Annotated in this window: 54 protein-coding genes, 1 tRNA gene, 1 other RNA gene, 3 pseudogenes and 1 riboswitch (1 of these 60 running past the window's edge); of the genes and pseudogenes, 30 read left to right on the top strand and 29 right to left on the bottom strand. The window is 45.7% G+C overall.

What is annotated here, in order from left to right; genetic code table 11:
* On the top strand, window positions 1-459 hold the end of the coding sequence (msbA, locus tag NHB35_RS03690) for a lipid A export permease/ATP-binding protein MsbA (protein ID WP_353433056.1). 1,305 nt of this gene lie to the left of the window's left edge; the window shows 459 of its 1,764 coding nt (coding positions 1,306-1,764); the start codon falls outside the window, past its left edge; the stop codon is at window positions 457-459.
* A 12-nt stretch (window positions 460-471) separates the two neighbouring features.
* Here msbA and rng read toward each other — a convergent pair whose 3' ends face one another.
* From rng to NHB35_RS03730, 8 genes and pseudogenes are all read right to left on the bottom strand, one after another.
* The gene (gene rng / locus NHB35_RS03695) at window positions 472-1,935 is read right to left on the bottom strand and encodes a ribonuclease G (RefSeq protein ID WP_353433057.1); all 1,464 of its coding nucleotides are present in this window, start codon (window positions 1,933-1,935) and stop codon (window positions 472-474) included.
* Entirely contained in the window at window positions 1,932-2,555 is a 624-nt protein-coding gene (locus NHB35_RS03700; protein WP_353433058.1) for a Maf family protein, read from the bottom strand. The genes rng and NHB35_RS03700 overlap by 4 nt, the downstream gene beginning before the upstream one ends.
* Window positions 2,556-2,559: 4 nt before the next feature.
* Window positions 2,560-3,003 (bottom strand): 23S rRNA (pseudouridine(1915)-N(3))-methyltransferase RlmH, encoded by a 444-nt coding sequence (rlmH, locus tag NHB35_RS03705; protein ID WP_353433059.1) that lies wholly within the window; start codon window positions 3,001-3,003, stop codon window positions 2,560-2,562.
* Window positions 3,004-3,020: 17 nt separating this feature from the next.
* Window positions 3,021-3,404: pseudogene (rsfS, locus tag NHB35_RS03710) on the bottom strand (ribosome silencing factor); the annotation flags it as partial.
* Window positions 3,405-3,444: 40 nt separating this feature from the next.
* Window positions 3,445-4,146: a nicotinate (nicotinamide) nucleotide adenylyltransferase gene (gene nadD, locus NHB35_RS03715; protein WP_353433060.1), complete on the bottom strand. Its 702-nt coding sequence runs from the start codon at window positions 4,144-4,146 to the stop codon at window positions 3,445-3,447.
* Complete coding sequence (gene hemF, locus NHB35_RS03720) at window positions 4,143-5,054, bottom strand: oxygen-dependent coproporphyrinogen oxidase (RefSeq protein WP_353433383.1); 912 nt, start codon at window positions 5,052-5,054, stop codon at window positions 4,143-4,145. Before hemF ends, nadD begins: the two co-directional genes overlap by 4 nt.
* Before the next feature lie 46 nt (window positions 5,055-5,100).
* Window positions 5,101-6,378 (bottom strand): phosphoribosylamine--glycine ligase, encoded by a 1,278-nt coding sequence (gene purD / locus NHB35_RS03725; protein WP_353433061.1) that lies wholly within the window; start codon window positions 6,376-6,378, stop codon window positions 5,101-5,103.
* Window positions 6,379-6,422: 44 nt separating this feature from the next.
* On the bottom strand, window positions 6,423-7,142 hold the full coding sequence (locus tag NHB35_RS03730; RefSeq protein WP_353433062.1) for a YebC/PmpR family DNA-binding transcriptional regulator: 720 nt from the start codon (window positions 7,140-7,142) through the stop codon (window positions 6,423-6,425).
* 152 nt (window positions 7,143-7,294) lie between these two features.
* Here NHB35_RS03730 and NHB35_RS03735 point away from each other — a divergent pair.
* Window positions 7,295-7,379: transfer RNA gene (locus tag NHB35_RS03735), tRNA-Leu, on the top strand.
* A gap of 63 nt (window positions 7,380-7,442) precedes the next feature.
* Here NHB35_RS03735 and NHB35_RS03740 read toward each other — a convergent pair.
* The 3 genes from NHB35_RS03740 to lptF all read right to left on the bottom strand — a co-directional run bounded on the left by NHB35_RS03740 (window position 7,443) and on the right by lptF (window position 10,716).
* Complete coding sequence (locus tag NHB35_RS03740) at window positions 7,443-8,384, bottom strand: CysB family HTH-type transcriptional regulator (RefSeq protein WP_353433063.1); 942 nt, start codon at window positions 8,382-8,384, stop codon at window positions 7,443-7,445.
* Between the two features lie 65 nt (window positions 8,385-8,449).
* Window positions 8,450-9,604, bottom strand: a complete 1,155-nt coding sequence (gene lptG / locus NHB35_RS03745; protein WP_353433064.1) for an LPS export ABC transporter permease LptG — start codon at window positions 9,602-9,604, stop codon at window positions 8,450-8,452.
* A complete protein-coding gene (gene lptF, locus NHB35_RS03750; protein ID WP_353433065.1) occupies window positions 9,604-10,716 on the bottom strand; it encodes an LPS export ABC transporter permease LptF in 1,113 nt (370 codons plus the stop codon). The genes lptG and lptF overlap by 1 nt, the downstream gene beginning before the upstream one ends.
* 172 nt (window positions 10,717-10,888) lie before the next feature.
* Here lptF and NHB35_RS03755 point away from each other — a divergent pair, with 172 nt between their 5' ends.
* From NHB35_RS03755 to NHB35_RS03785, 7 genes are all read left to right on the top strand, one after another.
* Window positions 10,889-12,499, top strand: a complete 1,611-nt coding sequence (locus tag NHB35_RS03755) for a leucyl aminopeptidase (RefSeq protein WP_353433066.1) — start codon at window positions 10,889-10,891, stop codon at window positions 12,497-12,499.
* An 11-nt stretch (window positions 12,500-12,510) separates the two neighbouring features.
* Window positions 12,511-12,978, top strand: coding sequence for a DNA polymerase III subunit chi (locus NHB35_RS03760; RefSeq protein WP_353433067.1), 468 nt, complete (start codon window positions 12,511-12,513; stop codon window positions 12,976-12,978).
* A 19-nt stretch (window positions 12,979-12,997) separates the two neighbouring features.
* Window positions 12,998-13,789: a prolipoprotein diacylglyceryl transferase gene (lgt, locus tag NHB35_RS03765; RefSeq protein WP_353433068.1), complete on the top strand. Its 792-nt coding sequence runs from the start codon at window positions 12,998-13,000 to the stop codon at window positions 13,787-13,789.
* Between the two features lie 20 nt (window positions 13,790-13,809).
* The gene (locus NHB35_RS03770) at window positions 13,810-14,718 is read left to right on the top strand and encodes a LysR substrate-binding domain-containing protein (protein WP_353433069.1); all 909 of its coding nucleotides are present in this window, start codon (window positions 13,810-13,812) and stop codon (window positions 14,716-14,718) included.
* Window positions 14,719-14,846: 128 nt separating this feature from the next.
* On the top strand, window positions 14,847-16,151 hold the full coding sequence (locus NHB35_RS03775) for a malonyl-CoA decarboxylase (protein ID WP_353433070.1): 1,305 nt from the start codon (window positions 14,847-14,849) through the stop codon (window positions 16,149-16,151).
* 159 nt (window positions 16,152-16,310) lie between these two features.
* Window positions 16,311-17,264, top strand: a complete 954-nt coding sequence (locus NHB35_RS03780) for a tripartite tricarboxylate transporter substrate binding protein (RefSeq protein WP_353433384.1) — start codon at window positions 16,311-16,313, stop codon at window positions 17,262-17,264.
* Window positions 17,265-17,301: 37 nt separating this feature from the next.
* Complete coding sequence (locus tag NHB35_RS03785) at window positions 17,302-18,825, top strand: malonyl-CoA synthase (protein WP_353433071.1); 1,524 nt, start codon at window positions 17,302-17,304, stop codon at window positions 18,823-18,825.
* A gap of 13 nt (window positions 18,826-18,838) precedes the next feature.
* Here NHB35_RS03785 and NHB35_RS03790 read toward each other — a convergent pair whose 3' ends face one another.
* From NHB35_RS03790 to NHB35_RS03810, 5 genes and pseudogenes are all read right to left on the bottom strand, one after another.
* Window positions 18,839-19,657, bottom strand: coding sequence for a sulfite exporter TauE/SafE family protein (locus tag NHB35_RS03790; protein ID WP_353433072.1), 819 nt, complete (start codon window positions 19,655-19,657; stop codon window positions 18,839-18,841).
* Window positions 19,658-19,876: non-coding RNA, 6S RNA (gene ssrS / locus NHB35_RS03795), on the bottom strand.
* Window positions 19,877-19,975: 99 nt separating this feature from the next.
* A pseudogene (locus NHB35_RS03800) lies at window positions 19,976-20,191 on the bottom strand (cell division protein ZapA); the annotation flags it as partial.
* Window positions 20,172-20,444 (bottom strand): hypothetical protein, encoded by a 273-nt coding sequence (locus tag NHB35_RS03805; protein ID WP_353433073.1) that lies wholly within the window; start codon window positions 20,442-20,444, stop codon window positions 20,172-20,174. The gene NHB35_RS03805 and the pseudogene NHB35_RS03800, both read right to left, overlap by 20 nt.
* Before the next feature lie 91 nt (window positions 20,445-20,535).
* Window positions 20,536-22,719, bottom strand: coding sequence for a TonB-dependent receptor (locus tag NHB35_RS03810; RefSeq protein ID WP_353433074.1), 2,184 nt, complete (start codon window positions 22,717-22,719; stop codon window positions 20,536-20,538).
* Window positions 22,720-22,828: 109 nt separating this feature from the next.
* Window positions 22,829-23,045, bottom strand: a riboswitch (cobalamin riboswitch).
* Between the two features lie 82 nt (window positions 23,046-23,127).
* Between NHB35_RS03810 and NHB35_RS03815 the strand changes: the two genes are divergently transcribed.
* From NHB35_RS03815 to NHB35_RS03840, 6 genes are all read left to right on the top strand, one after another.
* The gene (locus tag NHB35_RS03815) at window positions 23,128-23,745 is read left to right on the top strand and encodes a Crp/Fnr family transcriptional regulator (RefSeq protein WP_353433075.1); all 618 of its coding nucleotides are present in this window, start codon (window positions 23,128-23,130) and stop codon (window positions 23,743-23,745) included.
* A 216-nt stretch (window positions 23,746-23,961) separates the two neighbouring features.
* A complete protein-coding gene (oxc, locus tag NHB35_RS03820; RefSeq protein WP_353433076.1) occupies window positions 23,962-25,671 on the top strand; it encodes an oxalyl-CoA decarboxylase in 1,710 nt (569 codons plus the stop codon).
* Window positions 25,672-25,743: 72 nt separating this feature from the next.
* Entirely contained in the window at window positions 25,744-26,994 is a 1,251-nt protein-coding gene (gene frc, locus NHB35_RS03825; RefSeq protein WP_353433077.1) for a formyl-CoA transferase, read from the top strand.
* Between the two features lie 120 nt (window positions 26,995-27,114).
* Window positions 27,115-27,543 carry a PAS domain S-box protein gene (locus tag NHB35_RS03830; protein WP_353433078.1) on the top strand — a complete coding sequence of 143 codons (429 nt, stop codon included), beginning with the start codon at window positions 27,115-27,117 and terminating at the stop codon, window positions 27,541-27,543.
* Window positions 27,544-27,671: 128 nt separating this feature from the next.
* Window positions 27,672-28,919 (top strand): formyl-CoA transferase, encoded by a 1,248-nt coding sequence (frc, locus tag NHB35_RS03835; protein ID WP_353433079.1) that lies wholly within the window; start codon window positions 27,672-27,674, stop codon window positions 28,917-28,919.
* A 1-nt stretch (window position 28,920) separates the two neighbouring features.
* Window positions 28,921-29,853: a methionyl-tRNA formyltransferase gene (locus NHB35_RS03840; RefSeq protein WP_353433080.1), complete on the top strand. Its 933-nt coding sequence runs from the start codon at window positions 28,921-28,923 to the stop codon at window positions 29,851-29,853.
* Between the two features lie 16 nt (window positions 29,854-29,869).
* Here NHB35_RS03840 and panC read toward each other — a convergent pair whose 3' ends face one another.
* From panC to metG, 4 genes and pseudogenes are all read right to left on the bottom strand, one after another.
* Window positions 29,870-30,721 carry a pantoate--beta-alanine ligase gene (gene panC, locus NHB35_RS03845; protein ID WP_353433081.1) on the bottom strand — a complete coding sequence of 284 codons (852 nt, stop codon included), beginning with the start codon at window positions 30,719-30,721 and terminating at the stop codon, window positions 29,870-29,872.
* Window positions 30,718-31,581, bottom strand: coding sequence for a ScpA family protein (locus NHB35_RS03850; protein ID WP_353433082.1), 864 nt, complete (start codon window positions 31,579-31,581; stop codon window positions 30,718-30,720). Before NHB35_RS03850 ends, panC begins: the two co-directional genes overlap by 4 nt.
* Window positions 31,574-31,762, bottom strand: a complete 189-nt coding sequence (locus NHB35_RS03855; protein ID WP_353433083.1) for a DUF3460 family protein — start codon at window positions 31,760-31,762, stop codon at window positions 31,574-31,576. Before NHB35_RS03855 ends, NHB35_RS03850 begins: the two co-directional genes overlap by 8 nt.
* A gap of 109 nt (window positions 31,763-31,871) precedes the next feature.
* A pseudogene (metG, locus tag NHB35_RS03860) lies at window positions 31,872-33,536 on the bottom strand (methionine--tRNA ligase); the annotation flags it as partial.
* A gap of 144 nt (window positions 33,537-33,680) precedes the next feature.
* Here metG and NHB35_RS03865 point away from each other — a divergent pair.
* From NHB35_RS03865 to NHB35_RS03890, 6 genes are all read left to right on the top strand, one after another.
* On the top strand, window positions 33,681-34,532 hold the full coding sequence (locus NHB35_RS03865) for a formate dehydrogenase accessory sulfurtransferase FdhD (RefSeq protein WP_353433084.1): 852 nt from the start codon (window positions 33,681-33,683) through the stop codon (window positions 34,530-34,532).
* Window positions 34,533-34,572: 40 nt separating this feature from the next.
* On the top strand, window positions 34,573-35,139 hold the full coding sequence (gene dcd / locus NHB35_RS03870) for a dCTP deaminase (RefSeq protein WP_173955487.1): 567 nt from the start codon (window positions 34,573-34,575) through the stop codon (window positions 35,137-35,139).
* Between the two features lie 13 nt (window positions 35,140-35,152).
* Complete coding sequence (locus NHB35_RS03875; RefSeq protein WP_353433085.1) at window positions 35,153-36,067, top strand: ion channel; 915 nt, start codon at window positions 35,153-35,155, stop codon at window positions 36,065-36,067.
* Window positions 36,064-38,331: an arginine/lysine/ornithine decarboxylase gene (locus NHB35_RS03880; RefSeq protein ID WP_353433086.1), complete on the top strand. Its 2,268-nt coding sequence runs from the start codon at window positions 36,064-36,066 to the stop codon at window positions 38,329-38,331. The genes NHB35_RS03875 and NHB35_RS03880 overlap by 4 nt, the downstream gene beginning before the upstream one ends.
* Window positions 38,332-38,432: 101 nt before the next feature.
* Window positions 38,433-38,690, top strand: coding sequence for a type II toxin-antitoxin system prevent-host-death family antitoxin (locus NHB35_RS03885; RefSeq protein WP_353433087.1), 258 nt, complete (start codon window positions 38,433-38,435; stop codon window positions 38,688-38,690).
* The gene (locus tag NHB35_RS03890) at window positions 38,680-38,943 is read left to right on the top strand and encodes a Txe/YoeB family addiction module toxin (protein ID WP_353433088.1); all 264 of its coding nucleotides are present in this window, start codon (window positions 38,680-38,682) and stop codon (window positions 38,941-38,943) included. Before NHB35_RS03885 ends, NHB35_RS03890 begins: the two co-directional genes overlap by 11 nt.
* A gap of 10 nt (window positions 38,944-38,953) precedes the next feature.
* Here the strand turns inward: NHB35_RS03890 and NHB35_RS03895 are convergent, their stop codons facing one another.
* Genes NHB35_RS03895 through argH form a run of 3 tightly spaced genes read right to left on the bottom strand, consistent with a single transcriptional unit; the run spans window position 38,954 to window position 42,455 of the window.
* On the bottom strand, window positions 38,954-40,483 hold the full coding sequence (locus NHB35_RS03895; RefSeq protein ID WP_353433089.1) for a TRAP transporter large permease subunit: 1,530 nt from the start codon (window positions 40,481-40,483) through the stop codon (window positions 38,954-38,956).
* The gene (locus tag NHB35_RS03900; protein ID WP_353433090.1) at window positions 40,480-41,031 is read right to left on the bottom strand and encodes a TRAP transporter small permease subunit; all 552 of its coding nucleotides are present in this window, start codon (window positions 41,029-41,031) and stop codon (window positions 40,480-40,482) included. The genes NHB35_RS03895 and NHB35_RS03900 overlap by 4 nt, the downstream gene beginning before the upstream one ends.
* Window positions 41,032-41,036: 5 nt before the next feature.
* The gene (gene argH, locus NHB35_RS03905) at window positions 41,037-42,455 is read right to left on the bottom strand and encodes an argininosuccinate lyase (protein ID WP_353433091.1); all 1,419 of its coding nucleotides are present in this window, start codon (window positions 42,453-42,455) and stop codon (window positions 41,037-41,039) included.
* Between the two features lie 43 nt (window positions 42,456-42,498).
* On the opposite strand from argH, the gene hemC reads away from it, so the two are divergent.
* Window positions 42,499-43,476, top strand: coding sequence for a hydroxymethylbilane synthase (gene hemC / locus NHB35_RS03910; RefSeq protein WP_353433092.1), 978 nt, complete (start codon window positions 42,499-42,501; stop codon window positions 43,474-43,476).
* A gap of 40 nt (window positions 43,477-43,516) precedes the next feature.
* Window positions 43,517-44,338 carry a uroporphyrinogen-III synthase gene (locus NHB35_RS03915; RefSeq protein WP_353433093.1) on the top strand — a complete coding sequence of 274 codons (822 nt, stop codon included), beginning with the start codon at window positions 43,517-43,519 and terminating at the stop codon, window positions 44,336-44,338.
* 49 nt (window positions 44,339-44,387) lie between these two features.
* Here the strand turns inward: NHB35_RS03915 and NHB35_RS03920 are convergent, their stop codons facing one another.
* Window positions 44,388-44,960 (bottom strand): chorismate lyase, encoded by a 573-nt coding sequence (locus NHB35_RS03920; RefSeq protein ID WP_353433094.1) that lies wholly within the window; start codon window positions 44,958-44,960, stop codon window positions 44,388-44,390.
* Window positions 44,961-44,962: 2 nt separating this feature from the next.
* Window positions 44,963-46,420 (bottom strand): DEAD/DEAH box helicase, encoded by a 1,458-nt coding sequence (locus tag NHB35_RS03925; protein WP_353433095.1) that lies wholly within the window; start codon window positions 46,418-46,420, stop codon window positions 44,963-44,965.
* Window positions 46,421-46,686: 266 nt separating this feature from the next.
* On the opposite strand from NHB35_RS03925, the gene leuE reads away from it, so the two are divergent.
* Window positions 46,687-47,364 carry a leucine efflux protein LeuE gene (gene leuE, locus NHB35_RS03930; RefSeq protein ID WP_353433096.1) on the top strand — a complete coding sequence of 226 codons (678 nt, stop codon included), beginning with the start codon at window positions 46,687-46,689 and terminating at the stop codon, window positions 47,362-47,364.
* A 5-nt stretch (window positions 47,365-47,369) separates the two neighbouring features.
* Here the strand turns inward: leuE and NHB35_RS03935 are convergent, their stop codons facing one another.
* Window positions 47,370-48,767, bottom strand: coding sequence for a coniferyl aldehyde dehydrogenase (locus tag NHB35_RS03935; RefSeq protein WP_353433097.1), 1,398 nt, complete (start codon window positions 48,765-48,767; stop codon window positions 47,370-47,372).
* A gap of 76 nt (window positions 48,768-48,843) precedes the next feature.
* Here NHB35_RS03935 and msrA point away from each other — a divergent pair, with 76 nt between their 5' ends.
* Window positions 48,844-49,416: a peptide-methionine (S)-S-oxide reductase MsrA gene (gene msrA, locus NHB35_RS03940; RefSeq protein WP_353433098.1), complete on the top strand. Its 573-nt coding sequence runs from the start codon at window positions 48,844-48,846 to the stop codon at window positions 49,414-49,416.
* Window positions 49,417-49,432: 16 nt separating this feature from the next.
* Here msrA and pdxH read toward each other — a convergent pair whose 3' ends face one another.
* Complete coding sequence (gene pdxH / locus NHB35_RS03945) at window positions 49,433-50,068, bottom strand: pyridoxamine 5'-phosphate oxidase (protein WP_353433099.1); 636 nt, start codon at window positions 50,066-50,068, stop codon at window positions 49,433-49,435.
* 20 nt (window positions 50,069-50,088) lie between these two features.
* Here pdxH and NHB35_RS03950 point away from each other — a divergent pair, with 20 nt between their 5' ends.
* From NHB35_RS03950 to pepN, 5 genes are all read left to right on the top strand, one after another.
* Window positions 50,089-50,871, top strand: coding sequence for a tRNA threonylcarbamoyladenosine dehydratase (locus NHB35_RS03950; RefSeq protein WP_353433100.1), 783 nt, complete (start codon window positions 50,089-50,091; stop codon window positions 50,869-50,871).
* A gap of 271 nt (window positions 50,872-51,142) precedes the next feature.
* Window positions 51,143-52,471: an amino acid permease gene (locus NHB35_RS03955; protein WP_353433385.1), complete on the top strand. Its 1,329-nt coding sequence runs from the start codon at window positions 51,143-51,145 to the stop codon at window positions 52,469-52,471.
* 9 nt (window positions 52,472-52,480) lie between these two features.
* Window positions 52,481-53,599: an alanine dehydrogenase gene (gene ald, locus NHB35_RS03960; RefSeq protein ID WP_353433101.1), complete on the top strand. Its 1,119-nt coding sequence runs from the start codon at window positions 52,481-52,483 to the stop codon at window positions 53,597-53,599.
* Window positions 53,600-53,672: 73 nt separating this feature from the next.
* Window positions 53,673-54,248, top strand: a complete 576-nt coding sequence (locus NHB35_RS03965; RefSeq protein ID WP_353433102.1) for a TMEM165/GDT1 family protein — start codon at window positions 53,673-53,675, stop codon at window positions 54,246-54,248.
* A gap of 47 nt (window positions 54,249-54,295) precedes the next feature.
* Window positions 54,296-56,905 carry an aminopeptidase N gene (gene pepN, locus NHB35_RS03970; RefSeq protein ID WP_353433103.1) on the top strand — a complete coding sequence of 870 codons (2,610 nt, stop codon included), beginning with the start codon at window positions 54,296-54,298 and terminating at the stop codon, window positions 56,903-56,905.
* 19 nt (window positions 56,906-56,924) lie between these two features.
* Here the strand turns inward: pepN and NHB35_RS03975 are convergent, their stop codons facing one another.
* Both NHB35_RS03975 and NHB35_RS03980 read right to left on the bottom strand, forming a co-directional pair.
* The gene (locus tag NHB35_RS03975) at window positions 56,925-57,308 is read right to left on the bottom strand and encodes a PIN domain-containing protein (protein ID WP_353433104.1); all 384 of its coding nucleotides are present in this window, start codon (window positions 57,306-57,308) and stop codon (window positions 56,925-56,927) included.
* Window positions 57,309-57,310: 2 nt separating this feature from the next.
* Complete coding sequence (locus NHB35_RS03980; protein ID WP_353433105.1) at window positions 57,311-57,514, bottom strand: type II toxin-antitoxin system VapB family antitoxin; 204 nt, start codon at window positions 57,512-57,514, stop codon at window positions 57,311-57,313.
* Window positions 57,515-57,533 lie beyond the last annotated feature (19 nt).

The raw sequence follows: 57,533 nt of genomic DNA on the forward strand, positions 1-57,533 counted from the left end.
GCGGCTAACGTAGCTTACGGCGCTACTAATGAAAAGGGCATTGATCGTGGACGTGTCATGGAGGCTTTGGAGGCTGCCAATCTGAGTGCCATGATTCGTGAGCTTCCAGACGGTATTGATTCCTTGGTGGGGGATAACGGCAACCGCCTATCTGGCGGACAACGCCAGCGCCTAGCCATTGCTAGGGCAATCTATAAGAATGCGCCTATCTTGATTTTGGATGAGGCTACCTCTGCTTTAGACTCAGAGTCAGAGCGTCAGGTGCAAGATGCCTTAGAGCGCTTGATGGCAGGCAGAACTACTTTAGTGATTGCCCATCGACTTTCAACGATTGAGCATGCAGATCGTATCGTGGTACTTGAGCATGGACGTATTGTGGAGAATGGCTCACACGAAGAGTTGATCAAGCAAGACGGTTTATACGCTAATCTCCATCGCATTCAGTTTGCGAACGCGTAATACGTCATAGAACTAACTCAGAACGATATCGTACTGTTCTTGGCGAAAGCTACCTTCTGCTTGGAGGGTGATTGGTTTGCCAATAAAGTCACCTAGCTGCGCTAAAAATTGATTTTCTTCTTCCAAGAAAAGATCAATCACATCGGGTGCGGCCACGATCCTAAATTCACGTGGATTAAATTGCCGGTGCTCACGCACAATTTCTCGCAAAATCTCATAGCAGATCGTCTGCGCAGTTTTAATCTCGCCTTTGCCCGTGCAAGTGGGGCAGGGCTCGCAGGTAATATGAGCCAGTGACTCACGGGTGCGTTTGCGTGTCATCTCTACCAAACCTAAGGCAGAGAAATCGCTTACTGAGGTGCGGGCGTGGTCTCGCTCAAGATTGCGTTTTAATTCATTTAGAACTGCTTCTTGATGATCTTTGCTGATCATGTCTATGAAGTCGATGATGATGATGCCGCCAAGGTTACGTAAGCGTAATTGACGCGCAATTGCTTGGGCAGCCTCCAGATTGGTTTTAAAGACAGTGTCGTCTAAATTACGGGCGCCAACATAACTACCAGTATTCACATCAATCGTTGTCATGGACTCTGTCTGATCAATCATGAGGTAGCCGCCAGACTTGAGGTCCACTCTGCGACCAAGTGCTTTATTGATTTCAGCATCGACATCGAATAAATCAAAGAGGGCGCGTTCACCACGATGCAGAGTTAATTTACTCAAAAGGTTGGGCATATACAGATTGGCAAAGCCTTTGAGTTTTTCAAAATTCTCTGCTGAGTCCACCCGAATTTGAGTCGTTTCCTCGCCAGCAACATCGCGCAATACGCGTTCTGCAAGACTGAGATCTTGATATAAAAGACTTGGTGCAGCCTTGTGCTTCATGGCCTCACGAATGCTTTCCCAGGTAGTTCTGAGGTAATGCATATCGTGCTGTAATTCAGTATCGGTGGCATCTTGGGCGCTGGTGCGCACGATAATTCCACCTTTTTCATCTTCTGCCATTAAACCTGCTAAACGCGCTTTGATTGCCTCGCGTTCCTCTGGTTGGTCGATACGTTGAGATACGCCAATATATTTCTCGGTGGCGACATCAGTGCCTGCTGGGGGCAGGTAAACGAGATTGCGACCAGCAATGCTCAGTTGGGTGGTTAGACGAGCACCCTTGGTGCCAAGTGGATCTTTTAAGACTTGCACTAACAAGGTTTGACCTTCAAACAATAACTTCTCAATTTGAGCCTGCGGATTGTTTTGGGTGATGTCTGCCACATGCATAAACGCAGTGCGCTCAAGACCGATTTCGATAAAGGCAGATTGCATGCCTGGTAGAACTCGAACAACCTTCGCTAGATAGATATTGCCAACAATACCCCTTTGACGGGTGCGCTCAATCTGCAGTTCTTGAACCGCACCTTGTTGAATGAGTGCAACGCGCGTTTCTTGCGGGGTGATATTAATTAGAATTTCTTCATTCATATACGGGTAATTCGCGCGTGATCTAGTAGTTGGGCGGTTTCATAGAGCGGAAGCCCCATGATACCGCTATAACTCCCATTGATCTTGGCGATAAATGCGCTAGAGCTGCCTTGGATGCCGTAGGCGCCAGCCTTGCCAAAAGGCTCTTGGCTGGCAATATAGGCATTAATTTGTGCCGAGGAGATATTCGCGAATTCCACTTCTGAAATCTGGACCACGCAATTTGGTGTTTCTTTTGGATTGCTGATGAGGGCAATAGCCGTTAATACTTCATGGGTTTTACCGCTCAGCATTTTTAGAATTCGGTAGGCATCATCCGCATTAATAGGTTTTCCTAAGATTTCACCATCAGGATGATTTGGCAGGCTCACCGTGGTATCGGCACAGAGAATAGGTGCCCAAGGTAAACCACTCTTTTTCCATCGTACGAGCGCTAATGAGGCTTTTGCTAATGTGACGCGTTTGACATAGTCACGTGCTTTTTCATGGGGCAGTGGAGTTTCAATACTCTCGGAATCTTCATCAGGTGTGGGAAGCAACATTTCATAGCGCACCCCAATTTGCTTTAAGAGTTCTTGGCGTCTAGGGCTTTGTGAGGCGAGGTAGATAAAGTCACTCAAAAATTTACTCTCGATGGTAGGGGTGGCCTTGCAGAATGGTCCAGGCGCGATAGAGTTGTTCAACAAGGAGGACTCTTGCCATTGCATGAGGCATTGTTAAGCTAGATAGTCTCCACATGGCTTGTGCGTTCTTTTTGAGGTCGGCATCTAAGCCATCGGCACCGCCAATCAGGAATGTGATGTCAAAACCTTCTTGGCGCCAATTGGCCAATTGAGTAGCTAAGTTCTGTGTAGTTTGATCTTTGCCCCGCTCATCTAAAGCTATGATGCGTGACCCCTTTGGAATCGCCGCCATAATCTTTACGGCTTCTTTAGCAGGAGTGAGATCTGGTTTAATTTCTTTAATGTCAATACTGCAATCGGCGGGCATGCGTTTGATGTAATCCTGTGTTGCGGTAGCAACCCAGTCTGGCATTTTGTGACCAACAGAAACAATGTTTAAACGCATTGGCAGGATGCAAATTACTCTTCGTCAGGCTCGCTTGCTTTAACAAGACCTTTGTCACCAGCCAATTTCACACGCACGGGTTTGGCACCCCACATACCTTCCAGCTGATAGTAGGAGCGCAACATCGGTTGCAAAATATGTACTACGATATCGCCGCAATCCACCAATACCCATTCACCAGTCTCTAGGCCTTCAATCGAGATCACTTCGCCGCCTTTGGCATTCACCTCTTCTTTGACAGACATGGCCAAAGATCGAGTTTGGCGATTGCTTGAACCGGTCGCAATAATGACGCGATCAAATAGTTCGCTCAGTTTGGTGGTGTCATATACGCGGATATCTTGCGCCTTTACATCTTCTAAGGCATCAATGATCACGCGCTGTAATTTTTTTAAGTCCATATCGTTAATTATTCTACTGTTGTGTGCGATCTTAGCTTGATTACTGATACAAGCCTAAATTGTGAATGAGCTTGAGGGTTTGAGATGGAATGGCTTCAGCCTCAATCGAATTACGAGCAGTTTTAAGCTGTTCTCTCAGCTTGGTTGAAGAAAGATCTACTGCTAGTGTTTCATCAATATAGATGAGGCCAAATGCTTGGTTTTCAAGGGCACTCGGATCCATGGTTTGGTGATTGAGGAGCAATTCTTTTACTTTGGCGTTTCCATTTGTCTCGAGTTCATGATGGGGTCTGCTTGCCACAGCGAAATTCACATAATTTGGCAGCTCATTCCAAGAATTCCAGCTTGGGAGCGAATTTAGTGAATCGGCACCCATCAACCAAATGAGGCTGGCATCACTGCCAAATCGATCTCTTAATGCCTTGACAGTATCAATCGCATAACTTGGCCCTACGCGATCGATTTCAATTCGATCAATCCCAATTTGAGTCGGAATCTTCAGATACAGAAATGCTCTCGCTAGATCGATGCCAGCGGCCTCAGTTAATTGATAGCGAGTCTGCGCAGAAGTAATGCCGGTACCTTTTTGCCACGGCTCTCCGCTAGGCACAAATAACAGAGCGTCAAGATGAAAAAGTTTTGCAAAATGCGTTGCAAGCTTTAAATGACCTACATGAGGCGGGTCAAAGGTACCACCCAAAATACCGATGCGTTTACGAGAACTGATTTCTGTAGTGCTCAAGCTAACCAATCACGTGGTTTGAGGTAATAGTCATAGAGCTTGGCCTCGGGCGTGCCTGGCTCTGGATGCCAGTTGTAACGCCACTGCACCACTGGCGGCATCGACATCAAGATAGATTCAGTACGCCCACCAGAATGCAGACCAAAGATAGTGCCACGATCAAAGATGAGGTTGTATTCCACATAGCGACCACGGCGATATTCTTGGAATGACTTTTCTTCGGCAGTAAAAGAGTCTTTATAACGCCTCTCCACAATGGGTAGGTAGGCGTTGATAAACGCATCACCGACTGCGCGAGTCATTGCAAAGCTTTTCTCAAAACCTAACTCATTAAAGTCATCAAAAAATACACCGCCAATGCCACGGGGTTCTTCACGATGCTTTAAGTAAAAGTATTCATCGCACCATTTCTTAAAGCGAGGATAGAGCGAGTCTCCAAAAGGATCTAGTGCATCTTTAGCCGTTTGATGAAAGTGTCTGCAATCTTCATCAACGCCATAGTAAGGCGTTAAGTCAAAACCACCGCCAAACCACCACACAGGCTCCTTATCAGGTGCCCCAGCAATAAAGCAACGCACGTTCATGTGCGTAGTCGGCACTTTAGGGTTATTGGGGTGAAAGACTAAAGAGACCCCCATGGCCTCAAAGCTGCGACCAGCTACTTCTGGGCGGTGATGGGATGCAGAAGGGGGCATCTGATCACCACGAACGTGGGAGAAGCCCACGCCACCTTTTTCTAGAATATTGCCGCCATCTAGGATGCAGGTACGACCATATCCTTTGAGCTTGCCATCTTCAGGCTTATGCCATTCATCGGCAATAAAGGGTTTGCCATCGAGCGCACTCATCGCGCTAGTGATGCGCTCTTGTAGCCCAAGAAAATAATTCTTGAGGGCTGCTATATCAATTTGGGTTTGTTCTGCTGACAAAAGATCAAATCTCTATCTGAAGTTATTACTTAATAGCGCGGTAGCCAATATCTTTGCGGTATTGCATGCCATCAAACTGGATTTTGCTAATTGCGTCATAAGCTTTTTGCTGAGCACCTTTAACGGTATCTGCTAAACCAACAACACAAAGCACACGCCCGCCAGAGGTCACTACTTTGCCGTCTTGTAATTTAGTGCCGGCATGGAAGGTGATTTGATCATCGGTATCTGCTGGAATGCCGGTAATGACATCACCATTACGTGGGGTATCTGGATAGTTATGGGCTGCGAGCACTACTCCAAGTGCCGTGCGGCGATCCCATTCCAGTTCGACCTCATTTAACTTGCCATCAACGGCATGATCAAGAGCGTTTACAAGATCGCTACGCAAGCGAGCCATGATTGGTTGGGTTTCAGGGTCACCCATGCGGCAATTGAACTCAAGGGTTTTGATTTTTCCATCAGGCGTAATCATGAGTCCTGCATAGAGGAATCCCGTGTATGGCAGACCATCCGCCTCCATACCTTTAACCGTTGGCATGATTACTTCACGCAGGGCGCGCGCATGAATTTCAGGGCTAACTACGGGGGCAGGAGAGTAAGCCCCCATGCCGCCAGTATTTGGACCTTGGTCGGCGTCTAATAGACGCTTATGATCTTGACTGCTTGCTAGCGCAAGAACATTTTTTCCATCAACTAAAACAATGAAGCTAGCTTCTTCACCAGTGAGGAACTCTTCAATCACCACACGTGCGCCAGCATTGCCTAATTTGTTATCAGCTAAAATCATATCTACTGCTGCATGCGCCTCTTCAAGACTCATGGCAACAACCACGCCTTTGCCTGCCGCCAAACCATCGGCTTTAATTACGATCGGCGCGCCTTTAGCGTCAATATAAGCATGCGCTTCTAATGCGTTAGAGAATGTTTGGTAGTCAGCAGTTGGAATGCCATGACGTTTCATAAAAGCTTTAGAAAAGTCTTTTGAGGATTCCAGTTGGGCAGCTAATTGTGTAGGGCCAAAAATGCGTAAGCCATTGTTGCGAAATACATCCACAATGCCAGCTGCTAGTGGTGCCTCTGGGCCAACTACAGTGAGATGAATTTTTTCCCGTTTAGCAAAGTCAGCTAATTCTTGAAGGCCTGTAATCGGAAGATTTTTAATGCCAGCCGCAGTTTGCGTTGCGGTGGCTGTGCCACCATTACCTGGAGCCACATAAACAGTTTGCACCTGTGGTGATTGGGCCAACTTCCAAGCTAATGCGTGTTCACGTCCACCGGATCCAACAAGAAGAATTTTCATAATGGCGAAGATAAAAAAGAATAAATAAAGTTATAGAGCGAAGGTTATAAAGCGGCGTTCGTAAAAACTTCTTGCACATCATCTAGGTTCTCAAGCGCATCCAGCAACTTTTGCATGCTTTCGGCTTGTTCACCTTCGAGTGCGATCTCTGTTTCAGGACGCATTGCAATCGTAGCCAGCTCAGCTTTTAATCCTGCCTTGCTAATGGCATCTTGCACTTTCGGAAAATCAGGCACGGGTGTGAGTACCTCAAAAGACCCATCGTCATGGCTTATCACATCATCAGCACCAGCATCTAATGCAACTTCCATGAGTTGATCTTCATTTGTACCCGGTGCGAATAGCATTTGACCGCAATGCTTAAACAAGAAGGCAACAGAGCCTTCGGTGCCCATATTGCCGCCATTTTTATTAAAAGCGTGACGAACCTCAGCTACAGTGCGAGTGCGGTTATCTGTTAAACAGTCTACGATCACCGCTGCGCCATTAATGCCATAACCCTCATAACGGATTTCTTCATAGTTAACACCTTCTAATGAGCCAGTGCCGCGAGCTACTGCTCTTTGCACGTTGTCATTAGGCATATTGGCATCTTTTGCCTTATCGATGGCAAGTCGTAATCGGGGGTTAGTGGAGATATCACCACCGCCTAACTTAGCGGCGACAGTAATTTCCTTGATGAGCTTGGTCCAAATCTTGCCGCGTTTTTCGTCTTGACGTCCTTTGCGGTGCTGAATATTGGCCCATTTCGAATGGCCGGCCATACGGGTAAGTCCTTTACATTATTTGGCTATAAGACCCTATTTTAAGGGGATCTGAATGCAAGGTAGGGGGCTGGTAGGCAATTTTTGTTACACTCTCATGTCTTAACTGTAGCAATTTAGCTAATTAAGCAGAATTTCCACTGCAAACACCTGCCTCGGTGATGGAATTGGTAGACGTGCCGGACTCAAAATCCGGTGCCGCAAGGCGTGGCGGTTCGAGTCCGCCCCGAGGCACCAACTATTGAACTTAGTTCAAATCCAAGTTCTTCCAATAAGTGTTGTGAGCGACTGGATCTGCAATTAGATCTCGTAGGTATCCGCCTTTTCATTCAAAGCCTGCTCAACAATTTTCTTGGTGAGTGTTGGTGAGAATAATTCAATGAAGGTATACACAAAAGATCGCAGATAAGCACCTTGTTTAACGCCAATATGGGAGACGTTGTTTCCAAATAAGTGACCCACGTTAATCACTTTAAGATTGCGATCTCTGTCTGTGTCGTACGCGTGCCCAGCAACAATGCCTATTCCCATGCCCGCTTCAACGTAAGTCTTAATTACGTCAGCATCAATCGCTTCCAGAATAATGTCCGGTGTGATGCCACGCTGAGCAAATGCCGCATCAATTTTCGTTCGACCAGCAAAGGCTTTGTCATAGGTAATGATGGGATACTTTGCGATTTCTTCTAAAGTAACAGTAGATTGATTTAACAAAGGGTGACTGAGCGGAACCATGACAACGTGTTGCCATTGGTATCCAGGCAGGGCAAGTACTCCAGGCGTGTTTGCAATACCTTCGGTTGCAATTGCGATATCTGCACGATCATGGATGAGAAGTTCGGCAATTTGTCCAGGGCTACCTTGTTGAATGCTGACACGCACTTTTGGAAAGCGTTTAGTAAATTCTGTTAGTACCTTGGGTAATGCGTAGCGTGCTTGCGTATGCGTAGTCGCAATGACGAAGTTGCCTTGATCTTGACTGGCGAAATCTTTGCCAACGCGCTTCAAGGTTTCCACTTCATCCAGAATTCGCTCGATGGAAACCAGAATGCGCTTGCCAGGTTCGGTAAGCGAGCGAATACGTTTGCCGTGCCTGCGGAAAATTTCAACGCCGAGTTCATCCTCAAGTTCAATGATGGCTTTCGATACGCCAGGTTGTGAGGTGAAGAGGGCTTTAGCCGCTGCAGTCAAATTAAAGTTCTGACGAACGGCTTCCCGGACAAAGCGAAATTGATGCAAATTCATGGGGACAACTCCTATCTATATATCTACAAAGATATAGGAATCAAATTCTATATGAATTTTAGGTATTAGGCTTTAGAAACCCATCTCAGCGCTGCAAGGGCCAAGAAGAAATAGAGCATTGGAGGTATGAGGGCCGTCAAAAGCGCCGGCCATGCGCTTAGTAGCCCTACGTTGGAGAACAAGGAATTAAAGAGTTGGAAACTCATGCCCAGCATGATGCCGCCAAACACTTTGATGCCGACGCTGCCAGCGCGTACCTTGAGGTAAGCAAAGGGAAGAGCGAGAGCAAGCATCACGAAAATCGTGAGAGGGTAGATGACTTTTTTCCAGAAGGCGATAGCGTGGCGTTTTGCATCTTGTTTATTTTCTTGAAGGTGAGTAATAAAACGACCAAGGCTCACAATCGACATTTTTTCTGGACTGATTAACAGTACATTCAAAATTTGTGGTGTCACCTCAGACTCTAAGGTCAGAATTGGGTGAGTCAATGTTTGCGCACTAAACACGGGATTTAGCGGATCAGATTGTTTCGTTTCTTTAAAACGGGTCTCGGTTACATCATTGAGAACCCAAATGCCACTCTCATCAAAGTGTCCAGAGGGTGCGCTACGAATCGACAACAGATTGTAAGTATCGTTGAACTCATACATGCGAATGTTGCGAATCTCATTGTCTTTATCGACATTGCCCACGTTGACATAACGAACTCCAGGGCGTACGGGGCCACTACCATCTTCATCACGTAGGCGATCTTTAACCCAAACACCTGTCTTAAATTGCGATGAATAAGTAGCGCCCAATGCCTTCATCCGAATCTGCTCGGATTTATTCTCGGCATATGGGCCAGCCCATTCACTCATCATGAGTGTCAGTACGATCAGCGGAATAGAGATCTTGGTGAGCGCAATCAAGCCTCGTTTCACATCCAATCCCGCGATACGCAGGATGGTGAATTCAGATTGACTGGCCATCATCGCGAATACATAAATGCTGCCAATCAGACCTGCAATGGGAATGATTTCAGAAATACGGCCAGGCGCTTTTAATAAAACATGCAAAAGTGCTAGCGGTAGGGTGTAGCCGCCTTGTACCGATCCAAGTTCGCTCAGGATGTCAAAAAATAGAAATAGAGCTACTAATGCAAACAAGATAAAGCCAAACGCAATATAAATTTGCTTGGCTAAATAGCGTTCGTAAATGTAGGGAAAGAGCAATTTCATTATTTAACAAAAGCAGCAGGCAATTGACGGCGCCACCACTTCACGGAAGGATTAATACGGTTGCGAATCAATATTGTCGCGATCAACAACGCTAGCAAGTGAATAGGCCAGACGCCAACAAACACGCTGAACTTTCCTTGAGCTACAAAATTTTGGGTGAGATTTAGGAGGTTGCTGTAAATCAAATAGATGAGAACCGCATAAAACATGGCGGTGTAATTACCAAGACGGGGGTTGACATAGGCGAGTGGAATAGCAATTAACACCAAACCTAATGCCATGAGTGGCAAACCGATTCGCCATAGCAATTCTGCGCGGTTCGCATTGATTGCATTGGGGTTGCCATCGTTTAGTAGCTCAGAAATGGTTTTTTCTCTATCCCGAGGAGCCGGCGCTAGAGCCTCTTTGCTGCGAATCTTTGTGGTGTAGTCATTGAATTCCAGAATCCGAAAATCAGGCTCTGTAGGGTAGCCTTCATAACGACGTCCGTTGCGAAGTACGATAGATTTTTCTCCGCCCTCTGAGTTTTGAATGAATCCAGTAGAAGCAACAGCAATACTTAAGCGGCCATTCTTATTGTCTGCAACGAAAATATTCTTAACTTCACTCTTGTCGACATCAAGTTCTTCGATAAAGAAAACACGCTCCGCGCGAGCAGACTCCTTAAATTGACCTGCGCTTACCATCGATACATCATCTCGTTGTTGAAAACGTTGACTAATGAGGGTTGTTTCGCGATTAGCCCATGGCCAAACAAACAGCGCGAGTAGAGCGATCACAATGATGAGTGGTGTAGCAAATTGCAAAATCGGCCGAATTAAATTACTGATGCTCAGACCGCTCGCAAACCAAACAATCATTTCAGAGTCTTTGTACCAACGCACTAAGACAATGAGGGTGGCAACAAAAAGCGAAACGGTCAATAAAACAGCAAGGTAGCCCAAGGTGGCCAATGCGATTAGAACAATGGCATCCTCAGGGTTGACGGTGCCGTTAGCTGCATAACCTAAGATTCGAATTACTAGGGTGGTCACCATAATGGTTACCAGTACCAAAAAGACCCCACCAGTAGTAAAGCTAAGTTCACGGCGGAGGGCACTTTTAAAGATCATGGCTAGGGGGTTTGTCTGGGGGCTAAATAGGGCTTAGTGGGTTTGATTGCTTATCAGTAGGGGCAGACAAATTGGGTTAATCTCATGTCGGAGGATAATGGATAAACATCATAAATCTGAATCTTTAGACCCTAATCGACCTAAAACACGGTAATAAATAACGCAATTCATCATGACTATTCAATTAAGTACCGAGATTTTCCCTCAGGCAGACCTTCAGAACCCCAAAACTCTTAAATCCAGCCTAAAAACTCTGTTGGCTCAGGCAACGGATTGTTTGGTTTTGGCTTATTCGAAAATGGATTTAGATGGCTTTGCTGGAACAAAGGCTGCAAAAACAAAATCCGGCCTTTTGGCTGAGCTAGATATCTGTTTAGGCGGGGCTGTAAGCCACGCTCATGTATTGGGTGACCTGGATGATAAGCAAGCTTCTGTTTGTGTATTGAGAGCAGACAAGACATGGTCTGCAAATGCTATTAAGGCAAAACGTGTGCTGCTGATTTGTTTGGGTGATTTGCATGTGCCATCTGAGCGTAGTCTTCATGCCTACTCTAAAGTTGCTCGTGCAGGATTAAAAGCTTTAAGTGGCGGCTCAATTGAGAGTGCTATTTGGTTTGCTCCCAGCTTTACGCATTCAAAAGTAAACGAGGCAATTGCTCAAGAAGTACGGCTGACAATTCAGTATGCGGGTGATCAAGCTTATCGTTTTGGTGTGCGCCAACCCGCCATGAAATTTAAGGCTAAAGATAAAGCTGACACTTTCAAGCATTTGGTATTTGCGGGAAATGATGCTTGCGCAAAGGAGTTGAAGCTTGCTGTAGAGCAGGGTGGTGCGATGGTTGAAGGTATGAACCTTGCCAAGGATTTGGGTAACCTGCCGCCAAATGTGTGTACACCAACTTATCTTGGTAAAACCGCGCAAGGTCTAGCTAAAAAAGTAGGACTCAAAGTTGAAGTCTTTGGCCTTAAACAAATTCAGGCTTTAGGTATGGGGTCTTTCTTAGCTGTGGCGCAAGGATCAGAAACGCCGCCTCAATTTATTGTGTTGCGTCATCAAGGCGGTAAAACTGGTGAAGCACCAATTGTTTTGGTGGGTAAAGGTATTACTTTTGATACTGGTGGAATTTCATTAAAACCAGGCGAAGCCATGGATGAAATGAAATACGATATGTGTGGCGCCGCATCAGTCATTGGCACAATGTATTCCGTAGGCTTGATGAAATTGAAGAAGAATGTCATCGGCGTTATTCCGACCTGTGAAAATATGCCATCGGGCAAAGCAACACGTCCCGGTGATATTGTGAAAAGTATGTCTGGTCAGACAATTGAAATTCTCAATACTGATGCCGAAGGCCGTTTAATCCTGTGTGATGCGCTGACCTATGTTGAGCGCTTCAAACCTAAGGCAGTAATTGATATTGCTACCCTTACGGGGGCATGCGTGATCGCCTTAGGTCATGTGCATAGTGGTTTGTTCTCTGATGATGAAGATTTAGTCCATGCCATTACTAAGGCTGGTAAAGACTCTTTGGATACCGTGTGGAGATTGCCATTGGACGCTGCTTATCACGAGCAGTTGAAATCCAACTTTGCTGATGTAGCTAATATTGGCGGCCGTCCAGCTGGTAGCGTTACTGCAGCATGCTTTCTCTCACGCTTTGCTGAAAAATACAAATGGGCGCACTTGGATATCGCCGGCACCGCATGGAAGAGTGGGGCGGCTAAAGGATCTACCGGACGCCCTGTGCCATTGCTAGTGAATTTCTTGCTTGAGCAAAAATAAATCTAGTGACTATGGCAAGAATTGATTTTCACAGTAATGTGGCTGACAAACTGCAATATGCATGTCGTCTGACGCGCAAAATTTGGAGTGTGACACCAGAGGGTCAGCCAGTGCGCAACGTTGTGATTGTTGGTGAAAAATCCGATCTTAAAAAATTAGATGAATTACTTTGGTCATTTAGTAGTGCGGATTTTTTGCCACACTGTTTCATTGATGATGAAGCTGCTGCTGAAACCCCCATTGTTCTGAGCGACAGCTTTGCATCACCAGCGCTTGCCGCCATTCCTCATGCTGATGTCATGATTCATTTGGGTATGCGTATGCCTTCGGATGTTCCGGCTTTAGTAACGAGATTTCCACGTATTGTTGAGGTAGTAACAGTCAATGAGGCTGAGCGTCTAGCGGGGCGCGAGCGTTACAAGGCTTATCGTGAGCTTGGGCATGAGCTGCATAACTTTGACCAATCTCAATCTAAATAAAAACTAATCTTCATCCTTCATGTTGATTCATCCACAGTTTGATCCTGCCGCGATACGCATTGGCTCTTTTGCGATTCATTGGTATGGATTGATGTACCTCATGGCGTTTGCGCAATTCTTATTGCTCGGTCGTATGCGTATTCGGGCGCCGCGCTATCAAGCCTTGGGTTGGACTTATAAAGATTTAGAGGATTTGCTTTTTGCAGGCGTCTTGGGTGTAGTGATTGGCGGGCGCATTGGCTATACCTTGTTCTATATGCCTGGTTTTTATCTTTCACACCCATTGAATATTTTGAAAATCTGGGAAGGTGGCATGTCTTTTCATGGCGGACTCTTGGGCGTCTTACTGGCTTTACTTTGGTTCGCCAAAAAGAAGGGCACGCAATTTTTCGTTGTTAGCGATTTGGTTGCTCCTTTAGTGCCGTTTGGCCTAGCCTTTGGACGTTTGGGTAACTTTATTAATGGGGAACTTTGGGGTAGACCAACGGATTTGCCTTGGGCGATGATATTTCCTTTAGTGGATTCTGTACCACGTCACCCTTCACAAATTTATCAGTTATTAGGCGAGGGCATTTTGCTCGGAGTGGTCTTGTGGATTTATGCAAGCAAGCCAAGAAAAGTTGGGCAAATCTCTGGTTTATTTCTCTTGGGTTATGGCATATGTCGATTCTTAGCGGAATACGCTAGAGAGCCTGATGCATTTCTTGGTCTTTTAGGTCTAGGATTATCTATGGGTCAATGGCTTTGCGTGCCGATGATCATCTTTGGCATTTATCTGATGCAGCGCCAATCTACGTCTTCGGCCTCATAGAAAGATATTGAGATATCGGCATGGTGTATGAAGAGGTAACCCTTCGAAAGTTAGAAATTCTGTGTTCTTTCATACGTACTGGAAGCTTAGTAAAAACAGCCGAGGAACTGCAGTTAAGTTCAGTTAGTGTTCATAAGGCTTTGCATTCACTTGAAACCGCAATCGGTTGCCCCTTATTTATAAAAGAGGGTAGACAGTTAAAACCCTTGCCAGCCGCTCTTTACTTGGCAGAGGGCGGGTTTGATGTGCTTGAAGAACTCGATCGGGTACTTAAAAAGACTAGAGCCAAAGCTGGTATCGAGAGTAAGCAGATTCGATTGGGATCAATGTATTCTCTGACGGCCAATATCATTCCTCGAGTGATCATGGGAACCAAAATCAGGCGACCTGACTTAGATGTCGATCTTTACCTAGGTTCTAACGAAGATTTAATGAAGCGATTACACGCTGGCGAAGTAGATGCAATCGTCATTGCAGTACCGACAAATAATGAGCTTGATGGTATTGAAATCGTCCCATTGTTTGAAGATCAACTTTATTTGGCTTCTTCAAAAAATAGCAAGCCTACACAGGGAAGTATTGATCTATCAAATTATGAGCAAGAGAAATTTCTGACCTTGCAGGATGGCTTTGCTACGACTGCGGGTTTCTATGATGCCTTTAAACTTGCGGGTGTTAAGCCAAATGTGGTGATGAGGGTGAGTGACATCTTTACTTTGATGAATATGGTGTCAAATGATATGGGTCGCTCCTTATTGCCGGGAAGAGTAAGGGCGCTCATGGGAGACGCATTGGACTTCACCCCTTTAGAATCAAAATATCAGGTAATTCAGCGGATAGCGCTAATGTATCTTCAGGCTAATGAATCAAACCCCAATATTTTGGCCTTAGCTGCAGAAGCCCGCATGCTGCAACGCAAAATAAAATAGATTCTGAGTGGGTCACCACATTTCATTAACTAAAAGTTAATGAAAATAGACTTCGGTTAATTGATTCCACTTAGCAGCGGGAATACATTTCTAGTACTTCATTTAATTCTCTTGCTAGGTAAAGATCCATGCTGGAAAAGTTGGCAAAAGCTCGTTATTTTTCACGCGTAACTGGCGCAGTTAATCGACTCATCTCCGAAAGAGGGGAATCGAATGCTCTCAGCATGGCTGATGACGTATTTAACAACTATCGCAAACTGACGAAAGACCAGCATTTAAAGTTTTTCACATTCTTATTTGAAAAGCTCAACCCAGATCCAGCTGCTGTGATGACTGCAGCTCAAAACTTTGCTAGTGAGGCAAATGCACGCAACTATATTAAGTTGCAACGTGTTACTGAGCCACCCAGACAGGAATTATTCCGTCGCTTAAATCGCGCGACTAACGGTACCGCTGGTTTGGTTGCCATGCGTCGTGATTTGTTGCAGCTATTAGATAAACAACCAGAATTGACTGCTGTCGATTTTGATTTACGACATCTTTTATCTTCTTGGTTTAATCCTGGTTTTCTGAAGATGCATCGTGTCGATTGGAAATCGCCGGCAGAAGTATTGGAGAAGCTGATTCAGCACGAAGCTGTTCATGCGATTGATGGTTGGGATGATCTACGCAGACGTCTACAGCCTGATCGTCGTTGCTTTGCATTTTTCCATCCACAGTTACCCAACGAGCCCCTTATCTTCGTTGAAGTTGCATTACTCCCTGAAATTCCAGCGGTTATAACGCCTCTGGTAGATAAAAAAGCAGAAACTGTTCACCAGACGTCTCAATACAAAGTTGCTGCCTTCTATTCAATCAGTAACTGTGAGCCAGGATTGCGCGGCGTATCCATGGGTAATTTCTTGATCAAGCGTGTTGCTGAACAATTGCATTCCGAATTTCCTGGCATCAAAACTTTTGTTACGCTTTCTCCTATTCCTGGATTTATGGATTGGGTTGCAGATGGCGCTCACATCGGCGATGAGAAGGTCGGCGCTCAATTAAAGCCAGCAATCCGTCTAGCCAGAGAGCAGTCTTTGGAAGTATTAAATCTTGCTAATCGCTCATGGACTGAGCGGCTGAGTGCCGGATGGCATCCAGATAATGCGACAGAAAAAGAAAAATCTGCTTTGCTTTGTCTTGCTAGTATTTATTTAGCCTTGGGATCTGCCAGTAGAAATGGCAATCCGGTTGCTAAATTTCACTTAGGCAACGGCGCTAAGCTACACCAAATAAATTGGGCGGGAGATTTGTCGCGAAAAGGTCTAAGACAATCAGCGGCGTTAATGGTGAATTACTTATACGATTTATCTTCTGTTGAAGAAAATCATGAGCGCTTTACCCATGGAGAAATTGATTATTCCCGTGCGGTGGGGCGTTTAATGCAGATCTAGAGAGTATTCCGGAGGAGAGATGCTAGAGCAGAGTCCGAAGAGATTCGCTTTAGAATATAAAAAACTGGGCGTTAAGATCCAGAAGTTTTAAATAATGATTTTGCCGAAGTGGCATCAAAGGAGATCAAGATGATTCGTTATTCAATTTTTTCAACCTTTATGAAAAAGGTATTGCTAATCGCTTGCCTTGCTCCCTTGGCTGCATTAGCTCAGGAGTGGCCAAATAAACCCATTACATTTATTGTTCCTTTTCCTGCTGGTGGGGGAACGGATGCTTTTGCAAGACCCTTAGCTGCGCAATTGACAAAACAGTTGGGCAAACAAATCGTAATTGATAACCGTGGTGGTGCCGGTGGCACATTGGGTGCCTCCATCGCGGCAAAAGCAGCGCCAGATGGCTATACATTCTTTATGGGTGCCGCTCACCATGCGATTGCTCCGGCTATGTACCCCGCATTGGATTACGACATTGAAAAGAGTTTTGTTCCTGTAGCAATGGTTGCTAATCCACCGCAGGTAATCGTGGTCAATCCTAAGAATGTGCAAGTCAAAAACCTTAAGGAATTTATTGACCTGCTGAAAAAGAATCCAGGCAAATTTAATTACGCTAGCGCCGGAAATGGCTCCTCCCACCATTTGGCTGGAGAGCAATTTAAGATGCTGACGAAAACTTTCATTACGCATATTCCTTACCGTGGCGCTGGACCTGCGATGCAGGATCTGATTGCGGGGCAGGTTGATATCGAGTTTGATGGACTGGGATCATCCGCTGCGCAGATTAAAAATGGCTCGATTGTTGCTTTAGCAGTGGCATCTCAAAAGCGTGCCCCAGGTTTTCCGAATGTTCCAACGGCAGCTGAGGCTGGCTTGGTCGGCTATGAAGTTTCGACTTGGTATGGCTTGTTCGCACCAAAAGGCACTCCTCAACCGATTGTGGACAAAATGATTGTTGAAGTACAAAAAGCAATTAATACACCTGACTTGAAAACAATCTGGACTAACAACGGATCAGATACTCCCAATATGTCAGGCGATGCTTTTGGCAAATTTGTGGCAGCAGACATTAAGCGTTGGGCAGCGGTGGCAAAAGCGTCTGGCGCGAAATTGGACTAATGCTTCATTCTTAAAAATTGTTTAACTAGAGGTTTCAATGAATTTGTATTCAGTATTGGAAAAAGGCTTTCCAAAAGATAAATCAGCCTGCGCAATTGAGACCCATGATGGCTTGTATTACTCATGGAGTGATTTGGAGTGCGCAACAGCCAAGCTGGCAAATTTATTAAAGAGCCTGAAGCTTCCAGCGGGCGCTCGAGTTGCAGTTCAGGTTGAAAAATCTCCAGAAGCTCTCTTTTTGTATTTAGCAACCATCCGCGCTGGTTATGTATATTTGCCTCTCAATACTGCATATCAAGCGGCTGAGATGCAATATTTCATTGAGAATGCTGAGCCCGCCCTAGTGGTATGTAGTAGCAAGAATTACTCCTGGGTATCGAAGGTTGCATCTAAAGCGGGCACTAAGCATGTATTAACTCTAGACGACAATCGCACAGGCACTTTGCTTGAGCGTGCAGGTAAGTTGAGTGATGTATTTAAAACGGTTGCTGCTAAAGATGATGATTTGGCCGCCATCTTGTATACCTCTGGCACAACTGGCCGTAGCAAAGGCGCAATGCTGACTCATAAAAACCTATATAGCAATGCTCAAGTGTTGCAAAAGTACTGGGGTTGGGTAAAAGGCGATGTGCTTTTGCACGCTTTGCCAATTTTCCATGTGCATGGTTTGTTTGTTGCGGCACATGGCGCCTTGATTAACGGTAGCAAGATGATCTGGTTGCCACGTTTAGATGTGTCGCAGTTAATTCATCATATGCCTAAGTCAACTGTACTAATGGGCGTGCCAACTTTCTATGTTCGTCTATTAGCGGACAAGGGGTTCAATAAGAAAGTAGCGCGCAATATGCGCTTGTTTATTTCGGGGTCTGCACCATTGCTCACTGAAACCTTCAATACTTTTAAGAAGGTGATTGGTCAGCCTATCTTGGAGCGTTATGGTATGAGTGAGACTGTAATGTTGGTCTCTAATCCATACAAAGGTGCGCGCGTAGGAGGTTCGGTTGGTTTGCCCTTGCCAGGCGTGAAAGTGCGTGTGGTGGATGATAAAAACAAACCATGTGGCGTGAATGAAATCGGTAGCATCCAAGTAAAAGGCCCGAATATATTCAAGGGCTACTGGCGTATGCCAGAAAAAACTGCAGAAGAATTTACCAAAGATGGTTGGTTTAAAACAGGTGACGTGGGTCGCTGGGGTGGCGAGGCCAATGGCGGCAAAGCTCCAAATGACTACTTGTGCATCGTAGGTCGCAGCAAGGACTTGATCATTTCTGGTGGCTACAACGTATACCCAAAAGAAATTGAAGGCTTTATTGACGATATGGATGGCGTGGATGAGAGTGCGGTAATTGGTATTCCGCATCCTGATTTTGGTGAAGCAGTAATGGCAATTGTTGTGCCTAAGAAGGGCGCTAAATTGAATTCTGAAGCCATGATTGCCACTCTGAAAACTCAAATCGCTAACTTTAAGATCCCAAAGCGTTTGGAGATTGTTTCAGATCTACCGCGTAATGCGATGGGCAAAGTGCAGAAGAATATTCTGCGTCAGCAATACAGTAGTTAAAAATTAGAGTTGTTTAGAAACCAAATGCCTTGCGGCTTTCATTAAACATGAAGGCTGCAAGGAAAAACAGCAAGATGCCAAAGACGCGTTTGAGTTGAGCAACGTTCAGTTTTCTGGCCATCTTGGCGCCAAAAGGCGCTGTAAAAATGCTCACAACCACAATACACGCTACCGCAGGTAAGTAAACAAATCCCAATGAGCCCGATGGAAGGTTAGGGTTGCCCCAGCTGCCATACATATATCCTATGGTTGCAGCCATCGCGATCGGAAATCCTAAGCCTGATGAAGTTGCCATTGCTGTGTGGGGTTTTACATTACACCAAAGCATAAAAGGCACTGTAATAAATGCACCACCTGCGCCAACGAGACTAGCTAAAGCGCCCGCGAAGGTTCCGAAGGAAAAAAGTCCGATAAAGCCAGGCAGATCCCTGCCTGCTGAAGGTTTTTTGTTGAGCAACATCTGAATCGATGTGTAAACAATGAAGATGGCAAAGAATAATGAAAGCCAAGAAGTCTTTAAAGCTTCAAATAATTCGCTGCCACCAATGAGTCCACCAAAAATCATTCCAGGGCTGAGTGAGGCAACTAGCTTCCAATCAATTGAGCCGTGTTTATGGTGAGCCCATATTGCGGAAGAGGTAGTAAACAAAATTGTTGCCATGCCTGTAGCAATAGCCATGTGCACAATCACTTCTTGATTAAAGCCGAGGTGATTGAATACTAGGATCATGAACGGCACCAGGATCATGCCGCCACCAATACCAAGAAGTCCTGCTAAAAAACCAGAGATGCTTCCGCAAAGCATCAGCATCAAGATATCACTTAGTAACATGAATTCCCCGCCTTAGCCGCTAGGCCGTCATCCTGAACCCAAAGGTTCAAGGTGGAACGGCTACTTTGTTTCGGGTGCATTAAGGAGTTCAGGGAGAAACCAAGTCTGAGTTGGCACTGTGAACCTACAAAACGCTCACGCCCACAAGGTAAAGATCGTTCCTGATGCTTGCGCATCGGTTCAAGGAACTATTGGCCTTGGCGAACCAGGCAGGGAAAGGGTTTGCATCAAAGTATCTACTTGTTCCTCAAGACCACGAATCTCCGCTTGAAGACGAGCAACTTCATCGGAGCTCACATTCGAAGAAGAACTTTGTTGCGTTTGATTATTTTGTAACTTAATCAGATCGCCAGCAATTTTGAGGGCAGCCATCATGCTTGCGCGCTCAATGCTGCGATTACCACCGCTAATTGCAAGTTGAATTTGTTCATCAACTAATACACAGGCTGCACGAAGCAGTGGTTCATGTTCTGTACTGGTGGCTAAAGTGATCTTTTGACCAGCGAGAGTCACTTCAATGCGTTGTTGGCTCACTGTCGTCCTCTGGATTAGTTGTTTGAATTGTTTCGCCAAGTAAGTTCAATTGGCGGCCATCGTTTTGCTCGGGCAGGCGACTCAAAATACGTTGCACACGTTTCTGAGCATCTTCAATCTTGCCTTCAAGTTGTGCACGACTCTGGGTTAGATTACGCACAGCATCTTGAATAAGAGATATCTTTTCAGACAAACGCTGAAGCGATGCACTCAGGTCATCGAGACTCGGGGGTAGGGAGGTTGGCTCGCTCATATGGGCATTGTAGCCTTAGGCTAAATTTAGGTGAAGGAAGGCTATTTACTAGCCTTCAATCAACCTTGGAGACTAAAGAATTGCAGAAAGATTAGTTAAAGCTGTATTTTGCACTGATGTAGACCGATCTTGGGTCGTTGGGATAGTAATAGTAGTTTGTTGAACTTGCTCCATTAGGTTGGAAAACGCTACCGTAGCCCCCATATGTAGAGTATTGAGAGTTACCTACATTCTTAACTGTTAATCGAGCATCCCAACTCCCAATTTTATAATTAGCGTAGATATCTGCAACAGTATAAGAAGGCATTGTAGCTAGAGAGCTGTAATTGCTGGGAGATGCATCGTAATGTTGACTGCCTACGTAATTAATTATGCCGCCTATAGACCAGTTAGGACTTACGATGTATGTTGCACGAGCATTGAGAAGTAAATTGGGTACTTGGCCAATCGATTGACTTTGGTACGGGCCATTTGCATAAAATGCGTGCTGAATTGTTCCGCCAATACCTGCTGACAGATTTGATGTTATTGCAGAGAGGCCATTCAAAATAAGCCCATTTCTATTGATGTTGTAAATAGAATTAGTATTGAAAAAGGTTACTGGGTTGTACATGATCTCGTTTTGAGATGCAGATGTAAATAAAGATGCAGATAAATTGCTTCTAAGTACTTGCCAATTGCCACCAATTTCATATGTTTGGGCGGTTTGGGGTTTAAGAATTCCGCTGAAAGCTGAGCCTCCCCCTATGGTATTCCAGCTCCAAAACTCATCTACGTTTGGAAAGCGATAGGACTGATTCCACTTGAGGTAAATTTTTTGCCCTTCAAGATATTTGTAGTTAAGGGCGATATCACCTGCATTTGCTGAGTAGGTTTGGTTGGAGTTAATGGACCCACTCCAAAGATCATTTCCACCTGCGCTTGCGCTTTGTGTTTGGTACCTATACCCACCGTTAAAGTCAATCGAATTAGTTATCGGTAATTTTTCGATAAAGTAGATTGACTGGTTATAAATACTAGCATTCTGATTGCTAACCAAGGGGGCAGTCGTACCATAATTTAGGTTATAAGCAGTCACAGCCGCCTGTTGAGTCACAGGGCTGAATGAACCACTTGAGCCCTGGTTTGCTTTATTGAATTCATATCCCAATATGCTGGTTCCATAGGCTCCAAAATTTGCTTTTATACGCGGAGTCAAGTTAAGCTGCCACCCCTGATAGTTGGTCTGAGTTGGAGATATAAAAGGATAAGGGGGAGGGCTGCTGTAATTTAAATCTACTGGAAATCCATTTGCCGATGCTAGAGTGGAATAAAAGGGTTGATAAAAAAATGTATTTTTATTGCTATAAGACCCATCAACTTCTAAATTAAAGATGCTACTCAACTCTTTTGATAAACCCGCTCTTACCCCAGTATTGTTGATGGTGGTACCGGCACCAATGTTCAAAAATCTTACTGATTGAGCATTCCCCTGGTTTGCTTGCCCAACAATTGCACCTGGGTTTTGTTGGTTTGCGTAGCTATAAAAGATATCCGTATAGATATTATCTTTGCCCCCCAATGATTGGGTTAGCTTTGCATCAAAAGCATATGCGTTTGCTGCAGAGTTTGGCCTCCAGCCCCCTGTGTTTGATGTGTTTGCACTGAGTTGAAGTGTTGTTTTATCAGCTGTATTTCTAAAAATTGCATTGTTTACAAATGTATTAAAGCTTCCATAACTAGTTGAAACCTGATTGAGATTTTTTTTGCCGCCATTGGTGATGATGTTGATTACTCCCCCTACTGCGCCATTACCGTATTGAACACTGGCGCCCCCATGTAAAATTTCAATACGATTTATAGAGTCCAGAGGTATAGATTCCCAGGAAATACTTGATGAATCTATTGGATTAATTCTTTGCCCATCTACAAGTATCAGAGTTGTATCTCTTGCAGTCGGCCCATACCCACCCATATCAATGGTGGCTCCAAGGTTTAATTGTCCGCCAGCTGTATTTCTAACATTCAATCCGCCAATTTGCGACAGAATGTCTGGGATATTAGTCGAGGTTGATTCGGCAATTTCTTCGCGAGTAATGACCTGTACGTTTGCTGGAACCTCATTGAGATTCTCTTCAAAACGCGACCCCGAAACAATTACTGTTGATTGGGAGTTTTGTGCAAATGTATGAGTAGTGCTTATAAGTGAAAATGCGATGCCACAGAACAAGGCAACTTTTTTCTTACTGAACTGCTGTTTCATTTTTAACTTTCTGTTGTCGAATACCTGGCTCACTTCCCCGTAAGCTGGGTCGAACAGAATTTCTTGTGCAGGAGATTGGCGTCAAATAGGCGTCAAATCGCAAGATAGGGCGCTGTCATCGGCGCGCGAAGTTCCCCGTCCGCAAAATTCCACCTGTCTTGGCCGGTATCCGGGCTAGTAAATCTCAGAATCTGGCCTTCCCATGCGATTGACGCGCACAGTGGCGTTTTCAGATTCCTGACCTCTTCAAGTGCTAATAAAAGAGGTATTTACTTACCGTTGCGGGGGCAGCACACGTTTGGTGTTTCCCGTTTAACCCTATTGCACTGCAATATGGCACCACGACCCCGCAATTCTAGCTTATCTCGCTGAGGTTTTAGGGTGAAACAACCGCTTTTTTTTACAAAAAAGCCTACAATATGGGTCTAGGATGAAGGATTCATGACCGCATTAGATAAGCACCCCGAAAAAAACCTGATTCGTCTTCAGTTGAGCCAAAACTGTGTGCTCAACAGCTTGGATTCAGCTGCAATGGCAGATTTGGAGCGCCATTTAGAAATTTCAGACCTTAAAAAATCCGAGATCTTGCTCCATCAGGGTGACTATCAAATGGAGCAGTACTTCGTACTTGATGGAATCCTCAAGCGCATTGTTTCAAGCGCAGAAGCCAAAGAGATGATTTTGCGTTTTTCCATCGAAAAGGATATTGAGACTAGTTACGCTGCATGGCGCCTCAAGACCGCTGCCCCATATAGCATTGCTAGCGTGACGAAAGCCCGTGTAGCTCGTATGCCCCTTAAAAAGTGGGCAGAGTTTTTGGAAGAACATAAGTCACTTAAAGAAAGCTTCGAGTTTGAAGTGATGCGCTTAATGAGTGAGATCATGGCTCATACTATTACCTTGCATATGCTTGATGCTCCAGGTCGGGTAGAGCGCTTTTTACGCAAGTACGAGGACCTCTTTGAGCTTCTTCCCAAGAAAGAGCTGGCCGCTTATTTAAACCTCTCCCCAGAGACCTTGAGTCGCCTCAAAACCAAGCATAAAGAGCTCTTTATTTAATTAAACCTTTTGGAAGGGTTAACCCCTTTAGGATCAAGGATTTGGGGGGAAATTGACCGAAGTCAATGATGATCTAGACCCTCAAGCCTAATATTCACTTCAGCCTAAGCGGGTCCAAAACCCGTTGTGCGATTAATAACTTTATTGGAGACCGTAGCGAAAGCTAAATTGCCTTAATGAATATTGAGGCTACACCTGCAATTCACATACATAACTATGACAACAGATAATCAAAACACCCAGTTAACAGACGGCTTTCACCTCGTTATCGATGCGTTGAAAGCGAATGACCTTAATACTATTTTCGGTCTTGTTGGTATTCCGATTACTGACCTTTGCCGTTTGGCTCAGGCAGAAGGATTGCGTTTCATCGGTTTCCGTCATGAGCAACACGCAGGTAACGCTGCAGCGATTGCAGGTTACATGACACAAAAGCCTGGTATCTGCATGACTGTTTCTGCTCCAGGTTTCTTGAATGGTTTGACTGCATTGGCAAATGCTACTGTGAACTGCTTCCCAATGATTTTGATTTCTGGTTCAAGCGAACGTGAAATCGTTGACTTACAACAGGGTGACTACGAAGAGATGGATCAGCTCAATGCTGCTAAGCCATACTGTAAAGCTGCTTACCGTATTAATCACATTGAGGATATTGGTATCGGTTTTGCTCGTGCGATTCGTGCTGCTGTATCTGGCCGTCCAGGCGGTGTCTATTTAGACTTGCCAGCGCAGTTGTTGTCTCAAACAATGCCTGCTGATGAAGCCAAGAAAACTATCTTCAAAGTGATCGATCCAGTTCCACGTCAAATTCCAGCTGCAGATGCAGTTGCTCGTGCTTTAGATGTGCTCAAAGGTGCTAAGCGCCCATTGATTCTCTTGGGTAAAGGCGCTGCTTATGCTCAGGCTGATAAAGAGATCCGTGATTTGATCGAAAAATCAGGTATTCCTTACTTGCCAATGTCGATGGCAAAAGGTTTGTTGCCAGACAACCATCCACAGTCTGCTTCTGCAGCACGTTCATTTGTATTGGCCGAAGCTGATGCAGTTATGTTGGTTGGTGCGCGTTTGAACTGGTTACTTGCCCATGGTAAGGGTAAGACATGGGGTAAAGATCCTAAGAAATTTATCCAGATCGATATTCAAGCAAACGAAGTCGATAGCAACGTGCAAATCGCCGCACCATTGATTGGTGATGTAGGTTCATGCGTCAGCGAACTCTTGAAGGGAATTGCTTCAGTACCGAAGCCAAGTGCTGAGTGGATCAATGCCATCAATGAGAAAAAAGAAAAAAATATGGCGAAGATGGCTGAGACTTTGAATAAAGAAGCCAATCCTATGAACTTCCATGGCGCATTACGTGTGATTCGTGATGTGATCAAGAAGAACCCAGACGTGAACTTAGTGAACGAAGGTGCAAATACTTTGGATTACTGCCGTGCGATCGTGGATATGTACAAGCCACGTAAGCGTTTTGACTCTGGTACTTGGGGCATTATGGGTATCGGCATGGGCTACTCCATCGGTGCTGCTGTTATCAGCGGTTTACCAACAGTTGCGGTTGAAGGTGACAGCGCATTCGGTTTCAGCGGCATGGAGCTCGAGACTATTTGTCGCTACAACTTGCCAGTAACCACAGTTGTATTTAACAACAATGGTGTGTATCGCGGTACTGACAAGAATCCAACTGGTGGCGCAGATGTTGCCCCAACAGTATTTGTTAAAGATGCTCGTTACGACAAGATGATCGAAGCATTTGGTGGTGTTGGCTACTATGTAACTACTCCAGCAGAATTAGAAGCAGCATTAACAGAAGCAATTGCTGCCGGTAAACCAGCCCTCATCAATGCTGTTATTGATGAAACTGCAGGTACTGAAAGTGGACGTTTAACAAACTTAAACCCATCGACAGCAGCTGCTAAGAATTAATAGCGGTAATAAAAAGTTAATATTTTTAGACTAAATTTGCAGCAAACAAGAAATACTTAAGGAGAAAGAAGCATGACTAAACCATTAGACGGCATTCGCATTATTGACTTTACACACGTACAAGCAGGTCCTGCCTGTACTCAGTTGTTAGGCTTTTATGGCGCAGACGTGATTAAAGTAGAGCGTCCAGGCGCAGGCGATGTAACCCGCAGTCAGTTGCGCGATATCCCAGGCGCTGATGCTTTGTATTTCACAATGCTCAACGGTAATAAGCGCTCTTTGACGCTTGATACAAAGACTCCAGAGGGTAAAGAAGTATTGGAGAAAATGATCAAGGTTTCTGACGTGATGGTTGAGAACTTTGGTCCAGGCGCCCTAGATCGCATGGGCTTTTCTTGGAAGCGTATTCAAGAACTAAATCCAAAAATGATCTTGGCTTCTGTGAAGGGCTTTAGCGATGGCCACTCTTATGAAGATTTGAAGGTATACGAGAACGTAGCTCAGTGTGCTGGTGGCGCCGCTTCTACAACCGGCTTCTGGGATGGTCCTCCTACTGTTTCTGCTGCCGCCTTGGGTGACTCCAATACTGGTATGCACTTGGCAATTGGTATTTTGACTGCATTGATGCAACGTCAAAAGACTGGCAAAGGTCAAAAAGTATCTTGCTCAATGCAAGATGCTGTATTGAACTTGTGCCGCGTGAAGTTGCGCGATCAACAACGTTTGGACAAGGTTGGTTACTTGGAAGAGTACCCACAGTATCCACACGGTTCATTCTCTGATGTAGTCCCACGTGGCGGTAACGCTGGTGGTGGCGGTCAACCAGGTTGGGTGTTGAAGTGTAAAGGTTGGGAAACTGATCCAAACGCTTATATCTACTTCACTATTCAAGGTCACGCTTGGGAGCCAATTACCAAGGCTTTAGGCAAACCAGAGTGGGCAACAGATCCTGCATACATGACTGCTGAGGCTCGTCAAGATAAGATTTTTGACATCTTCGCAACGATTGAAGATTGGCTCAAAGACAAGACTAAATATGAAGCAGTGGATATTCTCCGTAAGTTCGATATTCCATGCGCTCCAGTTCTCTCTATGAAAGAATTGGCTGAATCACCAGACTTGCGTAAGAGTGGTTCGATCGTTGAGGTTGACCACAAAGTACGTGGTAAGTACTTGACTATCGGTAGCCCAATCAAGTTCTCTGATTTGCAAATCGAAGTCAAGCCATCTCCTGTATTGGGTGAGCACACTGATGAAGTGTTGTCTGATCTTGGCTACAGTGCTGATGACATCGCTAAATTGCATGCAGCAAAAGCAGTTTAATAAGAACCATCTATAAATTGCAGTATCTCTTAGGCGCTCCTCGTGAGCGCCTTTTTATTACTTATCAATCTTAGAAGAAATACTTCTGCAGACATTTGTAAATCGCTTTAGACTGAGATTATGAAAACCAGTGTTGATTTACACCAGTTGGTGGAGTGTGTTGGCGATGCGATTATCGTGTCAGACGCCAATGAAAAAATTGTCTTGTGGAATCCATCCGCAACCCGAATCTTTGGTTATACCGAAGAAGAGGCTTTGGGCCAAACCTTAGATTTGATTGTTCCAGAGCGCCAGCGTCAACGACATAGCGAGGGCTACAGTAAGTCTATGAAGACAGGCACAACTCGTTACGGCACTTCTTTGTTAAAAGTTCCCGCTAAGCATAAAGATGGGAGCACTCTATCGATTGCTTTCACTGTTGGTATGCTGTTTGACGATAATCATCAGGCTAACGGTGTGGCAGCCATCATTCGGGATGAGACCGTTCGGTTTGCCGAGGAAAGGGCGCTTAAAAAGCGCATTTCAGATCTGGAAAACCCACCAGCTTAGATGCCTGTAGCCCCAGCGGGCTCTGCTCGCAGAATGTGCTTAAAAATTAGGCACGTTCCGTTTTCCTTTGGCCCCCACTGGTAAAATTGCCCTAATTCAAAATTTTCATTCTTATTAGGACTTAAACCATGGCAAAAGCACTAGAAGGGGTCAAAATCCTCGACTTTACGCACGTTCAATCTGGGCCAACTTGTACGCAGTTGTTGGCTTGGTTTGGCGCGGATGTAATCAAAGTAGAAAAGTCTGGCGAAGGGGATGCGACTCGCGGTCAATTGCGCGATATCCCTGATGCGGATAGTTTGTATTTCACGATGCTGAACCATAACAAGCGTTCAATCACCGTAAATACAAAAACCCAAAAGGGTAAAGAAATTCTGGAGCGCCTCATTAAAGAGTGCGATGTATTAGTAGAAAACTTTGCGCCAGGCGCCCTGGATCGCATGGGCTTTACTTGGGAGCGTATTCAGGAACTTAATCCAATGATGATCATGGCTTCAGTAAAAGGCTTTGGTCCTGGTCCTTACGAGGATTGCAAAGTGTATGAGAACGTTGCACAGTGCGCAGGTGGTTCTGCATCCACAACTGGCTTTGACGATGGTCCCCCCATGGTAACTGGCGCACAAATTGGTGATAGCGGCACTGGTTTGCATTTGGCTTTAGGCATTGTTACTGCCTTGTATCAACGCACTCATTCTGGCCGTGGTCAGAAGGTATTGGCAGCAATGCAAGATGCGGTATTGAATTTGTGCCGTGTGAAGTTGCGAGACCAGCAGCGCTTAGAGCGCAATGGCTTGATGCAAGAGTACCCGCAGTTCCCTAACGGCGAGTTTGGTGACTCTGTACCCCGCGCTGGTAATGCCTCTGGTGGTGGTCAGCCTGGCTGGATTGTGAAGTGCAAAGGCTGGGAAAAAGATCCCAACGCGTATATGTATGTGATTGTTCAAGCCCCAGTATGGGAAGCGATTTGCAAAGTAATTGGTCGCGAAGATTGGATTACCGATGTACGCTTTGCGTCGCCAATGGCTCGCTTGCCACACCTCATGGAGATTTTTGCTGAGATCGAAAGGTGGACAATGACGATGACTAAGTTTGAAGTTATGGACATCTTGAACAAGTATGACATTCCATGTGGTCCAATTTTGTCAATGAAAGAAATTGCGGAAGAGCCGGCTTTGCGCGCTACTGGAACGGTGGTGGAAGTTGATCATCCGATTCGTGGAAAGTATTTGACAGTAGGCAATCCAATCAAAATGTCTGATAGCCCAACAGAGGTGACACGTTCACCATTGCTTGGTGAGCACACCGACGAGATTCTTAGTGAGCTTGGATACACTACAGATGATTTGATTGCTCTTCGTCACGACAAGGTGATCTAAGATGCGGATTGCTTTGATTGGGAGTGCGGATTTTGGTAAGGCGGCTTTAGAAGCCTTTTTGGATCGTGGCGATGAAATCGTCGCCGTTTTCTGTCCACCAGATAATCCCAAGTCAAGTAAGCCAGAAGTCTTAAAAGAGGCCGCTATTGCAATGGGTTTGACCCCCTTGCAGTTTGCCTCACTTAAAAGTCCTGAGGCAGCTCAGGCAATGATTGATAGCCAGGCGGATATTTGCGTTATGGCTTATGTATTGCAGTTTGTTCCACAAGAGCTTTGCAAAATTCCAAAGCATGGCACGATTCAATACCACCCATCTTTATTGCCAAAGTATCGTGGCCCTAGCGCCATCAATTGGGCAATAGCATTAGGAGAGGAAAAAACAGGCCTCACTATTTTCCGTCCATCCGATGGCTTGGATGAGGGCGAAGTGATTTTGCAAAAAGAGGTGATCATTGGGCCTGATGACACTCTCGGAAAAATCTACTTTGATTATTTATTTCCGATTGGTATCAAAGCCTTGCTCGAGGCCGCTGACTTAGTGGTGGCTGGCAAGCATCAAGAAATTGTTCAAGACGAGTCACAGGCTAACTACGAAGGTTGGTTTGATGCCAATGCTGCGCAGATTCATTGGGCAAGTCATATCTCACAAATCTACAACTTGATTCGCGCTTGTAACCCAGCGCCGGGTGCGTGGACTAAGTTTGGTGAACAAAAGGTGCAAATCTACGATTGCCATAAACATGTTGCTGGAACATTTGGTGCTGTAAAAGGCAAGCCAGGTGAAGTGACTCAAATCACATTAGATTCATTCTTTGTGACATGCCATGGTGGACAGATTGAAGTGCTTAAAGCCAAGGGTGCTGCAGGTAAAGTAAATGGCGCTGAATTGGCTAAAGAAATAAATCTACAAGTAGGACAGTCCTTCGCCCTGTAAGCAAATAAGCTAAAGATTAGATCTCTAGGTTATCAATCAAGCGAGTCTTCCCAAGCTTGGCAGCAGTCAGAATGACTAGCGGCTCGCCTGCTTGCAAGTTTTCATTGGATGCGGGGGCAAGATTGCTCTGTTGGCGAATCGCAATGTAATCTGGTTTCCAGCCACGGCTTGCTAAATTAGCAACTGCTGCTTTTTCAATTTGTGCAATTGCTTCAGCGTTTCGTGAGCTTAATTGCAATACTTGTTCACGTACTTCCTTCAACGCCTTTTGGAGCTCAGGGGCTTCAGCACGTTCTTCAACAGATAGGTATCCATTTCGGGAAGAGAGTGCTAGACCATCATCAGCACGAATAGTTTCTCCAGGAACAATCTCAACTGGCAAGGCAAACTGTTTGGCCATTTGGCGGATGATCATCAGCTGTTGATAATCCTTTTTGCCAAATACGGCCACCTTGGGCTGGACACAAGAAAAGAGTTTTAAGACTACGGTGCATACGCCCTTAAAAAAGCCTGGGCGGAATTCGCCTTCAAGGATGTCGCCAAGCTGTTGGGGAGGGTCAACTCGATACTCTTGTGGCTGCGGGTAGAGGTCACTCTCGGTAGGTGCAAACAAGATGTATACACCTTCTTTTTCAAGCTTCTCGATATCGGCCTGCATAGTGCGAGGGTAGCTATCGAAATCTTCGTTTGGGCCGAACTGCAAGCGGTTCACAAAGATGCTTGCTACTACTGGGTCACCATGCTGCCTTGCTAATCGCATCAGTGATAGATGGCCTTCATGGAGATTGCCCATGGTTGGCACAAATGAGGCGCGATTTTGTCCGCGCAAATGATCGCGCAGCTCTTGAATGTCGCTAATGATTTTCATGCAACGGGAGTGTAAGCCAAGCGAACGTAAATTGGAGCATAAGGTTCTGCTTGGGTAATCTCCACCAAGGCTTCACGGGAAAGTTCAAGCATAGCAATGAAGTTCACGATCACAACAGGGATCCCTTTGCCAGACTTGATAGCATCTTCAAACAGCTCGCCAAATTCGATAAAGCGGGTACTTTGCAAGCGACGCAAGATGCGAGTCATAAAGTCGCGAACAGAAAGCTCTTCACGAGTAATAGTGTGGTGCTGAGTTAATTTGGCGCGGTGTAGTACATCACGCCATGCCATTTGTAGATCTTCTAAATTGACTTCAGGCCATGTGATCGCAACAGTAGTGTCCACAAAGCCGTGTGCCACCTGGAAGTCACGTCCGTGTTGTGGGATTTGGTCAAGCTCTTGAGCCGCCAATTTCATGCGTTCATATTCCAATAAGCGACGGACTAATTCTGCACGCGGATCTTCTACTTCCTCTTCGCTGTCAGCTTTCTTCATTGGCAACAGCATGCGTGATTTAATTTCAATCAACATGGCAGCCATGAGAAGGTATTCCGCAGCAAGCTCAAGGTTGTGATGACGAATTTGATCGATATAGCTCAGGTACTGTTGTGTAACCTGCGCCATCGGAATATCGAGCACATTAAAGTTTTGTTTGCGTATCAAATACAGCAAAAGATCTAGTGGACCTTCAAAGGCCTCTAGAAAAACTTCTAATGCATCGGGCGGGATGTATAAATCGTTTGGAAGCTTAAATAGGGGTTCACCATAAAGTTTGGCGAACGCTTCCGACATGCCATCGGTTACCGATGGGGTGCTATCAAGTAAATCTGGAATTGGCTGAGAGTTTGGCTCAGTCATTCGAGTAAACGTAGGCGCGTTGTTTGAGTTTGGCGGCTTTGGCGCGACGCTGATCTTCCACTGTTTGAGGCTCTTTGTCCCACAGCAGGGCACGACCGGCTTGTTGGTCAGCCTCCAGATGGGGTTTCTGAGCCTTCAATTCATTTAAGAACTGGGTGAATTCAGATTGGTATCTTGCCATGATATTTCCTAAAATACTCAATTAATTCAGTAACTTACAAAATTAATGTTCAATGAGAATTACGATCTACGAGCACCATTATAGGTGCTTTTTGGGCCGATTTTTACAAGTTTGCAGCCAGTAAAGCCTCGATTTGCGGGGCTTCCACACGGGTCATGAGGTGCTTATAAGGCTTAATTGGGTTCTTACTCGAGAGCGGAGTGGCAATGTCAGACCAGGACTGGGGTGTCAATGATAAAAATTCCTCAACTCCAGCAGCTACATTCGGAATGATTGGCTTGAGATACAGGCTGAGCATTCTGAATGCCTCTAGCGTCACGCTGCAGACTTTCTGTAAGTCAACTTCTCGCGCGGGATCTTTGGCGATTTCCCAAGGTTTGTTTTCATCCACAAAGCCATTTACCTTATCGGCAAGCTCCATGATGGAGCGCAATGCTTTCGCAAATTCCCTTCCTTCGTAGAGTGCAGCGATTTTTTCACTGGCCTTTGCAATTTCTTTTAGCAATGGGTAGCTCATTGCTTCATCAGAAACAATGCCACCAAAACGTTTCACCAAGAAGCCAGCGCTACGACTTGCAATGTTGATGTACTTACCTAGTAAGTCACTATTCACGCGCGCAACAAAGTCTTGAAGATTTAAGTCTAAATCTTCCATGCTGTCATTGAGTTTGGTTGCGAAGTAATAGCGGAACCACTCTGGATTAAATCCACACTCAATCACGCTGTTTGCAGAAATGAGCGTGCCACGTGACTTGCTCATCTTCTCTCCATCTACGGTTAAGAAGCCATGTGCAAAAACATTGGTAGGGGTGCGGTAGCCCGCAAATTGCAAAGTGGCTGGCCAAAACAGGGTGTGGAAGTACAGAATATCTTTACCAATGAAGTGGTATTGCTCTGTAGTGGTATCAGGCTTGACCCACTCATCAAAATTTAAGCCTTTAGCTTGGCAGTAATTGAGGAAGCTAGCGTAGTAGCCAATCGGTGCGTCCAGCCAGACATAGAAATATTTGCCAGGCGCATCGGGGATTTCAAAGCCAAAATAGGGGGCATCACGAGAAATATCCCAGTCGCCTAATTTGCTTTCACCAGGTTCACCCACCCATTCTTTCATCTTGTTACGAGCTTCGGATTGAAGTGGTGTTTTTACTTGTGTCCACTCACGCAAAAACGCTTCGCAACGAGGATCGGACAATTTAAAGAAATAGTGATCGGAGATTTTCTTAATAGGAGTTGCGCCGCTCACAACAGAAAATGGATTTTTGAGGTCTGTGGGGGAATAAGTGGCGCCACATTTTTCGCAGTTGTCGCCGTACTGATCTTTTGCGCCACACTTCGGGCATTCACCTTTGATGAAGCGATCCGGCAAGAACATTTCCTTAACAGGATCGTAAGCTTGTTCAATTGCGCGTTTTTCAATCAAACCCGCATCACGTAACTTTAGATAAATGCTTTGCGACAGTTTTTCATTCTCAGGACTATCAGTCGTGTAGTAGTTGTCAAATGAAATCAGGAAGTTGTCGAAGTCGCGTTTATGTTCTTTCCAAACATTCGCAATTAATTGTTTAGGGCTTAGACCCTCTTTCTCCGCGCGCAACATGATTGGGGTGCCATGTGTGTCATCGGCGCCAACATAATGGACTTCATGGCCACGCATTCTTTGATATCGGACCCAGATATCCGTTTGGATGTACTCCACCAGGTGACCAATATGGATCTGGCCATTGGCATACGGTAGGGCGGAAGTAACGAGAAGGCGACGCTGGGAGCTACTCATGTAAAGCGAAATAATGAAGAATGGTTAAATTGGGGCTCAATCCAACATTATGATGGCTTGAGCAGTGATTTTAGTCTGCGGTTAAAGTAAAGACCCATTTAGTGTCGATAAAATAGTATTCACACCCGATTTAGAAGGTAGTTCATGTCCTCAGAGGCTGCAAAACCCGCAATCCAGATGTCTAGCGCTTCAGTGCCCTTGGTACACGAGGTTGAGGTATTGGACGAGGCTGGGCGTCGTAAGCTAACCCATATCCCTGGAGAGCGTCCGCTGACGATTTATCTAGATAAGCGAGAGGTTGTGACCTTGATGACCTTAGGAAGTGCTCCTGAGGCCCTAGTCTTGGGTTATCTCCGTAATCAGCGCCTAGTGGAATCGCCTAACGATATTGAAAGTATTCAAGTGGATTGGGAAACGGATTCGGCTGCGGTGAAGACTCGGCGCAGTACGGTGGATATTGATGCTTTAACGAGCAAACGGGTTGTCACCACTGGTTGCGGTCAGGGAACCATGTTTGGTGGTCTGATGGAAGACATGGCTGAAATTCGCTTGCCTGATGGTCCAAAGTTAACCCAAGAAGCCATCATCACTCTTGTGGAATACGTTCGGTCTCATGACACCATCTATAAGAAGTCGGGATCAGTTCATGCTTGCGCTGTTTTCGAGCGCGTGGGTGAGCATGGCGTACGACTGCTTCACTTTATCGAAGACGTAGGGCGGCACAATGCCGTGGACTCTATTTCAGGTTTGATGTGGCTGGCTAATAAACCTGGTGCAGATTTGATTTTCTTTACAACTGGGCGCCTCACCTCAGAGATGGTGATCAAGGGCGCCCAAATGGGTATCCCATTCTTGTTAACGCGCTCTGGAGTCACCCTAATGGGGCTAGAGTTGGCTCGTAAAACCAATCTGACCATCTTGTCTCGTTGCTCAGGCAAACATTTTGAGATCTATAACGCCCCGGAGAGGGTGGTTTTTAGTCCAAAAACCCCATAATTTCATGGGCAGTAGGGGTCGAAGGTTTTACAATTCGCCCATGACTATTAAATCTGACCACTGGATCCGCCGCATGGGCGAGCAAGGCATGATTAGCCCATTTGAACCTGGGCAAATTCGCCAAGACGCCTCAGGCAACAAAATCGTAAGTTATGGCACATCAAGTTATGGCTATGACATTCGTTGCGCAGACGAATTTAAGATCTTTACCAATATCAACAGTACCATTGTTGACCCTAAAAACTTTGATGAGCAATCCTTTGTTGATTTCAAAGGCGATGTTTGCATCATTCCACCAAACTCTTTTGCTTTAGCGAGAACTGTTGAATATTTCAAGATTCCACGCAGTGTTTTAACTGTCTGCGTTGGCAAGAGTACGTATGCTCGTTGCGGCATTATTGTGAACGTAACTCCATTCGAGCCTGAGTGGGAAGGCTATGTGACTTTGGAGTTTTCGAATACCACACCATTGCCAGCCAAAATTTATGCGGGCGAAGGTTGCGCGCAAGTACTCTTTTTTGAGAGCGATGAAGTTTGTGGCACATCATATAAAGATCGTGGTGGCAAATATCAGGGTCAGCGGGGCGTAACCCTGCCTAAGACTTAATTCATTCACGGTAGTGGAAAAATTTCACCTGGGTCGCCGCCCCGAGCGGATTAACCTCGATGAATACCGCGCTACACTGACGCGTTCAGCCGTAGCGCGTCCTGAAAACAATTTCTATCACTGGTTGCTAGGCACAAGTTGGAGTAAGTTTTTGCTCTTGGTGATTTGTGTCTATTTGGGCACCAATTTTTTATTTGCATTGGCCTACCTAGCCTGTGGACCTGGCGCGATTACCAATACAGCCCCAGGCTCATTGATTGATGTATTTTTCTTTAGCGTACAAACCATGGCAACCATTGGTTATGGTCAGATGACGCCTGTAGGGCATTGGCCAAACTCAATCGTGACATTCGAGGCATTCTTTGGAATTGTGTACTCAGCCCTAACAACAGGTTTGGCTTTTGCTCGATTTACACGACCAACAGCCGGTGTGCGATTTACAAAAGTGGCAGTGGTGGGCAATCATGATGGCATCAAAACCTTAAAGTTCCGCGTTGCTAATGATCGCAGCTCACATATTGTTGAGGCTCAGCTAAGACTGTGGCTGATAGCAGAGAGCATGACAGCAGAAGGTGAGCGCTATCGCAGATCAGTTGAGTTGTCACTTCATCGTTCGGAGAGCCCAGTCTTTTCTCTGACATGGACCGCCATGCATAGCCTAGATGAATCTAGCGCCTTAAATGAGTTCTTAGGTAATAGCGCGCTCAATGGCCATTGGCATCTATTAATTACCTTTACGGGTTATCACGAGAGTCTTGCCAACCAAGTTTATGCCCGGCATGTTTACTTGCCGCGAGATGTGCAGCAAAATGCCTCATTTATCGATATAGTCACGGTTTTGCCAGACGGTGAACGGGTCATTGACCTAGCCAATTTTGAGAAGTGGGTTCCGAACGCATCGGACAAATCAGCAGGGGAGTTTTTATGAAATTTCGTTTCCCAATCATCATTATTGATGAGGACTTTCGCTCCGAGAATATTTCGGGTTCAGGTATTCGCGATCTCGCTGAGGCGATTGAGAACGAAGGTATGGAGGTCATTGGCTTAACCAGCTATGGCGACTTAACCTCATTTGCCCAGCAAGCTTCCCGCGCTTCTTCATTCATCGTATCGATTGATGACGAAGAGTTTGTTTCAGATTCCGAAGATCATGATCTGCCTGCATTGAACAACTTGCGTGCGTTTATTACCGAAGTGCGTAAGCGCAATGAAGATATTCCTATCTTCTTGTATGGTGAGACGCGCACCTCGCGCCATATGCCAAACGATATCTTGCGTGAGTTACATGGCTTCATTCATATGAATGAAGATACACCTGAGTTTGTTGCGCGTCACATCATTCGTGAAGCCAAAGTATATTTAGATTCACTGGCACCACCATTCTTCCGTGCCTTAACTAATTACGCATCTGAAGGTTCATATTCTTGGCACTGCCCAGGTCACTCGGGAGGTGTTGCGTTTCTAAAGAGTCCTGTAGGCCGTATGTTTCATCAGTTCTTCGGTGAGAACATGCTCCGTGCTGACGTATGTAATGCAGTAGAGGAGTTGGGTCAGCTCTTGGACCATACTGGACCAGTGCTCCAGAGTGAGCGCAATGCTGCCCGCATCTTTAATTCAGACCATCTGTTCTTTGTAACCAATGGAACATCGACTTCGAACAAAATTGTTTGGCATTCCACCGTTGCCCCTGGTGACGTAGTCTTGGTGGATCGTAATTGCCATAAGTCCGTGATTCATTCGATCACCATGATGGGTGCGATCCCCATTTTCTTGATGCCGACCCGTAATCACCTTGGCATTATTGGCCCGATTCCAAAAGAAGAATTTGAGTGGGCCAACATCAAAAAGAAAATTGATGCCAACCCGTTCATCAAGAATAAGAACGTGGTTCCACGCGTAATGACGCTGACACAAAGTACTTATGACGGCATTGTTTACAACGTCGAGATGATCAAAGAGATGCTAGATGGCAAAGTCGATTCTTTGCATTTTGACGAAGCTTGGTTGCCACATGCCGCATTCCACCCGTTCTATAAAGATATGCATGCGATTGGCGCTGATCGTAAACGCACCAAGAAGAGTTTGATGTTCGCTACGCAGTCAACCCATAAGCTTTTGGCGGGCTTGTCACAAGCTTCGCAAGTTTTGGTGCAGGATGCCGAAGAACACAAGCTTGATAAGGACTGCTTCAATGAAGCCTATCTGATGCATACCTCAACCAGTCCGCAATATGCCATTATTGCCTCCTGTGATGTTTCTGCAGCGATGATGGAATCACCTGGCGGCACGACCTTGGTTGAAGAGTCGATCGCTGAAGCAATGGATTTCCGCCGTGCCATGCGCGAAGTCGATGATAAGTTTGGCGCCGATTGGTGGTTTAAGGTTTGGGGTCCAGATCATTTGGCCGAAGAGGGTATTGGTGAGCGCTCTGATTGGTTGCTGGAGCCAAATGCCAACTGGCATGACTTTGGCAAACTTGCCAAGGGCTTCAATATGCTTGACCCGATTAAGGCCACAGTTGTCACCCCTGGTCTTGATATCGAGGGTAATTTTGGCTCAATGGGAATCCCCGCGAGTATTGTGACAAAGTATCTCGCTGAGCATGGCGTGATCGTGGAGAAGTGCGGCCTATATTCTTTCTTCATCATGTTCACCATCGGCATCACCAAAGGCCGTTGGAATACTTTAGTTACTGAGTTGCAACAATTCAAAGATCACTTTGATAAAAATGCACCGCTCTGGAAGGTCTTACCTGAGTTTGTGGCTAAGCACCCGCGTTACGAGCGTGTTGGTCTGAAAGACATTTGCCAGCAAATCCATGAGTTCTATAAGAGTCGGAATGTGGCTCGTATGACGACCGAGATGTATACATCGGATATGGAGCCTGCCATGATGCCTTCAGAGGCTTGGGCAAAGATGGCGCACAAAGAAGTCGATCGCGTTCCATTGGATCAATTGGACGGTCGTGTGACAGCGATGTTAGTTACGCCTTATCCTCCAGGCATTCCATTGCTTATTCCAGGTGAGCGCTTTAACAAACGCATCGTAGATTACCTCTACTTTGCAAGAGACTTTAATGAGAAGTTCCCAGGCTTTGAGACTGATATCCATGGGCTAGTTAAAGCGGATGTGGATGGACGTAGTGAGTACTATGTGGACTGTGTGAGACAGCAGCCTGATATCACCCTGTAAAAGGAGTCCTTGTTCATATAAAAACCCCGCATCTGCGGGGTTTTTATATGGCCACTTCTTTGATATACTTGTACAATATATTGAACAAGTGTGGGGATAAAATGCGCGTAATTAATTTTTCTGATGCTCGAAATCAGTTTAAGCAAGTTATAGATCAAGTGGTTGCTGATAGCGATGTTGCAATAATTTCAAGAAGGGATGCTGAGGACGCTGTCGTGATGTCTTTGAATACCTATAACAGCATGATGGAAACATTCCATTTATTAAAATCTCCAGCTAACGTAAAACACTTGGAGAAATCGTTGGCTCAATATCGCAAAGGGCAAATCAAGGAAAAGGCATTAGTAGATGCCAAGTAGGTTGTCATGGACAAATGCAGCATGGTCTGATTATGTTTACTGGCAGGGGCAAGATAGAAAAACTCTTAAACGCATAAATACTCTTATAAAAGATGTGATGCGAAATCCAAAAGATGGAATTGGAAAACCAGAGGAGCTAAGGGAGAGCCTATCTGGTTTTTGGTCTCGACGTATTGATGACACACATCGACTGGTATATGCAATTGAGAGGCATCAAATTGTTGTTATTGCATGTAGATATAATTATGAGTGAACGGTTTGGCTTATTTACCAGGCTTATCCAGCTGAAAATTAACTGGAGCATCTTCATCCGCCTTATTGGATTGCTCTGGTTTATTTTCGTCAGATCCTGTGAAATTAAATTCCTGACTTTGTACTACTGCCGCAGGTTTATCTAGGAGAGTAGTTACCATGGCTGGAAAAGCCATAACCAGCACCACCATGACTAGTTGTAAAGCTACCCAAGGTAGAGCACCCCAGTAGATATCACTACTTTTCACCTCTTTAGGTGCTACACCGCGCAAATAGAACAAGGCAAAGCCAAATGGCGGGTGCATGAATGAGGTCTGCATGTTGACGCAAAGCATCACACCAAACCAAACCAGGGCAGCGCTTGCGGCAGCTTGGGGATTACCGTTCATGGACTCTAGCAATACGGGTGAGAGCAATTTAACTGCAACTGGCGCCAACATCGGCACCACAATGAAAGCAATCTCAAAGAAGTCTAAGAAGAATGCTAAGAAGAAGACAAAGAGATTTACGACAATTAAGAAGCCGATCCAGCCGCCAGGAAGATTTGAAAACAATTCTTCTACCCAACGACCACCATCAACACCCTGAAAGACAACTGAGAAGCAAGTAGAACCAATCAAAATGAATACCACCATTGCGGTAATGCGCATGGTGTTTTGATAAGACTGCTTAATTAGTTCAGTAAGGTTCGGAATGCTTGCACGACGCAGCCAAGCAAGTAAAAGAGCGCCCATTGCACCCATAGCGCCTGATTCGGTTGGGGTGGCAATTCCGGTCATGATGGTACCGAGAACCAAGAAGATCAGCACTGCGGATGGGATGATACCCATCAAACATTTTTTCCATAACGCCCAACCTTTGAGGGTGAGATCGCTTTCAGGAACTGGCGGCAAATAGTCAGGACGTATACGTGAAAGGAAAAATGTGTAGAGTGCAAATAAAGCAATTTGCAAAATGGAAGGACCCCATGCGCCTAAATACATGCTGCCTACATCGGCACTACCACTTTGAGTTTTGAGCTGGTCTGCCAACACAATAAGTACTAGCGACGGGGGTACTAGTTGCGTAATGGTTCCAGAGGCTGCTAGAACGCCTGTAGCGTAGCGCATGTTGTAGCCATAGCGCATCATCACCGGGAGAGAAATCATCGCCATCGCAATCACTTGCGCAGCTACCGTGCCGGTAATGGCCCCAAGAATAAAGCCCACAATAATGACGGAGTAACCAAGACCACCCCGAACTCGACCAAAAAGCTGGCCCATCGAGTCCAGCATTTCTTCGGCAAGGCCACAGCGCTCAAGAATGGCGCCCATAAAGGTGAAGAAGGGAATAGCTAGGAGCAAATCATTAGCGAGCACGCTGCCAAAGATGCGCTGTGGAATGGCTTGTAAAAACGCGATACCAAAAAAGCCCTCGCTCATGGCAATCACAGAAAAGAATAATCCTGCGGCCATTAGAGAGAACGCTACTGGGAAGCCGATCAACATAAAGATGACCAAACCACCAAACATAAGAGGAGGCATCCACTCTAATGGAATCATTGCATGGGCTTTTCGTAATGAAGGTCTTCGGCTGACAAGACGTATTTACCTTTGAGGGCGCCAACGCGTTTGATAATTTCAGATAGGCCTTGCAGGCTGAGCATGAAAAAACCAAACGGAACGATGAACTTAATGGGGTAACGCGCAAGACCCCCTGAATTCAGTGAACCTTCGGAAATGAGCCAGGATGGGTAAAACAAACTTGTCCATGAAAGCCAGGTAAACAGTAGGCAAGCAGGCATTAAGAAGCAAGTTAAACCAAAAAGGTCTACCCAGATTCGTCCACGATCAGAAAGGTGAGAGTAGATGAGGTCAACTCGGACGTGTTCATTGCGCTTGAGGGTGTAAGAAGCGCCAAGCATCACAGCGGCGCTAAATAAATACCATTGCAATTCAAGAGGCCAGTTATTACTGATGTCTAAGCCATAGCGCAGTAATGCATTAGCCGCAGAAACAATGCAAGAAAGCAAAATCATGATGCTGGCTGCGCCGCCAAGCAATTGATTGATCGAGTCAATTGCCTTGGAGATTTTGTTCCAAAACCCCATGCTGATTAAAGGTCCGCGCGACCCCGTTTGATAGCTGCGAGAACTTGAGTAGGGGCTGTGCCGCCAGCATGTTGGCGAGATTGCACCGAACCTTCTACTGTAAGTAATTTGAATACATCATCACCAATGAGTTCGGGGCGGTTATCAAGACCACAAGCAAAGCGTAACTCCGAGAGACTTAAGTCAGTGAGCATGCAGTTTCTGCCAACACAAGCTTTAACCGCATGGGCTACCGCCTCATGCGCATCACGGAAGGCTAGGCCTTTTTTCACTAGGTAGTCTGCCAAGTCTGTTGCTGTAGCAAAACCTTCTTCCGCGGCTGCCTTCATGACTTCTGCTTTGACCTCAATGTGCGGCACCATATCAGCGAAGATACGCAGAGTATCTTGCACGGTATCAACAGCATCAAACAAAGGCTCTTTGTCTTCTTGATTATCTTTGTTATACGCAAGAGGTTGACCTTTCATAAGCGTCAACAAAGAAATCAAATCGCCATAAACACGCCCAGTCTTGCCGCGCGCTAATTCAGGAACATCGGGATTCTTTTTCTGGGGCATGATTGAGCTGCCAGTGCAGAAGCGATCTGGTAAATCAATAAAACCAAAGCGAGGACTTAACCAAAGGATCAGCTCTTCGGAAAGACGTGAAATGTGCATCATTAAAATAGATGCAAAGGCGCAGAATTCAATTGCAAAATCACGGTCAGACACCGCATCCAAAGAATTGTTACAAATGCCATCAAAGCCAAGAGTCTTAGCTACTTGCTCGCGATCAATCGGATAGGTAGTGCCTGCCAGTGCGGCAGCACCCAAAGGTAAGCGGTTAAAGCGCGCACGCAAATCAGCAAGACGACTTGCATCACGACTAAACATTTCAAAATAAGCCATCAAATGATGGCCAAAAGTAATTGGCTGCGCTACTTGTAGGTGTGTATGACCAGGCATGATAGTTTCAGCATGCTTTTCGGCTAAATCTAATAATGCTGTACGTAGCGTTTTCAAACTCGCCGCAATTTCATCTACGCTACCTCTTAACCACAGGCGCAAATCGGTTGCCACTTGATCATTACGTGAGCGACCGGTGTGCAAACGTTTTCCAGCATCGCCAACTAATTCTGTAAGACGAGCTTCAATGTTGAGGTGGACATCTTCGAGAGCGAGCTGCCAGTTAAATTTGCCAGCTTCGATTTCACTCTTAATTTGAGCCATGCCACGCTCAATATCCGCCAGATCTTGGGTGCTGATGATTTTTTGAGCAGCCAACATCTGAGCGTGAGCTAAAGATCCCGCAATATCAACTAACGCAAAACGTTGATCAAAGCCAATAGAGGCTGTATAACGCTGAACGAGTTCGTCAACCGGTTCGGCAAAACGGGCCGACCAGGCTTGGGCTTTATTGGCTAAGGAATTTTTGGATGAGCTCATAAACACAGTATATTGGTGTAGGTCTTTGATTATTTTAAATGTTATGTCTGATTCCCTGAATTCTTCATCCCCAGTAGCTGGCGAGTCAGCCCCTAAGCGGCTGGTAATTGCCTCTCGAGAGAGCCGATTAGCCATGTGGCAGGCCCAGCATGTGCGTGATTTCCTAAAAAAGCTCTATCCAGCATGCGATGTTCAGATTTTGGGAATGACAACCCGTGGCGACCAAATTTTGGATCGAGCCCTTTCCAAGGTAGGGGGCAAGGGCCTTTTTGTCAAAGAACTAGAAACTGCCTTAGAAGATGGTCGTGCTGATTTAGCGGTGCACTCTCTGAAAGATGTCCCTATGGTGATGCCCGAAGGGTTTGAGCTCGCTTGCGTGATGGCAAGAGAAGATGCTAGGGATGCTTTTGTCTCAAATGACTACGCCAGCTTAGAAGAGCTTCCACAAGGTGCTATTGTAGGTACTTCCAGCTTGCGCCGCGAGTCTGTATTACGAGCAAAATTTCCCCATCTAGAAATCGTTCCTTTGCGTGGTAACTTAGATACTCGGATGGGTAAGCTCGATCGCGGTGAGTATCAAGCCATTATTTTGGCAGCGGCTGGTTTAAAGCGATTGGGCTTAGAGAATCGCATCCGCAATTACTTACCATACGACCCCTACACTCCTGCAGCCGGTCAGGGTGCCTTGGGTATCGAAACGCTCAGCAAACATCCCACTATTAAACAATGGCTAGCGCCATTAAATGATCTTGCGACGCTTTATGCAGTATCTGCTGAGCGTATGGTGTCGCGTCAGTTAGGCGGGTCCTGTGAAGTGCCTTTGGCCGCATATGCCCAATGGAAAGATCAGCAGATGGATATTCGATCCTTTGTGGCAAGCACCGATGGCAAGGCTTTTTGCTTGGCTACTGGCAATGCAAAGGTTAATAGTGTTGCCGATGCCGAAGCACTTGGTTTAACCGTGGCCCAAGAGCTTATAAAGCAGGGCGCTGAAAATTTGATTCCTAAGATTGCAAAGTAATTACCTTCAATCTTGTCGCAGATCCATTATTTAAGTCATCATGAGCACTAAATCCATTGTGATTACTAGACCAAGTGGTCAGGCGCGACAGCAAGTGGAATTGCTGAATAAAGCGATTAAACAAAGCGGTATCAACTCATCATTGGTCAATATTATTTCTTTGCCTTTATTGACGATTGTTCCAAAAGACAATGAACAGTTAGCCGACCATATTGCTAGCGCTTTAAAGGATGCGGATTTAGCTATTTTTGTTAGCCCAAATGCGATTGAAAGCGTTATGCGCTTACTTGAGCGCAACTGGCAGGATTTTTCTAAGAAGATCATCCCTATTGGTGTGATGGGTGGCAGTAGTCGTTTGGCATTAAGCAATTATGGGATCGGTCTAGAAGATGCTCCGACCCCAGTGTTCATGCCGCAAGAAAGCGGGCAGTGGGACTCTGAAGGTTTGTGGAAAGAATTGCAAAAGCTAGGTTGGGATTGGGCCACCAAGAAAATTGTGATCTTTAAAGGCGATGGTGGCCGAGAGTGGCTTGCCGATACGCTGAAAAAAGCCGGAGCAACAGTCGAAGCGATTTCTACCTATTCGCGCATTCCTTTGGATCTCGATAATCCCGCTTGGGAGTCTATTCAAGAGCTTGATATTTCAACATCGCTGTGGATATTGACCTCTTCAGAGGCAGTGCGATATCTAGGAAGTATTGCAAAGGATCAGTTTTCACTAGGTCTGAACCATGCAGCTGCGATATGTCCACATCACAACATTGCCGATGCGGCACAAGAAATTGGTTTTGGTGAAGTTTTTACAACTGATCCAGGCGATGAAGCCATGATCAAAGCTACATTAGCTTGGCTCTCAGCCTAAAATTTTTTCTCCTATATCCCTCAGTCCTTCGCATCCTCAATTAACGTAATTAAGTTGCTGAGTATTGGAGCAGAGCAGGTAAAAAAACTTCATTGACCAAAATGGGATGTCCCTTTAAACGATAGAGGGTACGGCGCGCCCAAAGAGATGAAGGCAATGCAATTCCGGTCTTGTTGAACCCCTTCCAAAGCGGGCTGCTTCTATCAATGCGAGCAATGTCACGCTGAGGTCTAGCCTTTGAATGCATCCGAGTTTTGCTAAATAGAACTGCGCCTAGAGGTCTTGTGCCCAAGCGTAGGATCGAATGGTTGCTGCCGCTTGAGCTCAAGGTAGGAATGATGCTGCGGGCGATGACAAGGGGCGTTTCATTAACGCAGAGTAATACCTCTCTCACTCGGCAGCGTTTAATTCTGTTCCGAAATGATTGGAGTTCATCATCATGTAAAGATTGAGGGCGATCTCGTAAAACCTTAACAGTTAACTTTTGGCCAATCGCATTCTCAATTTTTTGTGTAAGCGACCCAGTATCGCTTAACCATGGTTGCCACTGAAGTGGTGCCCGATGTATTTCACCGGAATCGACTCGATTCCATGTAGAACGGAGACGATTACGGTGAGACATATTTAACTACCGCTAAAGTTTCGACGTTGGCTGCCTGATTTGGGTTTTGCAAAGCGAGGACCAGCTGGACGACTTGGACGAGAATCCGCAGAGCGTGAAGGGCGAGAATCCGCAGAGCGGCTAGGACGTGAGTCACCAAAACGGCTTCCGCCATCTTTGTTTCCGCCAAAGCGAGATTCAGAGCGTGCGCCAGAACCATAACGGCCACCACCGCCACCTGAGCGATTACCAGGACGGCCACCACCGCCTGATCGATTACCACCAAAACTTGGTTTGGCTTGTGGCTCAAGGCCTGCGATTACGGAAGCAACGATATCTTGCTGAGTGAAGCGTTCGATATTGCGAATCTTCGCGCGATCACGGTGCTCGACCAAGGTGATTGCAACACCATTGCGACCAGCGCGACCTGTACGGCCAATACGGTGTGTGTAATCTTCTGGCTTCATTGGTAAGCCAAAATTAATGACATGGCTAATGCGTGGCACATCAATACCTCGAGCAGCAACGTCTGTTGCTACCAAAATCTTGGTATGCCCTTTACGCAAGGACTCTAGACGACGCATGCGAACTGCTTGTGGCATTGCACCATGTAGCGCTGTAGCTTCATAGCCATTAGATCGTAATGTATCGGCAATCTTTTCGCTTTCTACCTGCGTGCTTGCAAATACTACTGCTTGATCCAAAGAGGCATCAGCCAAGATGTGTTCAAGAAGCTTATGTTTATGTGACATGCTGTCGGCCCAGTGCAACTTCTGCTCAATGTTGGCATGCTTTTCACCAGCGTGAGCAAGTTCAATGCGCTTTGCATCTGTGGTCAACTCGTTTGCTAAAGACATAATCTTTGGTGCAAAGGTTGCGGAGAACATTAAGGTTTGCTTGCGACCTGCGCAGCGTTGATCAATCGCTTCTAGATCTTCAGCAAATCCCATGTCGAGCATACGATCCGCTTCGTCGATCACTAACTGCTGTACATCATCCAAGCGAATGGCTTTGCTATCGCACAAATCTAACAATCGACCTGGTGTGGCAACTACCAGTAATGCACCCTTTAGTGCTTGGATTTGTTTGCCATATGGCATACCACCCATGATCGTAGCAATTCGAATGCCTTTCATGCCGCGAACGAAATTCACTGCATCAGCGGCAACCTGTTGAGCTAGCTCACGAGTAGGGCAGAGTACGAGAACCTTTGGTTGTGCGCGACCTGGTACAGGTGAGTTTTTAGGATTGTCTTCTATCAATTGATGAATGATAGGCAACAAAAAGGCTGCAGTCTTTCCGCTACCGGTTTGGCTGCTAACCAATAAGTCACCACCTGCTAAAGCTGCGGGAATAACCTGCGCTTGAACAGGGGTTGCCTGAGTAAAACCTAACTCCGAAATGTTTTTGAGTAGTGGCGTCGCTAAGGCGAAATTCTGGAATTCAGATCCAGTCTGTTTAGTTTCTTTAGAAAAAGTCATGCTATTACACATCTCCTTTTGAGAGATGTCTCCGTATGTTGCACTCATGTTTTTTTGAAGTGCGATGGTCAAAGGCATCGACCATCAGACAGGCGGCAGCGCGATTTTTTATTCCGGTTGTTCCGGTGTTCAGTGCTTATAGCTTCTGAACGGTGCGCTGAAATATAGCTGGGGGGCGATGAATCATATTGCTTTAAAAAGCCCCCCATTATGACACTCTGAGTGCGTAATTACAAGGGTTTTCCCGAATTTATTATGATGTAGTGATGGAATGGAGTGCATTTAACCTTTTATCCCCAGCCAATGCCGGAATTGCGGATTTCTCAAGCTATTTGCTTGGAACCATACTCATTATTTTGTTGCCAGGCCCTAACTCACTTTATGTATTGACGATTTCTACGCAAAAGGGATGGCGTCATGGTGCTTGGGGTGCTATCGGAATTTTTATTGGCGACTCTATTTTGATGCTTGCAGTTGCCTTAGGTGCCGCTTCAATGCTGATGTCATCCCCAATCCTTTTTCAGGCGGTACGAATTGTGGGTGCTTTGTACTTAGGATGGATGGGGTTTGGTCTATTGAGAAGTGGATGGCAGCGCTGGACTTTATCCTCTAAAACAAACGCTTATGAAATCCAAGCGCGCTTGATGCAGTTGCATCCCTTGATTTCAGCCTTATCGCTTTCATTAACTAACCCCAAGGCAATCTTTTTCTTTATTGCATTTTTCTCGCAATTTATTCGCCCAGACTTTGCTTATCCTGCATACACCTTTGTGTATCTTGCAGTTGTTCTGCAAATTATGAGTATGGCCTATCTAACAGGCTTAATTTTTGCTGGTCAATATTTCTCAAGCTACTTCCAAAGCCGTCAGCGTTTAGCGGCAGGTCTCTGGTTGCTTACTGGAGTTCTGTTTATCAGCTTTGCCTTACGTCTTGTATTGGCCTAGACCGTTTACTTTAAGCGCCGTAGCAATCGCTCTGTCTTTTTTCCATAGGGTGGGCGAGCAGGTTTCGTTCCTTTAAAAAGACTGGTTCCCAAAAAGCCACGAACATCAAGGATGGATTTTTGGTGGCTGAAGGCATCAAATCCGGCTTTGCCATGATAGCTACCCATGCCGCTGGCGCCAATCCCGCCAAATGGCAAAGTCTCTATAGCAGCGTGCAAGAAAACATCGTTAACTGTTACACCGCCAGAGCGAGTCTCTTGTAATACCAGCTCTAACCGCTTTTTGTCTTTGCCAAACCAATAAAGGGCAAGCGGATTTGGTCGTTTATTGATGTATGAGATTGCGGCAGCTGTATCTTGGACGATAACAATCGGTAGAATCGGACCAAAAATTTCTTCATGTAATACGCGCGCCTCTGCTGGAGTGTTCATGAGTGCAACTGGCTCAAATTGACGTGCGCCTGCTCCAGGATTCTGGAGTAGCGAAACAGGTTTGGCGCCGCGATCAATTGCGTCACTCAATAAATGTTGCCAATCTTGTAATTGCTTCTCGTCGATTGGGCCTGTTAACTCTTCAGGATTGCTAAATTGTGCTTGTGCTGCAATCTGTAGCTCTTTAATCAAAGCTTCTTGTTGATTGGCTTCTACTAAGACATAGTCTGGGGCGATGCATGTCTGACCATTATTGAGTAATTTGCCATAAATAATTGCTTCAGCCGCATCTTTAATATTGGCAGAGGAATCAATAATCACGGGAGACTTGCCGCCAAGCTCTAGGGTCACAGGTGTGAGGCTTTCGGAAGCGGCTCTCATTACTTTTTTGCCAATCGCTTCTGAGCCAGTAAAGAAAAGGTGTGCAAATGGTAGGGCGGCAAATTGTTCTGCTACCTCTATAGCTCCAGTACTGACGCTAAATTCAGTAGGGTGAAAGTATTCTTGAATAAGACTTGCTAAAAATCCTGATGTGCGAGAACTACGCTCTGAAGGCTTGAGCCAGACGCGATTGCCAGCAGCAAAAGCGGAGATGGCTGGCAGAAGTGCAAGTTGGACTGGATAGTTCCATGGGCTGATGATGCCAACTACACCAATCGATTGGCTCTCAATCCATGCCTCAGAGGCGCCTAGATGAGAGGGTATTTCCATCTGGACTGGCTTCATCCAGTCCTTTAAATGTTTACGTACAAATTTACAGGCTTGATACACCATCTGAAATTCAGCAAGTCGCGTTTCCATGGGATGGCGTACTCCGAAATCCGCAGTTAGTGCTTTGCATAACTTTTCTTCGTTCGCTTTGATCATGTTTTCAATGCGCCCAATACGCTCGAGTCGAATCTCCAAGCTAGGATTGGGTTCAGCCGCATAGGCTGCTTTGATTTCATCAAGCTGAATAGTGAAGCGATTCATGGTGTATTAATTAGCGGGTAAATAAGGAGGTGATTATGGTTTTGCAGGGATTTCAATAAGGCATTAGGATAAAGCTATGAGTGAATCTATCAATAAAAGTCCATCCCAACTTGAGCGAGCAACCCTGGGTGGGGGTTGCTTTTGGTGTCTTGAGGCTGTTTACCAGCAAATCCAAGGGGTAAAAACAGTTGTTTCTGGCTATGCTGGAGGAGTTATTCCGAATCCCTCCTATGAAGCGGTGTGCACGGGAACTACGGGCCATGCGGAGATCGTGGATATTGAGTTTGATCCTCGGGTAATCAGCTTTCGAGATCTATTGGAGATTTTCTTTGTGATTCATGACCCAACTACCCTGAACTATCAAGGCAATGATCATGGTACGCAATACCGATCAGTGATTTTTACTCACAGTGATGAGCAATTCAAAATTGCGCAAGAGGTAGTGCGTGAACTAGAGGATTCAAAAATTTATCGTGATCCAGTTGTCACGCAAATTGAAGCTGCGCCGATTATTTATCCGGCCGAAGACTATCACCAAAATTATTTTCAGGAGCACCCAAACCAAGGGTATTGCGCATTTGTGGTTGCGCCCAAGCTAGAAAAATTCAGGACTAAATTTAAATCCTTGATTGCTCCGCAATATTTGTAAGAATTACCAATAGAACTTAGGGAGCAAGTCGACTGATTTCCCAGTGGTCGCCTTTAAGTTGGTAGTGGATGCGATCGTGCAGGCGAGAAGGGCGACCTTGCCAGAACTCGATTTCCGTTGGACGCAGGCGATATCCACCCCAGTGTTCTGGGCGTGGTGGGTTTTCTCCAAACTCCGCCTTAAATCGCTGCTCTGCAGCCTCAAGAAATTCTCGATTAGGAATAGCTGCGCTTTGAGGCGAAGCCCAGGCACCAATCCGAGATGCGGGCGGGCGTGAATGAAAGTACTGGTCGCTTTCGGTGGCATCAACTTTTTCAACGATGCCTTTAATACGAACTTGCCGCTCAAGTTCATGCCAATGAAATAGAAGGGCTGCCTGTGGACGAACTGCTAGTTCCTTGCCTTTTTGGCTTTCATAGTTGGTAAAAAACGTAAAGCCGTTTTCGTCGGCACCTTTTAGTAAGACAATACGGGCTGAAGGATTTCCAGCTTGATCGGCAGTGGCTAGAGTCATTGAGTTAGGTTCAGGGCATTCTGCCTTGATAGCTTGATCAAACCATACTTGAAATAGGGGGAGTGGTAGAGCGGGAACTTCGGTTTCCGAAAGCTGTCCAAGGGTATAGTTTTTGCGAAGTTGTGCAATGGAGTTCATTTATTCAGTATAAAGAGGCTATGGCAGAAAACAAGACAGACATTAAGGCAGAGATCGGTACTGAGGATCGCCGTTTTGGAGGGGTTTCTAGACTTTATGGACCCGACTTGCGTGCGAAGTTTCTGAATGCCACTGTCGTCGTAGCTGGATTGGGTGGTGTTGGTTCCTGGGCTGCTGAGTCACTGGCACGAACCGGTATTGGCCACTTAGTTTTAGTAGATCTTGATCATATTGCGGAGAGCAATACTAATCGCCAACTTCATGCCATCGAGGGGCAGTATGGCAAAGCAAAAGTACAGGCGATGGCTGAGCGTATTTTGCAAATCAATCCAGATATACGTTTGACAGTTTGCGATGAATTTTTAGAGTCAGATAATTTAGATCGCATTATTCCAGCAAACGCTTATGTATTAGATGCTACAGATTCCGTTCAAACAAAAATTGCATTATCAGTGTGGGCTAGAACGCATAACCGTGCTTTAGTAATGTGTGGTGCCGCAGGAGGAAAGACTCAACCCACAGCAGTGCGATGTGATGATCTCTCACGAACTGAGCAAGATGCATTGCTAGCAAAAGTACGGCAGGGGCTAAGACAGGATCATGGTTTCTCAAGAAACCTAAAACATAAGATTGGTATTCGAGCAATTTACTCCCATGAGCCTCGAGCGGGTGCCTCTACTGGTGGGCTGGCTTGTTCAGGCTATGGTTCAACCGTCATGGTGACTGCGGCTTGTGGTTTAGCGGCCGCTGCAGAGATTCTCAATCTCATCGGTCAAGACCTTGAATTCAGCAGAAATTCCTAAGGGGATTCCCTGTAGGAAATTACTGATTCTCTTGCAGGTAAAAATTAATTCTTGATAGAGCACAGTTGTTTTCAAAGACAATTTTTTATTTCTCATTTCAAATTTAGCCTTTTAATCACTTTAGGAGCTTTTGCCCTCTAGTGAATAACAAAACTCCTCCCTAGACTTTGCCTCGTTGGTAAACCGCCAACAGCAAATCGAAAGGAGGTCTCTTTTGCAGACTGAACAAACTGGCTTAAAACGCCATCTCAAAGTGCGACACATTCGTTTGATGGCTTTAGGATCAACGATTGGTGTTGGTTTATTTTTAGGATCCGCGAGCGCTATTCAAATCGCTGGCCCATCGATTTTGTTGGGATATCTGCTCGCAGGAATCGTCGCCTTCATTGTCTTGCGCACCTTGGGTGAAATGGCTGTGCACGAGCCTGTAGCGGGATCTTTTGCTGCTTATGCCAATAGCTATGTGGGACCGCTGGCAGGTTATATGGTGGGTTGGGGCTACTGGACTTATTGGATAGTTGTGGGCATTGCCGAGGTAACAGCTGTGGGCATTTATATGGGAATTTGGTTTCCTGAAGTGCCGCAATGGATCTGGGCTTTATCTTCGATCGTGCTAATGGGCCTAATCAATCTCATTGCCGTGAAAGTATTTGGTGAGTTTGAGTTTTGGTTCGCGCTAATTAAGGTTGTTGCAATCGTTGCCATGATTACATTAGGTGGCTCAGTTATCTTATTTGGTTTTACAAACGATTGGCAGCCAATAGGTTTAAGCAATCTTTGGCAGCATGGCGGCTTCTTTCCGAATGGTGTTGAGGGGATGTTGCTGTCACTGCAAATGGTCTTATTCGCTTATGTTGGTATTGAGATGATTGGTCTTTCCGCTGGTGAGGCAGAAAATCCAAAGAAAACGATTCCGATGGCAATTGATTCACTAGCCTGGCGAATTTTGATTTTCTACATGGGCGTAATTCTGGTGATCTTGGCCATCTTCCCCTGGAATGAAGTGGGGCAGCAGGGCAGTCCCTTCGTGGTGATGTTTGAACGAATTGGTCTGCGTGAAGCGGCGGGGTTGATTAACTTTGTCGTGATTACCGCGGCACTTTCCTCTTGCAATGCGGGCATTTTTAGTGGCGGTCGATTGCTGTATTCCTTATCTAGCAATGGCTACGCACCTGCATCTTTTACAAAGCTATCTAAATATGGGGTTCCTCATCGCGCGGTCATGGCTACGGTTGGAGTTTGTATGTCTGGGGTCGTCTTGAACTACTTCGTTCCAGATAAAGCCTTTCAATACATCATGGCTGCCGTGACCTTTGTAGGCTTGATGGTGTGGATTGCCATTTTGTTTACCCAAATGAAATTCCGTCGCTCCTTAACAAAAGCACAAGTAGCTGAGCTCGGTTATCGCGCTCCTTGGTGGCCTTATTCCTCGTGGTTTGCTTTGGCATTTATTTGCTTGGTTGTGGTGCTAATGGGCTTTCATGAGGATGCACGGATTGCGTTGATATTGGGTCCGTGCCTATTGGGCGTGTATCTCGCGATGTTCTACATCGTGGGCTTGCATCGCAAAACAAAAACACAAGCTGTATTTAAATCATAGGAGATCAACATGATTATTGGTGTTCCACAAGAAGTAAAAAACAATGAGTTTCGGGTTGGCTTAACGCCAGGTAATGTCAGCGGACTTTGTAAGCAAGGGCACTCGGTATTAGTTCAGCGCGGTGCCGGTGAGCAAATTGGTCTAAGCGATGAGTCCTACCGAATCGCTGGCGCCACATTAATTAATAGTGCCGCCGAAGTGTTCAAAAAGGCAGAAATGATTGTTAAGGTAAAGGAGCCTCAGCCGCAAGAGTGCGCCATGCTGCGCGAAGATCAGATTCTGTTTACCTATTTGCACTTGGCCCCAGACCCGACTCAAACTCAGGCGTTAATTCAGTCGGGTGCCAGCTGTATTGCTTATGAGACTGTCACGGCATTTAATGGGGCTTTGCCCTTATTGGCTCCAATGAGTGAAGTAGCAGGACGGATGTCGATTCAGGCAGCAGCTACCCATCTGGAAAAGACGCATGGAGGAATAGGAGTCTTAATGGCGGGTGTGCCTGGTGTATCCCCTGCGAAGGTTGTCATTCTGGGTGCGGGAGTAGTAGGGCGTAACGCATTACAAATTGCTGTTGGCATGGGTGCTGACGTTTGCGTCTTCGATCGTGATATTGATCGATTGCGTCAAATTGATCTGTTTTATGGCAATCGGGTTCGCACCTTCTACTCGGATAGCTTGCTAATTGAAAATGAAGTGAGTGAGGCTGATGTAGTGATTGGGGCAGTATTGCTTCCTGGGGGCGCAGCGCCAAAATTGGTGACTCACGAGATGATTAAGAAAATGAAGGCAGGAGCAGTAGTAGTGGATGTTGCAATTGATCAAGGCGGTTGCTTTGAGACTTCTAAACCAACGACACATGCTGATCCTACATTTATAGTGGATGGGGTTTTACATTACTGCGTTGCTAATATGCCAGGTGCTGTCGCTAGAACATCTACCTTTGCCTTAACCAATGCTACTTATCCCTATGTTGAGGCCTTGGCTAATCGTGGTGTAGTTAATGCGCTTTCGATTGATCATCACTTACGCAACGGTCTGAGCGTGCACAAAGGGGTATTAACATCTAAGCCCGTAGCTCAGGCGCAGGGCTTGGACTTTGCCTTGGCTGAGGAATTGTTGGCGGCATAGAGGGTTAATCATGGGTGAATAGGATTTAAACTGTTTAAATCTTGATCAATTTGCAGCTTCATTTTTATTCCCCATGGACCTATCTGCTGTAACCCTCTCGGCTGGTGTTGTTGCCTTAGCCGAGATGGGTGATAAAACCCAATTACTTTCTTTAATGTTGGCGGCTCGCTATCCCAAACAGGCGACGGCCATTATTGCTGGAATATTCATTGCAACGATTGCCAATCATGCCTGTGCCGCATTCTTGGGTCATTGGTTAATGACTTTAGTTTCACCCGATGTCATGAGATGGATTTTGGGATTGAGTTTCTTGGGAATTGGTCTTTGGTTATTGGTTCCCGACCACATTGATGATGCTGCAGATTCAAAAGTAGTTGATCGAGCTCTACAGGTTTTTGTTTTAACTGTAGTGTTGTTCTTCTTAGCCGAGATGGGTGACAAAACACAAATTGCCACAATCGCCTTGGGTGCGAAATACGAAGACGTAGTTGCTGTCACATTAGGCACTACTTTAGGGATGATGCTGGCGAATGCACCAGCAGTTTGGTTGGGTCAAAAATTTACCAAGCGTATGCCAATTAAGTGGGTGCATGGCGTGGCCGCGCTAACCTTTATCGCTATTGGGGCGATAACTCTGCTCTGGAACTAGCAAGCTGGCTTTCTGCATTAGCTGAGCCTTGGACTTAAAATAAGCCCATGAAAACCGAATTAGAGCAGAGCTTTCGTAGGCTCGAATACCGTCCTCCTGTTTACACCTTTGATCAAGTTGAGCTAGATATCGCGCTTGATCCAGCACGCACAATTGTTAAAAGCAAGATTGAGGTCCTGCCTGGCAAAAGTTTTGAATCAGGTGCGCCATTAGTGTTGGCTGGGCAGGAGCTGGAGTTTGTCAGTTTGCGAATTAATGGTGAGGCGCATCGTCATTTTGAGCTCACCCCAGAGATATTGACTATTCACTCTTTGCCAAAAGAAGGTAAGGAGAAATTTACCCTTGAAATTATCTCGGTTTGTGTGCCGGAAAAAAATACTAGCCTGATGGGTTTGTATGTTTCTAATAGAAACTTCTTTACCCAATGCGAGGCAGAGGGCTTCAGAAAAATTACCTACTTCTTGGATCGACCTGATGTCATGGCTCGCTATCGTGTGACCTTGCGGGCGATTGAAGCTCAATACCCTGTATTGCTATCAAATGGTAACTTGCTCAAAGAAGAAAAGTTACCAAACGGTTGGCATAGTGCCACTTGGGAAGATCCATTTCCAAAACCATCATATCTATTCGCTTTAGTGGCTGGAAAGTTCGAATGCATAGAAGAAACCATTACCACTGGTAGTGGGGCAAAAAAATTACTGCAAATCTGGGTTGAGCCTCACGATTTGCAAAAGACCCGTCACGCAATGGATTCTTTGATTGCATCAATACATTGGGACGAGAAGCGTTTTGGTCTCGAGCTTGATCTGGAGCGCTTCATGATTGTTGCCGTTGGCGATTTCAACATGGGTGCAATGGAAAACAAGGGTTTGAATATATTCAATACCAAGTTTGTGTTGGCTCAGCCCGATACCGCTACTGATGCAGACTTTGCCAATATTGAAAGTGTTGTTGCCCATGAATATTTCCATAACTGGACAGGCAATCGTGTTACTTGCCAGGATTGGTTTCAGTTATCACTTAAAGAGGGTCTAACCGTATTTCGTGATCAAGAGTTTTCGGCTGATCAAATGGGTAGCGAGTCTGGAAGAGCGGTTAAGCGTATTGAGGATGTGCGTTTATTGCGTCAGCTGCAGTTCCCAGAAGACGCGGGTCCTATGGCGCACCCCATACGCCCTGACGAGTATCAGGAAATTAATAACTTTTACACAGTGACTGTCTATGAGAAGGGGTCTGAAGTTGTGCGGATGTATCAAACCCTATTGGGTAGAGATGGCTTCCGCAAGGGTATGGACTTGTATTTCCAGCGCCATGATGGTCAGGCAGTAACATGTGACGATTTTTTGGCTGCGATGGCCGATGCTAATGGGAAAGACTTAACTCAGTTCAAGAATTGGTATAGCCAGGCGGGCACACCACGCGTGAAAGTAGAAGAGCAATATGATGCAACTAAAAAACAATACCGCCTCACATTAACTCAGAGCTGTGCATCTACACCTGGTCAAGCGGAGAAGAAGCCATTTCATATTCCGCTGAAAGTGCGACTCATTACTGCTAGCAATAATCAAGCAGAACAATTGCTAGAGCTCACAGAGCCAACGCAAGTCTGGACATTTGATCAGATTGAAGATCGACCTGTGCTTTCCATTAACCGAAACTTCTCTGCACCAGTCAATATTGACTTTGAGCAGCCCGAGGAAGATTTATTGACACTACTTTCTAGCGATGACGATCCATTTAATCGCTGGGAAGCAGGGCAGAAGCTAGCTATGCAAATGATTTTGAATAATCGTTTGCCAGATTCAGTACTCATTAATGCCTATCGTGAAATTTTGCTAGATCCAAACCTTGATCCAGCATTTAAAGAGTTAGCACTGACGCTGCCTGCCGAATCTTATTTATATGAGCAGTGCAAGAGTGTTGATCCCCAGAAGATATTTACCGCGCGACAAGCTTTCCGGAAAGAGCTGGCCAAGCAATTGCAATTAGAGTGGGCCGCACTTTACCAACAGAATCAAACTCCAGGATCTTTTAAGTCTGATGCGATTGATTCTGGAAAGCGCGCCCTCAAGAATTTGGCTTTAAGCATGTTGTTGGATGCGGATCCCAAGATTTGGGCGCCAATGGCCCGCAATCAATACCAGATTGCTGACAATATGACAGATCGTTATGCAGCCTTATCTGCTCTGGTAATGCATGGTGCAAAAGGCGCGAAAGAATGCCTTGAGGATTTCTGTAAACGTTTTGCAGATGATGCGCTCGTGATTGATAAGTGGTTTGCATTGCAGTCTAGCCGCCCACCTATTGATGGTCTTGAGTCCACACTTGATGAAGTGAAGCGCTTGCGTGAGCATCCAGCATTTAAGTTAAATAATCCAAATCGTGCCCGCAGTGTTATCCACATGTTCTGCGCAAATAATCCTGCGAGTTTTCATCAGGCTGATGGAAGTGGTTATGCTTTCTGGGCGGAGAGCGTTTTGGCTCTAGACCCCATCAACCCCCAGGTTGCCGCTCGTCTTGCCAGAGCCTTAGATCGCTGGCGCCTATTTGCCGAGCCCTACCAGAGCAAGATGAAGGCTGCTTTAGAGCAGGTAGCAGCTTGTCAGACCCTTTCCCCAGATGTGAAAGAGGTGGTTGCTAAGGCTTTGGGCGTCTAATTTTCAAGGTGTCAGTGAATCAATGAAGTTGTGAGTTATAGGCAATATCAAACTTGCGTGCAAGCGAATCTAGGTTTCTATCTAAGGTCCAAATCTGAGCATTTTCGGATAGGAGTGCAGAGGCAAGAAGTGACATATCTATAGCTCCACACCCAGATTCGTATAACTTATGAACCTCAATAAAATCTAAAGTTTCATCCGTCGTAGCAACAGTGGCTTGCTGTAATTTTTTTAAGTAACCGAGCATTTTGGTTCTGGGTGATGGTGGAGACCCACATGCTATCTCCATCATTACTAATGGATGACACAGAACTCGATCATTCAATAGTAAAGATTCAAACACTACATTTGATTTTCTGAAGTGCGATACCCAAACAGACGTATCAACCAATACCATAGTCATATTTATTGGCCGCCGTTTGATTTGCGTCTCGGAATGTTTTTCATGTGAGGTGCTTTACCGCCAAGTGCGGCCAGTCGCTTGGCTGCTTGTACTCGAATAAATACATTCATAGCTTCGCGAAAGATGTTGGCTTTGTCGGTACCTGGATCCGCAAGATCGAGACCCATTTGATAAAGTTCATCGTCAATAGTTACTGTGGTTCTCATGTTATCCTCATCAATTTTG

Source organism: Polynucleobacter sp. MWH-UH23A (genome assembly GCF_040409805.1).
Taxonomy (GTDB): Bacteria; Pseudomonadota; Gammaproteobacteria; order Burkholderiales; family Burkholderiaceae; genus Polynucleobacter.

Coding starts and splice junctions, on each gene's coding strand:
- rng (WP_353433057.1), bottom strand. CDS start 1,935: ATGAATGAAGAAATTCTAATTAATATCACCCCGCAAGAAACGCGCGTT.
- rlmH (WP_353433059.1), bottom strand. CDS start 3,003: ATGCGTTTAAACATTGTTTCTGTTGGTCACAAAATGCCAGACTGGGTT.
- purD (WP_353433061.1), bottom strand. CDS start 6,378: ATGAAAATTCTTCTTGTTGGATCCGGTGGACGTGAACACGCATTAGCT.
- NHB35_RS03730 (WP_353433062.1), bottom strand. CDS start 7,142: ATGGCCGGCCATTCGAAATGGGCCAATATTCAGCACCGCAAAGGACGT.
- NHB35_RS03740 (WP_353433063.1), bottom strand. CDS start 8,384: ATGAATTTGCATCAATTTCGCTTTGTCCGGGAAGCCGTTCGTCAGAAC.
- lptG (WP_353433064.1), bottom strand. CDS start 9,604: ATGAAATTGCTCTTTCCCTACATTTACGAACGCTATTTAGCCAAGCAA.
- lptF (WP_353433065.1), bottom strand. CDS start 10,716: ATGATCTTTAAAAGTGCCCTCCGCCGTGAACTTAGCTTTACTACTGGT.
- NHB35_RS03755 (WP_353433066.1), top strand. CDS start 10,889: ATGACTATTCAATTAAGTACCGAGATTTTCCCTCAGGCAGACCTTCAG.
- NHB35_RS03760 (WP_353433067.1), top strand. CDS start 12,511: ATGGCAAGAATTGATTTTCACAGTAATGTGGCTGACAAACTGCAATAT.
- lgt (WP_353433068.1), top strand. CDS start 12,998: ATGTTGATTCATCCACAGTTTGATCCTGCCGCGATACGCATTGGCTCT.
- NHB35_RS03770 (WP_353433069.1), top strand. CDS start 13,810: ATGGTGTATGAAGAGGTAACCCTTCGAAAGTTAGAAATTCTGTGTTCT.
- NHB35_RS03775 (WP_353433070.1), top strand. CDS start 14,847: ATGCTGGAAAAGTTGGCAAAAGCTCGTTATTTTTCACGCGTAACTGGC.
- NHB35_RS03780 (WP_353433384.1), top strand. CDS start 16,311: ATGAAAAAGGTATTGCTAATCGCTTGCCTTGCTCCCTTGGCTGCATTA.
- NHB35_RS03785 (WP_353433071.1), top strand. CDS start 17,302: ATGAATTTGTATTCAGTATTGGAAAAAGGCTTTCCAAAAGATAAATCA.
- NHB35_RS03790 (WP_353433072.1), bottom strand. CDS start 19,657: ATGTTACTAAGTGATATCTTGATGCTGATGCTTTGCGGAAGCATCTCT.
- NHB35_RS03805 (WP_353433073.1), bottom strand. CDS start 20,444: ATGAGCGAGCCAACCTCCCTACCCCCGAGTCTCGATGACCTGAGTGCA.
- NHB35_RS03815 (WP_353433075.1), top strand. CDS start 23,128: ATGACCGCATTAGATAAGCACCCCGAAAAAAACCTGATTCGTCTTCAG.
- oxc (WP_353433076.1), top strand. CDS start 23,962: ATGACAACAGATAATCAAAACACCCAGTTAACAGACGGCTTTCACCTC.
- frc (WP_353433077.1), top strand. CDS start 25,744: ATGACTAAACCATTAGACGGCATTCGCATTATTGACTTTACACACGTA.
- NHB35_RS03830 (WP_353433078.1), top strand. CDS start 27,115: ATGAAAACCAGTGTTGATTTACACCAGTTGGTGGAGTGTGTTGGCGAT.
- frc (WP_353433079.1), top strand. CDS start 27,672: ATGGCAAAAGCACTAGAAGGGGTCAAAATCCTCGACTTTACGCACGTT.
- NHB35_RS03840 (WP_353433080.1), top strand. CDS start 28,921: ATGCGGATTGCTTTGATTGGGAGTGCGGATTTTGGTAAGGCGGCTTTA.
- panC (WP_353433081.1), bottom strand. CDS start 30,721: ATGAAAATCATTAGCGACATTCAAGAGCTGCGCGATCATTTGCGCGGA.
- NHB35_RS03850 (WP_353433082.1), bottom strand. CDS start 31,581: ATGACTGAGCCAAACTCTCAGCCAATTCCAGATTTACTTGATAGCACC.
- NHB35_RS03855 (WP_353433083.1), bottom strand. CDS start 31,762: ATGGCAAGATACCAATCTGAATTCACCCAGTTCTTAAATGAATTGAAG.
- NHB35_RS03865 (WP_353433084.1), top strand. CDS start 33,681: ATGTCCTCAGAGGCTGCAAAACCCGCAATCCAGATGTCTAGCGCTTCA.
- dcd (WP_173955487.1), top strand. CDS start 34,573: ATGACTATTAAATCTGACCACTGGATCCGCCGCATGGGCGAGCAAGGC.
- NHB35_RS03880 (WP_353433086.1), top strand. CDS start 36,064: ATGAAATTTCGTTTCCCAATCATCATTATTGATGAGGACTTTCGCTCC.
- NHB35_RS03885 (WP_353433087.1), top strand. CDS start 38,433: ATGCGCGTAATTAATTTTTCTGATGCTCGAAATCAGTTTAAGCAAGTT.
- NHB35_RS03890 (WP_353433088.1), top strand. CDS start 38,680: ATGCCAAGTAGGTTGTCATGGACAAATGCAGCATGGTCTGATTATGTT.
- NHB35_RS03895 (WP_353433089.1), bottom strand. CDS start 40,483: ATGATTCCATTAGAGTGGATGCCTCCTCTTATGTTTGGTGGTTTGGTC.
- NHB35_RS03900 (WP_353433090.1), bottom strand. CDS start 41,031: ATGGGGTTTTGGAACAAAATCTCCAAGGCAATTGACTCGATCAATCAA.
- argH (WP_353433091.1), bottom strand. CDS start 42,455: ATGAGCTCATCCAAAAATTCCTTAGCCAATAAAGCCCAAGCCTGGTCG.
- hemC (WP_353433092.1), top strand. CDS start 42,499: ATGTCTGATTCCCTGAATTCTTCATCCCCAGTAGCTGGCGAGTCAGCC.
- NHB35_RS03915 (WP_353433093.1), top strand. CDS start 43,517: ATGAGCACTAAATCCATTGTGATTACTAGACCAAGTGGTCAGGCGCGA.
- NHB35_RS03920 (WP_353433094.1), bottom strand. CDS start 44,960: ATGTCTCACCGTAATCGTCTCCGTTCTACATGGAATCGAGTCGATTCC.
- NHB35_RS03925 (WP_353433095.1), bottom strand. CDS start 46,420: ATGACTTTTTCTAAAGAAACTAAACAGACTGGATCTGAATTCCAGAAT.
- leuE (WP_353433096.1), top strand. CDS start 46,687: ATGGAATGGAGTGCATTTAACCTTTTATCCCCAGCCAATGCCGGAATT.
- NHB35_RS03935 (WP_353433097.1), bottom strand. CDS start 48,767: ATGAATCGCTTCACTATTCAGCTTGATGAAATCAAAGCAGCCTATGCG.
- msrA (WP_353433098.1), top strand. CDS start 48,844: ATGAGTGAATCTATCAATAAAAGTCCATCCCAACTTGAGCGAGCAACC.
- pdxH (WP_353433099.1), bottom strand. CDS start 50,068: ATGAACTCCATTGCACAACTTCGCAAAAACTATACCCTTGGACAGCTT.
- NHB35_RS03950 (WP_353433100.1), top strand. CDS start 50,089: ATGGCAGAAAACAAGACAGACATTAAGGCAGAGATCGGTACTGAGGAT.
- NHB35_RS03955 (WP_353433385.1), top strand. CDS start 51,143: ATGGCTTTAGGATCAACGATTGGTGTTGGTTTATTTTTAGGATCCGCG.
- ald (WP_353433101.1), top strand. CDS start 52,481: ATGATTATTGGTGTTCCACAAGAAGTAAAAAACAATGAGTTTCGGGTT.
- NHB35_RS03965 (WP_353433102.1), top strand. CDS start 53,673: ATGGACCTATCTGCTGTAACCCTCTCGGCTGGTGTTGTTGCCTTAGCC.
- pepN (WP_353433103.1), top strand. CDS start 54,296: ATGAAAACCGAATTAGAGCAGAGCTTTCGTAGGCTCGAATACCGTCCT.
- NHB35_RS03975 (WP_353433104.1), bottom strand. CDS start 57,308: ATGACTATGGTATTGGTTGATACGTCTGTTTGGGTATCGCACTTCAGA.
- NHB35_RS03980 (WP_353433105.1), bottom strand. CDS start 57,514: ATGAGAACCACAGTAACTATTGACGATGAACTTTATCAAATGGGTCTC.